At 64.7% G+C, this 54848-nt stretch carries 53 protein-coding genes and 1 tRNA gene (2 of these 54 only partly in view); 22 read left to right on the top strand and 32 right to left on the bottom strand.

Annotation, left to right across the window (positions count from 1 at the left end):
• Together AC1DDS_RS19585 and AC1DDS_RS19580 are read left to right on the top strand one after the other, a co-directional pair.
• A protein-coding gene (locus AC1DDS_RS19585) for a methyl-accepting chemotaxis protein (protein ID WP_477480401.1) crosses the window boundary here: on the top strand, positions 1-608 show its final stretch. 1795 nt of this gene lie to the left of the window's left edge; only the last 608 of its 2403 coding nucleotides appear in the window; its start codon lies beyond the left edge, outside the window; it ends in the stop codon at positions 606-608.
• A 218-nt stretch (positions 609-826) separates the two neighbouring features.
• Complete coding sequence (locus AC1DDS_RS19580; RefSeq protein ID WP_477480400.1) at positions 827-1114, top strand: PepSY domain-containing protein; 288 nt, start codon at positions 827-829, stop codon at positions 1112-1114.
• A gap of 84 nt (positions 1115-1198) precedes the next feature.
• Here the strand turns inward: AC1DDS_RS19580 and AC1DDS_RS19575 are convergent, their stop codons facing one another.
• The 7 genes from AC1DDS_RS19575 to AC1DDS_RS19545 form a co-directional block, all read right to left on the bottom strand.
• On the bottom strand, positions 1199-2131 hold the full coding sequence (locus tag AC1DDS_RS19575) for a DUF5996 family protein (protein WP_477480407.1): 933 nt from the start codon (positions 2129-2131) through the stop codon (positions 1199-1201).
• A gap of 227 nt (positions 2132-2358) precedes the next feature.
• Positions 2359-3429 (bottom strand): ABC transporter ATP-binding protein, encoded by a 1071-nt coding sequence (locus AC1DDS_RS19570; RefSeq protein WP_477480399.1) that lies wholly within the window; start codon positions 3427-3429, stop codon positions 2359-2361.
• Positions 3426-4355 carry a PfkB family carbohydrate kinase gene (locus tag AC1DDS_RS19565; protein WP_477480398.1) on the bottom strand — a complete coding sequence of 310 codons (930 nt, stop codon included), beginning with the start codon at positions 4353-4355 and terminating at the stop codon, positions 3426-3428. Before AC1DDS_RS19565 ends, AC1DDS_RS19570 begins: the two co-directional genes overlap by 4 nt.
• Positions 4355-5377, bottom strand: a complete 1023-nt coding sequence (locus AC1DDS_RS19560) for an SIS domain-containing protein (protein ID WP_477480397.1) — start codon at positions 5375-5377, stop codon at positions 4355-4357. Before AC1DDS_RS19560 ends, AC1DDS_RS19565 begins: the two co-directional genes overlap by 1 nt.
• Positions 5378-5384: 7 nt before the next feature.
• On the bottom strand, positions 5385-6230 hold the full coding sequence (locus AC1DDS_RS19555; RefSeq protein ID WP_477480396.1) for a carbohydrate ABC transporter permease: 846 nt from the start codon (positions 6228-6230) through the stop codon (positions 5385-5387).
• Positions 6230-7114: a carbohydrate ABC transporter permease gene (locus AC1DDS_RS19550; RefSeq protein ID WP_477480395.1), complete on the bottom strand. Its 885-nt coding sequence runs from the start codon at positions 7112-7114 to the stop codon at positions 6230-6232. Before AC1DDS_RS19550 ends, AC1DDS_RS19555 begins: the two co-directional genes overlap by 1 nt.
• Before the next feature lie 159 nt (positions 7115-7273).
• On the bottom strand, positions 7274-8512 hold the full coding sequence (locus AC1DDS_RS19545) for an extracellular solute-binding protein (RefSeq protein WP_477480394.1): 1239 nt from the start codon (positions 8510-8512) through the stop codon (positions 7274-7276).
• Between the two features lie 206 nt (positions 8513-8718).
• Between AC1DDS_RS19545 and AC1DDS_RS19540 the strand changes: the two genes are divergently transcribed.
• Together AC1DDS_RS19540 and AC1DDS_RS19535 are read left to right on the top strand one after the other, a co-directional pair.
• Positions 8719-9918 carry an ROK family transcriptional regulator gene (locus AC1DDS_RS19540; RefSeq protein WP_477480393.1) on the top strand — a complete coding sequence of 400 codons (1200 nt, stop codon included), beginning with the start codon at positions 8719-8721 and terminating at the stop codon, positions 9916-9918.
• Between the two features lie 308 nt (positions 9919-10226).
• Positions 10227-10538, top strand: a complete 312-nt coding sequence (locus AC1DDS_RS19535) for a hypothetical protein (protein WP_477480392.1) — start codon at positions 10227-10229, stop codon at positions 10536-10538.
• A gap of 191 nt (positions 10539-10729) precedes the next feature.
• Here AC1DDS_RS19535 and AC1DDS_RS19530 read toward each other — a convergent pair whose 3' ends face one another.
• From AC1DDS_RS19530 to AC1DDS_RS19500, 7 genes are all read right to left on the bottom strand, one after another.
• Entirely contained in the window at positions 10730-11845 is a 1116-nt protein-coding gene (locus AC1DDS_RS19530) for an ABC transporter substrate-binding protein (protein WP_477480391.1), read from the bottom strand.
• 57 nt (positions 11846-11902) lie between these two features.
• The gene (locus tag AC1DDS_RS19525) at positions 11903-12433 is read right to left on the bottom strand and encodes a sarcosine oxidase subunit gamma family protein (RefSeq protein WP_477480390.1); all 531 of its coding nucleotides are present in this window, start codon (positions 12431-12433) and stop codon (positions 11903-11905) included.
• Positions 12426-15233, bottom strand: coding sequence for a 2Fe-2S iron-sulfur cluster-binding protein (locus AC1DDS_RS19520; RefSeq protein ID WP_477480389.1), 2808 nt, complete (start codon positions 15231-15233; stop codon positions 12426-12428). The genes AC1DDS_RS19525 and AC1DDS_RS19520 overlap by 8 nt, the downstream gene beginning before the upstream one ends.
• Positions 15230-15499: a sarcosine oxidase subunit delta gene (locus AC1DDS_RS19515; RefSeq protein WP_477480388.1), complete on the bottom strand. Its 270-nt coding sequence runs from the start codon at positions 15497-15499 to the stop codon at positions 15230-15232. Before AC1DDS_RS19515 ends, AC1DDS_RS19520 begins: the two co-directional genes overlap by 4 nt.
• Positions 15500-15508: 9 nt before the next feature.
• Positions 15509-16762, bottom strand: a complete 1254-nt coding sequence (locus AC1DDS_RS19510) for a sarcosine oxidase subunit beta family protein (RefSeq protein WP_477480387.1) — start codon at positions 16760-16762, stop codon at positions 15509-15511.
• A gap of 233 nt (positions 16763-16995) precedes the next feature.
• Positions 16996-17661 (bottom strand): TetR/AcrR family transcriptional regulator, encoded by a 666-nt coding sequence (locus tag AC1DDS_RS19505; protein ID WP_477480386.1) that lies wholly within the window; start codon positions 17659-17661, stop codon positions 16996-16998.
• A gap of 152 nt (positions 17662-17813) precedes the next feature.
• A complete protein-coding gene (locus AC1DDS_RS19500) occupies positions 17814-18896 on the bottom strand; it encodes a helix-turn-helix transcriptional regulator (protein WP_477480385.1) in 1083 nt (360 codons plus the stop codon).
• Between the two features lie 127 nt (positions 18897-19023).
• Between AC1DDS_RS19500 and AC1DDS_RS19495 the strand changes: the two genes are divergently transcribed.
• Positions 19024-19200 (top strand): hypothetical protein, encoded by a 177-nt coding sequence (locus AC1DDS_RS19495; RefSeq protein ID WP_477480384.1) that lies wholly within the window; start codon positions 19024-19026, stop codon positions 19198-19200.
• 323 nt (positions 19201-19523) lie between these two features.
• Positions 19524-19597 (top strand) — tRNA-Gly (locus tag AC1DDS_RS19490).
• A gap of 8 nt (positions 19598-19605) precedes the next feature.
• Here AC1DDS_RS19490 and AC1DDS_RS19485 read toward each other — a convergent pair.
• Positions 19606-21570 (bottom strand): glycosyltransferase family 2 protein, encoded by a 1965-nt coding sequence (locus AC1DDS_RS19485; protein ID WP_477480383.1) that lies wholly within the window; start codon positions 21568-21570, stop codon positions 19606-19608.
• A gap of 58 nt (positions 21571-21628) precedes the next feature.
• Between AC1DDS_RS19485 and AC1DDS_RS19480 the strand changes: the two genes are divergently transcribed.
• Entirely contained in the window at positions 21629-22504 is an 876-nt protein-coding gene (locus AC1DDS_RS19480) for a transporter substrate-binding domain-containing protein (RefSeq protein ID WP_477480382.1), read from the top strand.
• A gap of 33 nt (positions 22505-22537) precedes the next feature.
• On the opposite strand, the gene AC1DDS_RS19475 is transcribed toward AC1DDS_RS19480, so the two are convergent.
• From AC1DDS_RS19475 to AC1DDS_RS19460, 4 genes are all read right to left on the bottom strand, one after another.
• Positions 22538-22951, bottom strand: a complete 414-nt coding sequence (locus tag AC1DDS_RS19475) for a tellurite resistance TerB family protein (RefSeq protein ID WP_477480381.1) — start codon at positions 22949-22951, stop codon at positions 22538-22540.
• Between the two features lie 9 nt (positions 22952-22960).
• On the bottom strand, positions 22961-23749 hold the full coding sequence (locus AC1DDS_RS19470) for a thermonuclease family protein (RefSeq protein WP_477480380.1): 789 nt from the start codon (positions 23747-23749) through the stop codon (positions 22961-22963).
• A gap of 13 nt (positions 23750-23762) precedes the next feature.
• Complete coding sequence (locus tag AC1DDS_RS19465) at positions 23763-24431, bottom strand: S24 family peptidase (protein WP_477480379.1); 669 nt, start codon at positions 24429-24431, stop codon at positions 23763-23765.
• A gap of 99 nt (positions 24432-24530) precedes the next feature.
• Positions 24531-25415: a DMT family transporter gene (locus AC1DDS_RS19460; protein WP_477480378.1), complete on the bottom strand. Its 885-nt coding sequence runs from the start codon at positions 25413-25415 to the stop codon at positions 24531-24533.
• 216 nt (positions 25416-25631) lie between these two features.
• On the opposite strand from AC1DDS_RS19460, the gene AC1DDS_RS19455 reads away from it, so the two are divergent.
• Positions 25632-26516: a DMT family transporter gene (locus AC1DDS_RS19455; RefSeq protein ID WP_477480377.1), complete on the top strand. Its 885-nt coding sequence runs from the start codon at positions 25632-25634 to the stop codon at positions 26514-26516.
• A gap of 70 nt (positions 26517-26586) precedes the next feature.
• Here AC1DDS_RS19455 and AC1DDS_RS19450 read toward each other — a convergent pair whose 3' ends face one another.
• From AC1DDS_RS19450 to AC1DDS_RS19440, 3 genes are all read right to left on the bottom strand, one after another.
• On the bottom strand, positions 26587-26940 hold the full coding sequence (locus AC1DDS_RS19450; RefSeq protein WP_477480376.1) for an EF-hand domain-containing protein: 354 nt from the start codon (positions 26938-26940) through the stop codon (positions 26587-26589).
• A 7-nt stretch (positions 26941-26947) separates the two neighbouring features.
• Positions 26948-27202 carry a hypothetical protein gene (locus AC1DDS_RS19445; protein ID WP_477480375.1) on the bottom strand — a complete coding sequence of 85 codons (255 nt, stop codon included), beginning with the start codon at positions 27200-27202 and terminating at the stop codon, positions 26948-26950.
• A gap of 412 nt (positions 27203-27614) precedes the next feature.
• Entirely contained in the window at positions 27615-28766 is a 1152-nt protein-coding gene (locus AC1DDS_RS19440; protein ID WP_477480374.1) for an acyl-CoA dehydrogenase family protein, read from the bottom strand.
• Between the two features lie 228 nt (positions 28767-28994).
• Between AC1DDS_RS19440 and AC1DDS_RS19435 the strand changes: the two genes are divergently transcribed.
• The 5 genes from AC1DDS_RS19435 (at position 28995) to AC1DDS_RS19415 (ending at position 32495) form a co-directional block, all read left to right on the top strand.
• Positions 28995-29687, top strand: a complete 693-nt coding sequence (locus tag AC1DDS_RS19435; RefSeq protein WP_477480373.1) for a winged helix-turn-helix transcriptional regulator — start codon at positions 28995-28997, stop codon at positions 29685-29687.
• A gap of 121 nt (positions 29688-29808) precedes the next feature.
• Positions 29809-30849 carry a Tim44 domain-containing protein gene (locus AC1DDS_RS19430; protein ID WP_477480372.1) on the top strand — a complete coding sequence of 347 codons (1041 nt, stop codon included), beginning with the start codon at positions 29809-29811 and terminating at the stop codon, positions 30847-30849.
• A gap of 95 nt (positions 30850-30944) precedes the next feature.
• Positions 30945-31403 carry an N-acetyltransferase family protein gene (locus AC1DDS_RS19425; protein ID WP_477480371.1) on the top strand — a complete coding sequence of 153 codons (459 nt, stop codon included), beginning with the start codon at positions 30945-30947 and terminating at the stop codon, positions 31401-31403.
• Between the two features lie 104 nt (positions 31404-31507).
• Positions 31508-31642, top strand: a complete 135-nt coding sequence (locus tag AC1DDS_RS19420) for a hypothetical protein (RefSeq protein WP_310411356.1) — start codon at positions 31508-31510, stop codon at positions 31640-31642.
• Positions 31643-31838: 196 nt separating this feature from the next.
• Positions 31839-32495 carry a hypothetical protein gene (locus tag AC1DDS_RS19415; protein ID WP_477480370.1) on the top strand — a complete coding sequence of 219 codons (657 nt, stop codon included), beginning with the start codon at positions 31839-31841 and terminating at the stop codon, positions 32493-32495.
• Between the two features lie 106 nt (positions 32496-32601).
• Here AC1DDS_RS19415 and AC1DDS_RS19410 read toward each other — a convergent pair whose 3' ends face one another.
• The 4 genes from AC1DDS_RS19410 to AC1DDS_RS19395 form a co-directional block, all read right to left on the bottom strand.
• Positions 32602-34812 (bottom strand): 3-hydroxyacyl-CoA dehydrogenase NAD-binding domain-containing protein, encoded by a 2211-nt coding sequence (locus AC1DDS_RS19410; RefSeq protein ID WP_477480369.1) that lies wholly within the window; start codon positions 34810-34812, stop codon positions 32602-32604.
• A 32-nt stretch (positions 34813-34844) separates the two neighbouring features.
• The gene (locus tag AC1DDS_RS19405) at positions 34845-35024 is read right to left on the bottom strand and encodes a hypothetical protein (protein WP_477480368.1); all 180 of its coding nucleotides are present in this window, start codon (positions 35022-35024) and stop codon (positions 34845-34847) included.
• A 54-nt stretch (positions 35025-35078) separates the two neighbouring features.
• Positions 35079-36287, bottom strand: a complete 1209-nt coding sequence (locus tag AC1DDS_RS19400; protein WP_477480367.1) for an acetyl-CoA C-acetyltransferase — start codon at positions 36285-36287, stop codon at positions 35079-35081.
• A gap of 171 nt (positions 36288-36458) precedes the next feature.
• On the bottom strand, positions 36459-38255 hold the full coding sequence (locus AC1DDS_RS19395) for an acyl-CoA dehydrogenase C-terminal domain-containing protein (RefSeq protein WP_477480366.1): 1797 nt from the start codon (positions 38253-38255) through the stop codon (positions 36459-36461).
• A gap of 493 nt (positions 38256-38748) precedes the next feature.
• Here AC1DDS_RS19395 and AC1DDS_RS19390 point away from each other — a divergent pair, with 493 nt between their 5' ends.
• The 3 genes from AC1DDS_RS19390 to AC1DDS_RS19380 all read left to right on the top strand — a co-directional run bounded on the left by AC1DDS_RS19390 (position 38749) and on the right by AC1DDS_RS19380 (position 44583).
• A complete protein-coding gene (locus AC1DDS_RS19390; protein WP_477480365.1) occupies positions 38749-42537 on the top strand; it encodes a peptidoglycan-binding protein in 3789 nt (1262 codons plus the stop codon).
• Between the two features lie 328 nt (positions 42538-42865).
• Positions 42866-43792: a sulfite exporter TauE/SafE family protein gene (locus AC1DDS_RS19385; protein WP_477480364.1), complete on the top strand. Its 927-nt coding sequence runs from the start codon at positions 42866-42868 to the stop codon at positions 43790-43792.
• A complete protein-coding gene (locus AC1DDS_RS19380; protein WP_310411334.1) occupies positions 43789-44583 on the top strand; it encodes a TIGR02186 family protein in 795 nt (264 codons plus the stop codon). Before AC1DDS_RS19385 ends, AC1DDS_RS19380 begins: the two co-directional genes overlap by 4 nt.
• Positions 44584-44586: 3 nt before the next feature.
• Here the strand turns inward: AC1DDS_RS19380 and AC1DDS_RS19375 are convergent, their stop codons facing one another.
• Entirely contained in the window at positions 44587-45093 is a 507-nt protein-coding gene (locus tag AC1DDS_RS19375; protein ID WP_477480363.1) for a winged helix-turn-helix transcriptional regulator, read from the bottom strand.
• Positions 45094-45186: 93 nt separating this feature from the next.
• Here AC1DDS_RS19375 and AC1DDS_RS19370 point away from each other — a divergent pair, with 93 nt between their 5' ends.
• Positions 45187-45744, top strand: a complete 558-nt coding sequence (locus tag AC1DDS_RS19370) for a dihydrofolate reductase family protein (protein WP_477480362.1) — start codon at positions 45187-45189, stop codon at positions 45742-45744.
• Positions 45745-45754: 10 nt separating this feature from the next.
• Here AC1DDS_RS19370 and pdeM read toward each other — a convergent pair whose 3' ends face one another.
• Together pdeM and AC1DDS_RS19360 are read right to left on the bottom strand one after the other, a co-directional pair.
• Positions 45755-46480, bottom strand: coding sequence for a ligase-associated DNA damage response endonuclease PdeM (gene pdeM, locus AC1DDS_RS19365; RefSeq protein WP_477480361.1), 726 nt, complete (start codon positions 46478-46480; stop codon positions 45755-45757).
• Positions 46481-46529: 49 nt separating this feature from the next.
• Positions 46530-49073, bottom strand: coding sequence for a ligase-associated DNA damage response DEXH box helicase (locus AC1DDS_RS19360; protein ID WP_477480360.1), 2544 nt, complete (start codon positions 49071-49073; stop codon positions 46530-46532).
• Between the two features lie 134 nt (positions 49074-49207).
• Here AC1DDS_RS19360 and AC1DDS_RS19355 point away from each other — a divergent pair, with 134 nt between their 5' ends.
• Both AC1DDS_RS19355 and AC1DDS_RS19350 read left to right on the top strand, forming a co-directional pair.
• A complete protein-coding gene (locus AC1DDS_RS19355; RefSeq protein WP_477480359.1) occupies positions 49208-49708 on the top strand; it encodes an RrF2 family transcriptional regulator in 501 nt (166 codons plus the stop codon).
• A 47-nt stretch (positions 49709-49755) separates the two neighbouring features.
• The gene (locus tag AC1DDS_RS19350; RefSeq protein WP_477480358.1) at positions 49756-50217 is read left to right on the top strand and encodes a carboxymuconolactone decarboxylase family protein; all 462 of its coding nucleotides are present in this window, start codon (positions 49756-49758) and stop codon (positions 50215-50217) included.
• A gap of 59 nt (positions 50218-50276) precedes the next feature.
• Here AC1DDS_RS19350 and AC1DDS_RS19345 read toward each other — a convergent pair whose 3' ends face one another.
• Both AC1DDS_RS19345 and AC1DDS_RS19340 read right to left on the bottom strand, forming a co-directional pair.
• Positions 50277-50912, bottom strand: coding sequence for a YitT family protein (locus AC1DDS_RS19345; protein WP_310411314.1), 636 nt, complete (start codon positions 50910-50912; stop codon positions 50277-50279).
• Positions 50913-50957: 45 nt separating this feature from the next.
• Positions 50958-51902 (bottom strand): class I SAM-dependent methyltransferase, encoded by a 945-nt coding sequence (locus tag AC1DDS_RS19340; RefSeq protein ID WP_477480357.1) that lies wholly within the window; start codon positions 51900-51902, stop codon positions 50958-50960.
• Between the two features lie 162 nt (positions 51903-52064).
• Between AC1DDS_RS19340 and AC1DDS_RS19335 the strand changes: the two genes are divergently transcribed.
• Genes AC1DDS_RS19335 through AC1DDS_RS19325 form a run of 3 tightly spaced genes read left to right on the top strand, consistent with a single transcriptional unit; the run spans position 52065 to position 54241 of the window.
• Positions 52065-52331: a DUF6460 domain-containing protein gene (locus AC1DDS_RS19335; protein WP_477480356.1), complete on the top strand. Its 267-nt coding sequence runs from the start codon at positions 52065-52067 to the stop codon at positions 52329-52331.
• Between the two features lies 1 nt (position 52332).
• Positions 52333-52839, top strand: a complete 507-nt coding sequence (locus AC1DDS_RS19330) for a CAP domain-containing protein (protein WP_477480355.1) — start codon at positions 52333-52335, stop codon at positions 52837-52839.
• Between the two features lie 49 nt (positions 52840-52888).
• Entirely contained in the window at positions 52889-54241 is a 1353-nt protein-coding gene (locus tag AC1DDS_RS19325; RefSeq protein ID WP_477480354.1) for an MATE family efflux transporter, read from the top strand.
• On the opposite strand, the gene AC1DDS_RS19320 is transcribed toward AC1DDS_RS19325, so the two are convergent.
• Positions 54217-54848 carry the 3' portion of a quinone-dependent dihydroorotate dehydrogenase gene (locus tag AC1DDS_RS19320; RefSeq protein WP_477480353.1) on the bottom strand. The gene runs 451 nt beyond the window's last position, so the window shows 632 of its 1083 coding nt (coding positions 452-1083); its start codon lies beyond the right edge, outside the window; its stop codon occupies positions 54217-54219. The genes AC1DDS_RS19325 and AC1DDS_RS19320 overlap by 25 nt on opposite strands.

Below are 54848 nucleotides of genomic sequence, written 5' to 3'. Positions count from 1 at the left end.
ACATCATCGTCGTGATCGACAACATCGCCTTCCAGACGAACCTGCTTGCGCTGAACGCCGGGGTGGAAGCAGCGCGGGCCGGAGATGCCGGAAAGGGCTTTGCCGTCGTCGCGCAGGAGGTGCGTGAACTGGCACAGCGATCGGCGAAAGCAGCGCAGGAGATCAAGGCGCTCATCACGAGTTCGGCCGAGCAGGTCAACACCGGCGTGGCGCTCGTCGACGAGACCGGCAATGCGCTGCGGACTATCGCCGCTGAGGTGCAGGAAATAAGTCACCACGTCACGGCGATCGTCGAGGCCGCCCGCGAGCAGTCCGTCGGCCTGGGTGAGATCAACACGGCCGTCAACCTGATGGACCAGGGCGCGCAGCAGAACGCTGCAATGGTGGAGCAGTCGTCCGCCGCCAGCCACAGCCTCGCCTCGGAGGCGGGCGCGCTCAACGAGCTGCTCGCCAAGTTCCGCTTCGGCGAGGCTCGGCAGACGGTGCAGGAAGAGCCAGCTCCGGCCGCTCGGTCGCCGGCGCGCGCATTGATCCAGCGAGTAGCAAGTTTTGCGGGCCGCAGCGGAAACGCGGCAGTCGCGCCGCGCGAACGCTGGGAGGAGTTCTGATCCGCCCCAATCGACAGGGGTAAAGAGGACCTAACCCAGGCACCGGCCATCGACTGGATGGCCGGTGCTTTTTCGTCTGAACACCCCCTGCCATCTTCCTGCGGAGCCTTTCGTTCCTGACGGCAAGCTGACGACGATCGCCGACTTTCTTCAGAGGCTCGTCAGTTTCGGGGGTGATTGTTGTTGCGTGGACAATCGCAACCGAGGAGTTTGGATCCATGAACAAGGCACTGACAACGCTCGCTTTCCTTGCTGTTCTGCCGGCAACCGCTGCCGTGGCTGCTGATGAATGCCGCGTCCCTGCGGGGCAAGAGCAGTCTCGCGAAGCGCTGACGCAGCTTACGACCGAATTTGGTTGGACCATCAACAAGCTCAAGATCGACGATGGCTGCTACAATCTGCGGGTGACGGACGAGAGCGGCAATGTCTTCAAGGTGAAGATCGATCCGGAAACGATGGACGTCATCGACGGTGAGGTGGAAAGCTTCGGGGACGGCAGCATTTAGATCACTCGCGATCGTGCTGACAGGGGAGGTGCTCAGCTTGCCTCTGTCGGCCACATGCCTGACCGCCATTCAGATTCGAGACGGCTAAATTTTGCGAGGGACACATAGGCGACCCTGCTCGCATTCCAGGTCGACACGGGGCCAGTTTCCCGTGTCGGCGGCTGCGCGGTAGGTTGAGTCGAGGAACAGCAGCAGCGTCCGCTCGGGATCCCCGCTCCGGCGCACTGCCTCGTACGGAAGCAGGAACTCTCCGAGCGTTTCATCGAACCAGGCGTCGGCAGGTTCGACCTTGCGATCGGAGAATCCTTTCGGCGCGGGGTAGGCGTAGGAGTAGAACATCGCGTCGTCAGCTCCGGCGCCTCCCGGCCAGAACCCGGCCGAAGACACTTCGTGGCTGTAGGCTTCCTGCGAAACGGTGTCGGGGAGGTTGGGTACGCCGCCAGGATGACGCGGAGCTTGCCGCCCTGAAAAGCGTGTAATTGCCAGATCGAAAGATCCCCAGAAGAGATGCACCGGTGAAACCTTCCCCAGGAAGCTCGTCCGGAACTGTTCGAACAAGCGCGAGGCGCTGACCAGCGCCCGGTGGAAGCGACAAACGGCGTCCGCGTCGTAAGGGCGCTCGGCATGGTCCTCGGCGAACGGCACGGGATCGGCGACCTCGTTCGGGGTCCCGTGAATTGTCGGCTGTCCGCCAACCGCCAGGATCGCTTTCCTGGTCCGGTCGAGGAACTCGGCGACGCTCATGGGCTCCAACCGAAATGTTGCCCGCGCGCCGCCCTCCGCCTCGGCCACCAGGACATCATCGCAGAAATCCAGGCTCAGGGTCACCAGCCCGGTCTGATCCGGAACCGGTCCAGTCGTCAGTCCGCGGGGCGTGACGTAAAGCGTCGCGTGCCAGGAATGGTTGACCCATGGCGTGTGAGCGAGGCGGTACTTGCCCACGATCTGGCACCACAGGTGAAGTGCGGTGCAGGTTTCACGCCATTCCGGGTACCTGATTGAGGGCCATCGATCCATCATAAGGTAATCCCTCCGATATGATCCGACGGCTCAGATCATGAAGGCTGGACCGGTCCTTGTACAGTAGAAGTCGCGGCCACGGCAGAGTCTCCGCGTGACAGATCCATCGAGCAATGCTCGGCTTGCGGAGTTGCGACAGCTCCTGCGGTCGGCCTTTCGCAGGTGCTCGCCGTCTCGTCGCTTTGTCTTTGCAGCCCGTTTCTTGGCCGCCGCAGCAGTCGAACTCACCCTCCGACCCTTCGCCCGGTGTCCGCATCGAACAGGTGCATCATGTCTGGTTCGAAGGAAAGGCTCAGTACCTCTCCTGGTTCCACCCGCGCCCGCGACGGCAGGCAGGCGACGATCTTCTGCCCGCCCGCATTCGCAGAGACGACGAGCTCCGGTCCGGTGAGTTCCACCACCTCGGCGCGGGCATCGATGGTGATGCCGGGCCCACGGCCTGGCTGCAGTGCCTCCGGCCGAATTCCGAGAACAAGGCGTTGGCCTTCCTTGAGGAGGGCGTAACGTTCGGCGGGCAAAGGCAGGGCGATGTCGCCGAACATCAGCGAACCGCCCGACGCGGTGACCTCGAGGAGGTTCATCGGCGGCGCGCCGACGAAGGTCGCCACATAGAGCGTCGCCGGCCGGTTGTAGATTTCCTCCGGCGTGCCGAGCTGCTCGATCCGCCCGTCGCGCATCACGGCGATCCGAGTCGCCAGCGTCATCGCCTCGATCTGGTCGTGCGTGACATAGACCATCGTCGTTTGCAGCATTTGGTGCAGGCGCTTCAGCTCGGTGCGCATCTCCATGCGCAGCTTCGCGTCGAGGTTCGAGAGCGGCTCGTCGAACAGGAACACCTCCGGCTTCCGAACGAGCGCCCGGCCGATCGCCACGCGCTGGCGCTGGCCGCCCGAAAGCTGGGAGGGCTTGCGGTCGAGCAGGTTTTCGATCTGCAGGAGCTTCGCCACTTCACGCACCGCCCGGTCACGCTCGGCGGCGGGTACCTTTCGCATTTCCAGCCCGAAGCCGATATTGCGATGGACCGACAGGTTCGGATAGAGCGCATAGGACTGGAAGACCATGGCAATGTCGCGATCCTTCGGATGCACGCCGCGCACCGACCGCCCGCCGATGCGCACGTCTCCGCCGGTCGCCTCCGCAAGGCCCGAGATGATGTTGAGGAGGGTCGACTTGCCGCAACCGGACGAGCCGAGCAGCACCAGGAACTCGCCATTCTCCAGCGTGATGTCGATGCCCTTCAGCGTCTCGACGTCGCCATAGGCCTTGCGGACATTTACGATTTCCAGCGCGCTCAAGGCGTCGTCTCCCCGAAGTGAATGGACCCGCCATAGCTGCGCGGAAGGGTGGAAATGGCGTGCGAGGCGAGATCGGTCCCGGCTTTCAGGCAGGCTGCGAGCGGCTCGTCTCTGGCGAGCGCGGCCAGGAAGCCGGCGTTGAAGACGTCGCCCGCGCCGATCGTGTCGACGACCGTCACGGCCGGTGCCGCCTGCGACAGGAGCATGCCGTCGGAACCGAGCGCAATCGCGCCGTCCGGACCGCGCTTGATGACGACGGTCGCACCGTCCGGCATCAACGCACGGAGCGCTTTCGCGGCGGTCGCCGGGTCGTCCGTATCCGTGAGCGTCGTCGATTCCACCTCGTTCATGATCGCGATGCGGCAGCGCGACAGCCAGCCTCGTGCGGCCGACTTGTTCGCCTCCGTCCAGCCTTCGAGCGGCCAGCCGGTGTCGAGTGCAACGGCAATGCCGTACCGGTCCGACCAGTCGAAGAAGGCGGGATAGTCGGCCGTCAGGTCGTCGGTCAGGAACGAGCCGCAGAGCAGCGTGTAGCCGCCGCTGAGAGCGGGGCCGTCCAGCACCGAGAGCACGTCGGCAAGGCTGAGGCGCGCCAGATGCCCGCGGGTGGTGAAGAAGGTGCGTTCGCCGTCGGGATGGGTGATGCCGACCGACAGCGTTGTCCCCTCCGGCCGCACCGGCCACTTTTCCGCGCGCCCGCCAAAACCCTCCTTGAGCCAGCGGCCGAACTGGTCGGAGCCGACATTGGCGGCGATGGCGAAATCGACGCCGAGCCCGTCCCAGGCGAGCGCGGTATTGCCGGCCGCGCCTCCGACGCGAAGCTCGTCATGGTCGACGATGATCTCCGTGCCCGCCTTGGGCCAGGGCGCGGCGGGCCCAAGGATCAGGTCGACATTGACGTTGCCGACGACAGCAAGCGGACGCATCATTCGCTCCGCGTAATCTTGGTGGTGCGCACCGGGGTGCCGACATCCTCCACCCGTTGCCAGGCAAAGGCGATCATCAGGCGCTGCGCGACCGGCAACATCGCAAGCGTCGCCGCCAGCCCGGTCGCGGGCTTGAAGGCGAGCGTCACAGTTCCTGGAACTGCTGCTTCGCCGGATGCGTCGAAGACCACGACCGGTGCTCCGGTCGCGACCGCAGAAGCGGCCATCGCCGTGACGAGACCGGCCGTCGGGTCATTGCCGCGGAAGAGCACGACGCCGACGCTCGGCCCCAGCATCTCCATCGGCCCGTGGCGCAGTTGGCCACCTTCCAGCGAGAAGCAGGGGCGGCGGGACAGTTCGGTAAGGCCCAGCGCCAGCGCCTCTGCCGCACCCTGAAGCCGACGTCCGGACGTGACGACGACGCCAACCTCGGCCAGCGCTGCCACAGCCTCGGAAATATCCGGCTCCTGCGCATCCTGCAGAGCGGCAAGAGTGGTCGCCGGATCGTCTCCCAGGGCGGCGAGGACGGCGAGATGCAGGGCAAGGCTGATCGTCAGGCTCCGGGTGGCGGCAAAGGCGAGCTCAGTGCCGCCGGCACCGACGAGGCAGGGCGCGCTTCTTGCAAGAAAGGAGTTCGCTTCCAGCGTCAGTCCGAAGGTTTCCGGCGTTCCCCCGGTTTCGGCAAACCAACGCAAAACCTCGGCGCTCTCGCCCGATTGCGACGTCAGCAGGATGGTGCTGCCATCGACGCGCAGCGGCTGGCCGAGCTGCTCGGACAGCGGCAAGGCAATGGCATCGATGCCGAGCGCACGGTAGAGCGGCTCGACGGCACGGCCGACCGCATGCGAACCGCCCATGCCGAGCAGCAGCAGCCGGCCGGTCCGCCGAAGCGAGGCGGCGATCGTCATTGCCATGTCGCGCGCATTGTCGAAGGAGGCGATGGCATCGGCGCGCTGCCGCGCCATTTCGCGATCGATCGCGACAAGCCCGGCCGGGCGTGTTCTTTGTACCGTCATGCTCATCCCCCGGTCATCCCTTGACGCCGCCACTGGTCAGCCCGGAAATCAGGGCGCGTTGCATGAGGAACCCGATCAGCACCGGTGGCAGGGCGGCAAGCACACCGGCGGTCGCGATCAGGCCGTAATCGGAGACGCGGCCGCCGGCGAGATCGGCAATGGCGACCGTCAAGGTCTTGGCGCGCTGGTCGGACGTGAACAACAGCGCGTAGAAGAACTCGTCCCAGGCGAGCAGGAACGCGAACAATGCCGACGTCGCCACGACCGGCGCGGCGAGCGGCAGCGTAAGGATCCGCAGCGTTTGCCAGAGGCTTGCGCCGTCGATCATCGCGGCGGCCTCGATTTCGCGCGGGATCGTGTCGAAGCCGGACTTCATCAGCCAGGTGGTGAAGGGGGCAAGGATCGTCAGGTAGACCAGCGCCAGCCCGAACACGTTGTTCAGCAGCCCGAGATAGGAGAGACCCATGTAGAGCGGGACGGCCAGCGCCACCGGCGGCAGCATGTAGGTGGCGATCACCAGCGACAGCGACCAGTTGAGCGCGGGCGCGCGCGACACGGCCCAGCCGGCGGGAATGGCAAGCGCGATTGCGGCGACCGTCGCCATGCCGGACACCATCAGGCTGTTGCGCAGCGACGCCGTGAAGGCTGCGCCCGCGCTGTTTGCCACAGTCGACAACAGCAGCTGATAGCGCGAGAAATCAGCCGATTGCGGCCACCAGCGCAGCGGCTTGGCGGAAAGATCGGCCGCCGGCGAAATGCTCATGACGAACAGCCAGACGAGCGGCGCCAGGATGACCGCGGCCAGCAGCAACGCCGCAAGGTGGATGAATATGGAAAAGGCAAGACTCTTTCGTTCCATCAGGCGGCACTCCCCGCGGTCCTGCGCACCAGTGCCGCATAGGCCAGCGCCAGGACCGTCACGATCAGGGTGACGATCAGCGCCAGCGAGGCGCCAGAGCCGGCTCGCTGGAACGAGAAGGCCTCCTGGTAGACGAGGATCGACAGCGTACGCGTGCTGTTTGCCGGGCCGCCGCGGGTCATTACCCAGATGATGTCGAAGACCTTGAAGGCCTCGATCGTCCGCAACACCAGCGCCACCATCAGGGGACCGGCGAGATAGGGCAGGATGACGAAACGGAATCGGGAAAACGGGCCGGCGCCGTCGACGAGCGAAGCGGCGGTGATGTCGCGCGGCACCGCCTGCAGGGCGGCCAGCGCGATCAGCGCCACCAGCGGGAAGTTCTTCCAGCAGTCGGCAACGATCAGCGCGGTCAGAGCCGAGCCGGGCTCGCCGAGCCATGAGCGATAGCTGTCCAACAGGCCGATCTGCGTCAAGGCTGCGTTGAGGGCGCCGTACTCCGGATTGTAGATCAGCCGCCACAGCGTGGCGTTGACGACGGTCGGCAGAGCCCAAGGCAGGATCATCAGCGCGCGCAGGACGGTGCGGCCGCGGAATTGCTGGTTCAGCAGCAGGGCTGCGAGAACGCCGAGCACCATCTCCGCGGCGACCGAGATGATCGCGAACCATGCCGTCGTCACCAGCGTGCGCTGGAAGTTCGTGCTCGACAGCATCTTCGTGTAATTTTCGAGGCCGACGAAATTGCCACCCGTTCCGACGAGCTTGGCATCGGTAAAGGACAGCCCGACGGTGTCTACCAGCGGCCAGCCGATCACGGCGATCATGACCGCGAGCAGAGGCGCCATGAGCAGCCATGCGCGCGTCGTCATCCAGGTGCCGGACATCGGGCAGCCTTTCCATCAATGCGACCAGTCGCGGTCCATCGGGCCGATCTGGTCCCAAAGCGGATCACGTCCGGCGCAGTCCTGTCAAATACGCACCCTACTCACTGGGCGGTGCCTGCGGGCGGCGGCGAGCGCCACCCGCATTCCTTGCGTTTTGGCTCAGAGGCCGCTGTTTTCCGCAGCCGATTTCAACGCATCCTCTGCGGAAGCCTGGCCAAGCAGCGCCTCCTGGATCGCCTGCTGCAGGGCGGTCGAGAGTTCCTGGTACTTCGGCGTCGTCGGGCGCGGATACATGGCGGCGAGGCCGAGCTTGGCCGCGCCGATCAGCTCTTCCTGGCCCTGCGTCACGGCCGGATCCTCGTAGGAGGAGGCCCAAATCGGCAGGCTGAGCTTGGCGTACTGGTTCTGCGTGTCCTGCGAGGTCATGTGGACGATGTACTTCCAGGCTTCGTCCGGATGCTTGCTCACCGAGGTGACGCCGAGACCCATCGAGCCGTTGACGGCCGACACTTCGCTCTTGCCGGCGACACCGGGGGCGGGAACGACGCCGACCTTGCCGGTGACCTTGCTGTCCGCGCCGCTGTTGGCGAGGTTGTACATGTAGGTCCAGTTCAGCGCGAAGGCGGCTTCGCCGTTCTCGAAGACCTTGCGCACGTCCTCCTCCAGGAACTCCTTGGAGTTCGGGTTGGTGAGGCCGGAATTGTAGCTGGTGACCATGTAGTTCAGCGCGTCCAGCCCGCCGCCGCTCTGGAAGGCCGGCTTGCCGTCCTTGAGGAATTCGCCGCCATAGGCGCTGACGAGGGTGGTGTAGTCGCAGATCGCGGCTTCCGCCTGCGACCAGCTCCAGGCGATCGGCGTCTGCAGGATGCCCTTGTCCTTGATGGTCTTTGCCTGTTCGGCCAGTTCGTCCCAGGTCTTCGGCGGCGCCGTGATGCCGGCTTTCTCCAGGATTTCCTTGTTGTAGAACAGATATTTCGTATCGAGGATCCAGGGCATGCCGTAGGACTTGCCGTCATACTGGACGGTCGTCCAGGCACCCGGAAGGACGCCCTTCTTCATATCGTCGGTGACGCGGGACGAGACGTCGACCAGCACGTTGTTGGCCGCGTATTCCGCCGGCCAGATGACGTCGAACAGCACGACGTCGTAGCCGCCGCCCGATCCCTGCGCCAGCACGGTCTTGTCGTGCAGGCCCTCGTAGGGGACGAACTCGAGATTGACCTTGATGTCCGGATTGGCCTTGGTGAAGGCCTCGGTCATGGCACGCACGTCCGCCTCGCTGTAGGCGGCCTGGGCCATGAACAGCGCATTCAGAGTGGTTTCGGCAAAAGCGTGGTGAGCGAAGGACGCGCTCAACAGCGCTGCCCCGATAAGGGCTTTGGTGATCGAATTCGACATCTCTACCTCCTAGTTTTCAAGCGCGACAAACAGCGGTGCCGCGAAAAGCGGCGACGACACTCCGCGAACGGAATGCCGAAACATGCAGTCATCCTGCCGGATCGGCCGGCATCGGTTCCCTGGAGCTCTTACGGCCCCTCATTAAGTCAAATAACTTGACTTAAATCTTTCCCAGTCTCTTAGTTCCTGTCAAGAGGAATTGCGGGATGACCGACCCACGGCAGATCCGTGCCAAGAGCGGCACGAACCACGAAGGCACGAGTGCCCACAACCGTCGTGTGACGATCGATGCGCTGCGGGTGAACGGCGCGCTTTCCCGCGCCGATCTTGCCCGGGCCACGCGCCTGACGAAGCAGACGGTGTCGAACATCATCGAGGAACTGGAACGCGACGGTCTGGTCGTGCCGCAGGAGGCGGTTCGCAACGGTCGCGGGCAACCTTCCACACCCTACGCTCTTGTCTCTACCGGTGCATTTGCGATCGGTCTGCAGATCGACCGGTACGTGACGCGGGCCGTTGCGGTCGATCTCGTGGGCACGCAATTGGCGCGCGCTGAGGCCGACTTGCCGGCCGGCGGACCGGCGAATGGGACAAAGGTCGTGCTCGACCTGATCGCCGGGGTGAGGGGGGAACTGGCAAAGGTCGCCGCGGAATCGGAGAAGCGTCTGGTCGGGCTCGGCGTCGCCATGCCCGGCCCCTTCGGCGTGGAAGGGGCAGACAACGATCAATGGATGATGGAGGCCTGGCAGAAGTTTCCGCTGCTCGAGACGCTGGCCGCACGCACCGGATTGAAAGTCAGCCTGCGGAACGATGCCGCCGCCTGCGCCACCGCGGAGCGGATGGTCGGCGCGGCCCATGGGCTGGACAATGCCGTGTGTCTCTATCTCGGCTACGGCATCGGCGCCGGGTTGATCCTGAATTCGGAACTCTATAGCGGGGCGAACGGCAATGCCGGCGAGATCGGCATGGCCCTGCTTTCAGCGGGCGATCCGAAACGGACGGCGCTCGAGCATCGAGCTTCACTCGCCTCGCTCTACCTCCACCTCGGCATCGATGCGGCCGCGCATGGCGTCCATGGCGAGATCGGCCGGCTCGCGGCCGAGGACGATCCGCGTATCCTCGAATGGGTGTCGCACGCAGCCAGCAACCTGCGTTGGGCGGTACACCTGGTCGAGACGATCTTCGATCCCCAGACTGTGATCGTCTGCGGGGGCGCGCCCGAAGCTCTGGCCCGCCGATTGCTCGACGCGATGGAGCCATTGCTGCCGTCGATCGCCGACCGGCCCGGAAGAAACCTCCCGCGCCTTACGCTTGGCATGACCGACCCCTGGTCGGTGGCCCTTGGAGCCGCTGCCGAGCCTATCGGGCGTGCTTTCGATCCGCGCTTCTCCGCGATCATGAAATAGACCGAGCGCGCAGCGGCCCGCATACAAAGCGCGCCGTCAGGCGAAGGTCTCGCGGCAACGACAGACACTCCCCGAATATCCAGGTTCTCCCGTCGAGTTAGGAATACTTGTGCGCGTCAGTCTTCGGACGGTTGCCTCAGAACAGATCGATCCGGCTTCGGCGCCGACAAGATTTGCCAGTCATTTGGAACCTGCCCGAGGGTCCGGAGGTTAGCCATTCGAACACGGAGAAAGATCTCGAGAGGAGACACGTTTTGATTAGTTCAAACCGACATCCAGATGCCGCCCAACCAAAACCGGCTTTGAAAGTGGGTGCTGTCCAGGCCCGCCAGGGGCCGTTGGGCCGCCCCGTTGCGGTGGTCCTTGCCGGCGGGCTTTTGCTGGCCCTGATTGCCTGGGGCGCCGTGGAGTATTGGGGCGAAACACTGGATTCGTCCGTAACGGGTTCGACGGCACCAGCCGTGAGCCAGCCAGCGAACAGTCCAAAGCCCGACGCCGGGACGACCTCCGAAGACAAGACGACCCCGGAAAACACCGCTTCCACTGACCGTGATCCCACGTACCAATCTGGCACTGGCGGCCCGTCGCCGGTTGTCACCCCTGACGGCACCCAACGTTGAGACCTCTTTCGGGATGAACGTCCCGAGGTCGAGGCATCGGCACATCTTCGCCGTGATGTTGGCCACGGGTCCCGCCGACCCGGACTGCAGGGGAGGGCGTGCAAAACAGAACCCGCCGAAAGATCGGCGGGTTGCAGAGTTCGGACCCGGCCATTGGCCGGGTCCCTTTTCTCGTTCGCTTCGTGCACGTCCTACTGTGCGATCGGGGCGTAGTTGCCGTTGGTCCAGCGGTTGATGTCGTAGCTGGCGTTCTTCAGGTCGCCCTTTTCGTCGAAGGTGACGGTTCCGACGACGGTGTCGATCGGCTGGCCGTTCTTCAATGCCTCGGCGACCTTGGTCGGATCATCCGAGCCGGCACGCTCGATGCCCTGGGCAAAGGCCTGGATCACCGCATAGGAGAAGAGCGTGAAACCTTCCGGCTTGAAGCCGCCGGCCTGGATCTTCTCGACGGCTTGCTTTGCCTCGGGCTTGGCCTGCGGGTCTGACGGGAAGACGAACATCGTTCCTTCGCCGGCCGGACCTGCGACCTGCCAGAATTCCGGCGAAGCGATCGAGTCGGGCATGATCAGCTGGAACTTGTAGTTCTGCTCGGCGGCCTGGCGCAGGATCAGGCCGGCTTCCGGATGGTAGCCACCGAAATAGACGACCTCGACCTTGGCATCCTTCAGCTTCGTCACGAGTGCGTTGTAGTCCTTCTCGCCGGCATTGATGCCGTCGTAGAGGACTTCCGTGAGGCCGCTGTCGTTCATGGTGGCGCGAACCGCATCGGCAACACCCTGGCCATAGGCTGTCTTGTCGTGCAGGACGGCGACGTTCTTGCCGGCATATTTCTCGGCGATCCACGGACCGATGAAGGCGCCCTGGGCGTCGTCGCGGGTATAGAGGCGCATGATGTTGGTCCAGCCCTTGGCGGCCGCATCATCCGTCATGACGGGGTTGGAGGAAGCCGGGCTCATCATCAGCGTGCCGTTTTCGGCATAGACCGCCGAGGCCGGAATGCTCGAGCCCGAGCAGGCATGGCCGTCGACGAACTGGATCCCGGCTGCGGTAATGCGGTTGGCGACCGAGACGGCCTGCTTCGGGTCGCACTGATCGTCCTCGAACTGCAGCTTGATCTGCCGGCCCATCACGCCGCCCTTGGCGTTGATGGCATCGGCGGCAGCCTGCGCGCCCTGCCGGAACTGGTCGCCGATCGTGGCGAGCGGTCCCGTCAGCGGACCGGCCACGGCGAAAGTCAGGTCTTCCGCCCGTGCCGCGGTGCCCATGAGCAGGCCAAGCGCCGTGCCGAGGATCAGAATTCTTCTCATTGTCTCAACTCCCCTTTTGTGCCCGCATCAGTGCGGGTCGCTCCTCCAGAAATGAACCTACTCTTGCAAAAAGAGTGGTTGCCATTGGAACCACTCCCAAAGGTAGGCGGCAAGCCCCCGATCCACATGAATGCGCAGGGTCTCGGTATCGCCGTGGCGGTATACGGTGCCCATCACGCCGCCAAACGGCATGGCGGCGCAGGGGCCCGGATTGTCAGGATCGATCGTCGTCGCTCGCGCCAGAAGATCGCGAACGCCGTCCCCCCTCGCTTCGAAGAGGCGCAAGGCGGAACTGACGGTCGAGACCGCATAGCCCTCGTCATGCCACCCATCCCGCAAATCGGAATCTGGCAGTCCGATAATGAGCAACCGATCGCGGGCGACACGCACCGCATAGCGGTCACCGAAGGCAAGCCCAAGCGCGCCGACGTCCTTGCCGAAATCATGGCGGGCGAGGAAGCGGTCGATGTCACCGCTGACGAGGCGTTGTGGCACGCCGGTGACGGCGCCGACCTCGATGGGGCGGCCTGCGAGGCGGGCATGTGCCCAATCCGGCTCGGTCTGCCATTTGGCGGCGGTGTCAAGCATGAAGGCGGCTCCCTTCCTCATCAAATGCGCAAGCGGGGACGATGCGCGCCCGCCTGACGTTTCGGAGGTGCTGCAGTTCGATGACGTCGCCCATGCGGGACAGGCCGCGCTCGATCAGTCCGAGCGCGATCGGCCTTTGCAGGGCTGCGCTGAAGTAGCTCGACGTGACATAGCCGGTGCTGCGAAGACTGTGGCCATGGCGCTCGATGCCATGCGCGCCGGTCGGCAGCACACCCTTGCCATCGATCGCTTCCAGCCCGACGAACTGGCGACGATCCGAGCGGGCGGCATCCTCGGTGATCAGCGAGCGGCGACCGATGAATTCCACCTTCTTTCGTTCCAGCGGCGCGGTGAGGCCGAAATCCATCGGCCGGCTGGTGCCGTCGGTGTCCTTGCCGATGACCACATAGCCCTTTTCCGCGCGCAGGATCATGAGCGCTTCGAGGCCGAGCAAGGTCGCGCCAAAAGCCTCGCCGGCCTGCTTCAGTCTCGCCCACAGTGCGGCAGCGTGGTCGGCCGGCACCGAGATTTCGTAGGAGCGCTCGCCGGTGAAGCTGATACGGGCGATCCGCACCGCAACGCCTTCGAATGCGCCGGACACGACGGCCATGTGCGGCAGGGCCGCATCGTCGAGCGTGATGCCGAGATCAACGGTCTCCAACAGTGCCCGCGCCCGTGGGCCGGTGACCGTCAACGTCGCCATCGCGGCCGTCGCGTTGTGAATGAAGACGCGCCGGCGATCGAAACGGTCCTGCCGCCATTCTTCCAGCAGGGCATGCACACCCGCCACATGCGAGGAGGAACAGGAGACGACGAAGCGGTTTTCATCGAGCCGCACCAGAACGCCATCGTCGTAGATGTTTCCGCCCTCCGTCAGGATGAAACCGTAGCGGCAGCGACCGGGCGCCAGCGTCGACATGGTGTTGTAATAGATGAAATCGAGGAAGGGCGCGGCATCGGGGCCGATGACCTCGATCTTGCCGAGCGGCGAGCCGTCGAAAAGCGCGACGCCCTCGCGCGCGGCCTTGGCTTCGGCCTGGATGCATTCTTCCGGTGCCTCCGTGCCATAGAAGGCTGGCCGCAGCCAACCGCCATAGTCGCGGAACACTGCCCCGTCGGCCCGATGCATATTTTCGAGCGGAAGGCGGCGCAGCGGGGCCATGCGCGTGCTGGAGCGGGCACCGGCGAAGGAGGTCAGCGGCACCGGCGTGAACGGCGGACGATAGGTCGTCGTCCCCACCTCGGGGATGCGCCGGCCGGTCAGTTCGGCCATGAGCGCCAGACCGTTGACATTGGAGGTCTTGCCCTGGTCGGTCGCCATGCCGAGCGTGGTGTAGCGCTTCACGTGCTCAACGGAGACGAAATTCTCCCGCACGGCCAGTTCCACATCCTTGGCCGTGACGTCGTTCTGCAGGTCGATCCAGACCCGTTCCTTCGCGCCCGGCTTCGGCCAGGCCGCGACGATGCCGAGGTTCCGGTCCGAACCGTCGGCAAGCGCCGCCGGCAGGTGGAAATGCCCTGCAGCAGCGCCAACCACCTCGACACCCTCGACCACCCGGCCGGGAACGAAGGCGAGAATATCGTCGCGCCAGTCGAGTTTACCCTGCGCCTGGCAATAGAGATGCACGGTCGGTGTGAAGCCGCCCGAGGCGAGCACGGTGTCCGCTTCCAGTACCGTGCCGTCGGAAAGTTTTACGGCGTTGACAGCACGGCGGCCGATCGCAGTTTTGACGGTCAGTCCCTTCAGCACCCGCACACCGGCGGGTGCCGGGGCATCGCTGCGGTAGTCGACGACCGTAACATCCGCACCGGCCGCCGCCAGCGCTTCGGCAGTCTCATGGGCAAGCCCGTTGTTCGTCGCAACGACGACCTTGCGGCCGGCAGCGACGCCGAAGCGGCGGAGGTAGACCAGCGCGGCCTCGGCCGACATGATGCCCGGCAGATCGTTGTTACCGAAGGGTAGTGGTCGTTCGATCGCGCCGGTGGCAAGCACGATAGACTTGGCCCGAATCCGCCAGAGTCGATCCGGCGCACCATCCGGGCCCTTCTGGTTGAGGCCGACGAGATGGTGGTCGTAGATGCCGAAAGCCGTCGTGACGGTCAGCACCAAAGCTCCGGCCTGCTCCAATTCGGCGGCGACATCGGCTGCCCATTCCGCACCCGGTTTGCCCTCGATGGTCGCCGCGCGGAAAAGCAGGCTGCCACCCACGTCCCGGCCATCGTCGCACAGCACGACCCGCTTTCCGGCGCGCATCGCGTTGCGGGCGGCAAGCAGACCTGAAGGCCCCGCACCAACCACCAGCACGTCGCAGTGATGGTTGATCTGCTCAGCGAAGGCCGGCCCTGTTGTCGTCGCGTCCAGGGTCCCGAGGCCTGCCATCTGCCGGATGCGCGGCTCGAAGAGGTGCCAGTCGGGGAACATGAATGTCTTGTAGTAGAAGGCGGCCGGGATGAAACGCGAGAAGGCGTCGAGGAAGGCTTGGCGATCCTTTTCCGCGCTCGGCTCGGCATTCACGCTCCGCACCCTAAGACCGTCCGCGGCGAGCGCCTGCGTGGCGCGGGTGTTCGGCATGCCGCCGGCAATATCGACAAGCGCATTCGGTTCTTCGACGCCGGCCCCCCAGAGGCCGCGCGGACGGTGGTATTTGAAGCTGCGGCCGAGCACTGAAATGCTACCGGCGAGGAGCGCCGAGGCGACGGTATCTCCTGCAAAACCCTCGATCACTCGGCCGTCGAAGGTGAAGGCGAGCGGCCGCGACCGGTCGATCGCCGTGCCGCCGTCAGTGCGCCATGCGGTCATCGCCGGCCTCCTTCCCCAAGTGCTGCGGACTGCGCCACGCGGTGATGCACGGTGTCGCGCTCCATGCAGAAGATTTCGCCGCAGGCCATGTGCATCCAGATTTCGTTTGCGGTCCCGCGCGGGTTGTTGCGCTCGTAGAGATAGGCGGTCCACTCACCGTCCGTCACATCGCGAAACCCTTCCGGGCGATGGTTGCCGGCATCGCCCCCGAAGCGGAATTCGCTCTCGCTCCTCGGTCCGCAGAAGGGGCAGGGGAAAAGCTGCATGGTGGCCTCCTAGTGGGCGATTCCGGAGCCGGCGGCCTCGTCGATCAATCGCCCGCGTGAAAAACGGTCGAGATCGAAGGGGCGGCTGACGTCGTGATGTTTTCCCGTCGCCAGCAGATGGGCGAGCAGCGTACCGCCGGCGGGGATGGCCTTGAAGCCACCCGTTCCCCAGCCGCAGTTGAGAAAGAGGCCCGGCAGCGGGCTTTCGCCGAGGATCGGCGAGGAGTCCGGCGTCACATCGACGATGCCCGCCCATTGCCGCATCAGCCGGAGCTGGCGGAAGCTCGGGAACATTTCGAGCAGCCCCGCGATGACGTCTTCCAGCACCGGCAGGTTGCCGCGCTGGCCATAGGAGGGGACTCGGTCTAGGGCCCCGCCGAGAACGAGTTCGCCCTTGTCCGACTGGCTGGCATAGGTGCCCGTGCCTGGAGACAGTACGACGGTATCGAGCACTGGCTTGATCGGCTCGGAAACGCAGGCCTGCAAGGCGTAGGAGGTGATCGGCAGGCGGAAGCCGGCCTTTGCCGCCAGGTGCGAGGAATGGCCGGCGACGACCATGCCCGTCCGCTCAGCACGGATCTCGCCGCGGCTGGTCTTTACGCCGCGGCAGCGCCCGCCTTCGATCAGAAATTCCTCCACCTCGCAGGACTGGATGATGTCGACACCGAGCCTGTCGGCGGCGCGGGCGTAGCCCCAGGCGACCGCATCGTGTCGCGCCGTGCCGGCCCGGGCCTGCCAGACGCCGCCGAACACCGGGTAACGCGCCTCCGGCGAAAAATTCAGGAGCGGCAGGACGCGGCGCACGTCCTCGACGCTGAACAGCTCCGCATCCGTGCCGTTGATCTGCATGGCATTCGCAGTCCGCGCCGCCATTTCCATCTCCGCTTCGCTGTGGGCGAGCGTAACGATGCCGCGCTGGGAAAGCATGATGTTGTAATTGAGGTCCCGCCCAAGTGTCTCATAGAGACGGAGGGCCAGGTCATAGAGCGCCGTGCTTTCCGGGAAGAAGTAGTTCGAGCGGACGACGGTCGTGTTACGTCCGGTGTTGCCGCCGCCGAGCCAGCCCTTCTCGATGACCGCGATGTTGCGAATATCGTGCGTCTTCGCGAGGTAATAGGCCGTCGCCAGCCCATGCCCGCCGCCGCCGATGATGAGAATATCGTAACGCGTCTTCGGCGCCGGTGAACGCCAGGCCTGCTGCCATCCCTTCTGGCCCCTGAGGCCCTCCTTGAAGAGCGAAAAAGCAGAGTAGTGCCGGGTCATCGCAAAACACCCGCACGCGCTCCTGCCGAGCGGTGGAATGGCAAGGCCGAGTGCTGCTTCATGCGCTGCCCCATGGATGAAGATGAAGGAACCAGTCGACTGATCTGCACTATCCGTATCACTCTGGACACAAATGTCCAGAGACTTGCAGCAGGCTACGCCGCCCGATTGATCTTCTGTCCGCTATTGCCTTGGATCTTGGGGGGACACCCGCGTACAGATATGCCCACCCTTCAGCCGTCCGGCTGAACACGCCGCATCAGGGTTTCAAAGGCCTGGACCTCATCATCCGATGCCTGGCGGCCGGTGAAGCTGAGGAGGTAGGGACGCAAGAGACGCAGCCGCATTTCCCGGTCGTCGCGCATGCCGAGTGTGAAGTGACCGATCTGCGTGAAATAGAGAACCCGGGCCCGGATGAAGGCCTCGGATTCCGGATAATCATAGCGCAGGAACATGCGTGTGAGCGCGTCGACACGTTGGTCATCGGCCTGGTCGACAACACCGCGCACGGCCGCGTCCACCTGTCCCCAGGATCGCACCGCCGCGTCGAGGCGCGGGTCAAAGAGGGTCGGGTCCACCCAGCATTCGAAAATCTGGCAAACCGCCTTCGTCACGGTCGGCGCGGGGCGAAGGGCGTGCTTTAGGATCGGGCTGGTGTTCTTGCGGAGCCAATAGTCAAGCAGTTCCCTGTGCAGTTCCTGCAAATCGGCAAAGAACCAATAGAAGCTAGACCGCGACACCGCGAGTGTCTTGGCCATGACCTGGATCTTCACGTTGGCGATACCCTCGTCGGTGAGCGCCGCGATGCCCGCCTCGATCCAGGCCTCGCGGCTCATGCGACCGGCAGCCTGCCTGTTGGCGCGGTTTCGTGTGCCCGAGGGAGTCGTTGTGCTCGCCATTCTTCTCCCTCAATCGATCGTGTCACCGCATCTGGCGGATTGGGACGTCATGATGCCTAATGGCAAACGGATATCAAGTTGAGAGCGCAGGCCGCGGTGCTTTGTCTAAAGAGACCCATGGATGTATTTCATCAAAGGGAACTTCCTGCGCCTTAAATTGACCGGATGCTTGCTATCGCGGCGATGAAATCCGCCTGCCGGGACATTCCCGATTTGGACAGGATAGCCTTCACATGCGTCCGTACCGTTTCCGGGCTGACGGACATTTGGAGTGCAGCAGAAACGACATTGTTTCCGGCTGCCAGCGCACGGGCAATTTTGGCCTCTGCGGGCGTCAGGTCATACAGTCCCTGGATGGTTTCCGCCGTCGGTACGCGCGTCCGGTCTATCGGCGTAACAACGAGGAGGGCGGCCGCGTTGGTGAAGATATCTCGCGCGTTGCCTTCGACGGCGACAATGTGCACAACGGCTGGCGGGTGCTGTTCGATTTGCGGCAATGGAAAAGAGCGGCTCGCCAGACTGCCGTGAACCCGCCGTTGTTCCAGCCCCTCGGCCAGCAGTCGGTTGGCGGCGGCATGATGGAAGTAGAGGCTGTCGTATCCTCCGATCGCGATCTGGGGGGCCATTTCCTGCAGGAGTTGATTGGTGCCCAGGACGCGGCCGTCGCGGTTGAGCACTGCCGATGGCAACCCGCTCAGTTGCAGGGCCTCGACTGCCGCCTTGATCCTTTCGAATTCAAGCCGGCTGGACATCATTGCCGCCCGTGCCAGGTGGGGGCGAAGCTGGTCGAGATAGCCGATCGCGGCAGGTGTGACGGGCCCCGTGCGCTTCTTCTTCTCCACCGCGAAAATCATCCGGTCGCCGCTCGGAGATGTGATGAATGTCGATGTGCCGAATCCGTAGCCGAGCGGCTTCATCACCTCCGTAAAAATGGGCTGCGTGTTGTAGTCGTCCTCGGTGAAGTAATCCGCCTCGTCGATAAAGCCGTGGTGATCGATAGTCAGCAGCTTAGCAGCCCTGGTGTTCCTGTTGATCCAGCCTTCTTCCAGCATCTTCTGGCTGAGATCATCGAGTGAAGCGGAACTGATGACGCGCATGCTGGTGGCGCTGGTGTTGAACAGGGCCGTGCCGTGGGCGCCGGCTCCCTGGGCCATCACGTCGAGAACTTTGTCCCAGGTCTCCGGAACGAAGGCTGCCTCGTAGATCAGGTCCAGTGCTTTCACGACCTCATTCATCACAACCCCGGAACGGCGGACTACTCAGGCACTTCCTTCCAATTACTGGCATCCGATTCTGAATTCCCGGTAAACGTGCGCGAGGTATTGTTATTCCGATGAGACAGATCGAGGGGGTGAAACTTACATGACAGAGGCGGAAAACGAGGCCAAGCGCCTCCGGGGCATGCACGTCAGTGTGGCCGACATCATGCGACAGACAGGTCTCAGCATGTTCAAAGTCTATGAAGTAACCGAAGGCCGCGATACGGCTGTGGCGAAGACGGCCCGCCTCCACTTCGTCAGGGGAACGGGATGGCCGTAGGACCTGATGGTGGTCGACCCTGACGATCAGCGCCCACTGTCAGGGGAGCCAGCGCTGGACGCAGCGAGAGCAGTCGTGGATCTCTTCCGTGGAAGACGATCGCGGTGCCGATGAACGAGATCGATTTCAGTGGTCGTTGGCCCACTGGCGAGCGAAGCGGCGTTCCACGATTTCGTGCAATTCCTGGGGCACCAGAACGCTCTAATTGAAGCGGGCCGATCTATCTGGCTCAGATCAACCCGACCAACCTGCATGCGTTCCAGAATGCTCCCCCAACCCTTGACAGGTCCGCCAAACTCGCCGATGACTGCGCCATGCCATTTGCGGGTATGATGTAATGGTAGCCTGTCAGCTTCCCAAGCTGAACGCGCGGGTTCGATTCCCGCTACCCGCTCCAGGCGCGCTTCATGCCGATGCAGCAGCTGGCGCCGAGCCGGGATTGGTTAGATCGCCGTTCGCGACCGCGGTCGGTCGGTGGGCGGTCTTGTTCCAGACAAACGGCTTGTTGCGCAATTCCCCCACCGCGCGCCAGGCGGCGACGGAGATCAGCATCCAGTAGGGGGCGACCAGCCCCCATCGCCAGCCGACGGCGGTCCGTTCGCGCCGGTCCATCGGAGCGCGGCCGAGGGCGATAAAGACCGCGTAGCTGCCGAAGATGTTGGCAATGTCGATGAAGAAGAGCGACAGGTGGAAGGCGCCCGGCGCGTATGGGCCTTCGCCCGCCATCCGCCAGGCGACATGGCCGACATAGGCGATCAGCAGGGGATGGGTGAGCGAAGAGAGCAGCAGGCCGCCGATCAGCACCTGGAACACGGCAAACGGCATAACGCCCATCTCGCCCACGAGACGAACGGGCTGGCGCATCAATACAAGCCAGGTCTGCAGCCAGCCCTTGAACCAGCGAGTGCGCTGGCCGAGCCAGGTGCGGATGTCTTCCGGGGCATCCTCCAGCGTCGGCAGCTCCACCGTGCCGCACGTATAGCCCATGCGGTACAGCCGCAAGCCCACGTCGGCGTCTTCGGTCACATTGTGCGGATCCCAACCGCCGCAGCGCTTCAAGACCTCGGTGCGGAAGTGGTTGGACGTGCCGCCGAGCGGCATGGGGAGACGTTTGGCGGCGAGCAGCGGCAACAGACGGCGGAAGAGGGCCGCGTATTCGAGCGCGAACAGCGCGCTGATCCAGGACGCCCCCGCGTTCGAGATTACCAGCGGGGCCTGCAGACAGGCCAGTTCTGCCGGCCCCGACCGGAATTTTGCCCAGGCCTCCGTGAGCTGCCGGGGGTGGGGGCGGTCCTCCGCGTCATAGACGACAAGGAATTCGCCGCGCGCGGCCGGCAGCGCGTAGGACAAGGCCTTCGGCTTCGTCCGCGGCAGGCCGGGAGGCACCGTGACGATCTCGAATTGCGGCCCGAGCGGCAGACTTCGCAGGACGCCGAGCGTTGCTGCGTCGTCGGCCTCGCAGATCAGCTTGATGTCGAGGCGGGAGCGCGGCCAATCGAGACGCTCAAGCATTCCGACCAACTGCCTCGCGACGTCGGCCTCGCGATAGAGGGCGACGAAAACCGAGTAGACGGGCCGCGCCACGGAGGGGGGAGCGAGTTTTAGTGGCGGGCCGCTGCGACGCGGTCCGAAAAGCGCAGACAGGCGAATGACCAGGGCGGACAGGAAGAGAAGGGACAGGATTACATGCAGCACCGCAATCGCGATCAGCGGCACGGTCGCAGCGGCGAGCAGGGCCCCCGACAGGCCTATGCCGGCGTAGAATCCCTGCCGACCCCAGACGGTGAGCCGCGCACTGTGTTCCGGAGTTCTCTCGAACAGCTGGCGGGTCGTCTCGCGCGAACGCCGTGCCGCGCCGGCACTCCAGACGGCATAGCGCATTGCCTGCGGAGTCGTGACTGCCAGGCGGGTGCGCAGCAGGGGAAAGCGCTCCAGCGTGTCCTGCAGGAGTTCGATCCGCCCGGCCATCGGCACGATCGCGGTCAGCGGCGGTTGTGCCTTGAACGCAAGGCGCACGTTCTGCGGCCGCACCAGCTGGGTGTCGATACCTTCGACGTCGACGATGTGCGCCGGCTCGATGCTGTGCAAGAAAGGCAGGCCGAGGATGTCGGCGAGCGCCTCGTAATAGGCCTCGGCGCGCACCGATCCGCAGGACAGCAGTTCCGTCTCCAGCGACGTGCCATTGCGTGTTGCCTGCAAAAGCAGATCGGCGATCAGCGGCTTGGCGAAGCCGAATCGTTGAAGGACCCTGGCCTCGGCGAGGAGATGCGGGGAGATCGCGCCGATCGGCGCGGGCGAGCCTGTCCGGTCCGCAGCAAATGGGATTGCTGTGGAATTGGACGTCTGATCGGGATAGTCTGCCAGTCGCATGCGGCCAGCGTCGCATCCTCATGATGCGGCGTCCCCTCTAAACCCCAAGTTGATTATAATGCGGCAAGGCGGAATTTCTTCAAGAAAAATTTGCGTACTCGTCGCGCTATGCGTGCTGATCGGCCTTGCCAGCGGCAAGACGGCCGCCGCTGACACGGCCGAGCCAGCCATCTTTCCGACGAGCTTCGACAGTCGGGAGCGGATCCCGAAGCCGGACTTGTCCGCGGTCGCACGGCTTCGGTTTCTGACGGCGGTCGATTTCCCGCCGTTCAACTTTATCGATCAGACCGGCAAGCTTGCGGGGTTTCACATCGATCTCGTGCGGGAGATCTGCAAGGAGCTGGATATCATCGCAAAATGCCAGATACAGGCGTTGCCGTTTTCGGAACTGCGCGAGAGCCTGACGGCGGATGCGGGCGAGGCGGTCATCGCGGGCATGGCGGTCACGACGGGACTGCGGCGCGATTTTGCCTTTTCCCGTCCCTATCTGCGGCTGCCGGCACGCTTCGCAGTCCGCGCCACCGCGGTTCCGGAGACCGGAACTGCGGCGGCACTGACGGGGCGCCCCGTCGGGGTCGTTGCCGGCAGCGTGCACGAGGCGATGCTGAAAGCCTATTTCCCGACACTGAGCCCGGTGCCGTTCGGTACGCTCGCAGACATGCAAGCTGGCCTGGCGGCGGGCAAGGTGGATGCGGCGTTCGGCGACGGCCTGCAGATGGCTTTCTGGCTCGGCGGCCCGGGTGCCGGGAATTGCTGCCGGCTGTTCGATGGCCCCTATTTTTCCGATGCCTTCCTCGGCGAAGGCCTGACCATCATGACGCGCAAGGACGAACCTGCGGTCGGCGGGGCAATCGACCACGCGCTTCTGTCGCTTTCGCGCAGCGGCCGGCTCGCGGAAATCTACCTGCGCTATTTCCCGGTCGGCATCTACTGAGGGAGCCGGTGGCAGCCTGAAGGCGGCTCGCCGTCAGTGCCGGCGCAAACGGGCGATGGCGGCGCGCTCGATGGCCGCGCAGGTGAGCTTGTCGAGACCGAGCCGGTCGCGCAGCATTTGCAGCAGGCGAATTTCCTCGTTGCGGATGCGCTGGTCGGCGGCTGCGATTTCGACGGCGAGTGCATAGGCCGTGTCGACAAAGCGGGCGGGAATGCGCTCGCGAATGACCTCGAGCGTGACGTCGAGACCCTCGGGGGCCGCAAGCAGGACCGTGCATTCGCGGGCTGCGTGCAGGATTTGCGCTTCGTCGAACCCGTCGAAGACGGGCAGGGAGCGCGCCAGGCGGCCGATGCGGGCCAGTTCCGCATCGGTCATCGCATTGTCCACAGCCGACATGATCACCATCACTTGGACGAGGGCTTCCTGCAGGTCGTAACGTTCGTTCATCGGGGTCTTTCAAGGCTGCTGGTGTTGGGTATCGCTCATGGGGTCGCCATGGCTGGTGCTGTCTTGCGGCCTGGTTCCGCGGCGGCGCGGATCAGGACTAAACAGCCCAAGGCCGGCCTGCCGTGCGGTTTCGGCACTGGTTGCGAGGGGCGAGTGAGGACGGGCTTCGGCCCAGCCGTTTTCCACAAGCCACTGCGAAAGATCCTTGCCCGCCAGCGTGCAGCGGGCGATGGCCGTACCGTTCCATTCTGCCGACGGCACCTCGCAGTCGATCGTGCGGCCGCGCACCAGATTGGCAAAGGCCGTGCGCGCCATTCGCCCGCATGGCCATCCTTCACCGGATGTGTCCGTGCATTGGCGATTGACCGGGACCGGAACGATCCGGTCGAGCTCCAGAACCTTGCCGCCGATGCTGAATCGGCCGGCGGCAAGCACGATCGGGCGCGCCAGCGCCACGGGTTCGGCCACCGGTGGGGGCAAGCCGCCCGGAGAACTGTCCGCATGATCGGGCTGCATCTCGGCCGGGTCCGCTGCCGGGGCCGTTTGCGCGACGCTGTCCGCTCCTGCGCTGTCGGTTGCTGCCGCGCCTGCTTCCGGCAAGGGCATGGGAATATCGTCCTCGCCGGCCGGGCCGATGGTGCTGGGGTCCGGCACCTCGAGCGTGAACTGCGGACCGCCGGCAGCTTCACGGTCTCGGATCTGTCCGGCGCCAAGGGCAATTATGAGCACCGTCGCGCCGATACAGGCAAGGCCCCCGGCAAACGTCTGGCCTTGGGACTTTGCCGCAGACGACGTCAAGGAAACCTCCGCATCACTGACTGGCCCAGATGATCCGGGCGATCCACTCGATGTCCCGGATGTCGAAAGACCGGTTGGGGTGGTCCGGATTGAGCGACAGCAGTTCGATCGAGCGCGGGCTCTGCCGGTGCAGGACCTTTGCCATCACCTCGCCCTCCCTGGTTTTGACGACGACCCGATCGCCCCGGCGCACCTGCGCGGCCGGCTCGACGATCAACACGTCGCCGTCACGATAGAGCGGCATCATGCTGTCGCCCTGGACTTCAAGGGCGTAGACGCCCTGCTTGCGCTCCGGCGACGCGGGGAAATCGACGACATCCCAGCCCTGGCCGGCGGGAAATCCGCCGTCGTCGAAGAAGCCGCCGGCGCCGGCCTGCGCGAAGCCGAGCAGCGGAATAGAGCCCGATTGGGGTGGAAAGGTGCCTTGGGGCAGAGTGGCGGTGCGGTTGTAACCTGAGGTTTCGAGACCGATGAATTCATCGATCGTCGCCCCCGTCGCGTCCAGAACCTTTGCGATCGATTCCGTCGAGGGCCAGCGCAGCCGTCCGTCCGTGCCCAGCCGTTTCGACTTGTTGAAAGATGTCGGATCAAGCCCGGCACGCCGGGCGAGCCCGGACGGCGAAAGCCGGTGGCGTTCGGCCAGGGCATCGATTGCCGCCCAGATCCTTTCGTGCGAAAACATCGTCGTTCGTCCTGCTCAGCGGCGCAGGTGAACCTGCGCCGGTTGGGGTCGAGCATAGCGAAGCGGCGGTTCTTAGTAAAGAAAAAAGGAAAATAATCCTCATGGCTCGCGGTTGACTTTGCGCCGGGCGACGACGCTCTCGCGCCAGATGGTGAAGATGCCAGCGCCGACCACGATGGCCGAACCGACGATCATGTTGGGCGTCAGCCGCTCGCCGAAAAGGGTCACGCCCATGATACCTGCAAAGACCAGTTGCAGATAGGTCAGCGGCTGGACGGCGGCCGCATCGAGCAGGTCATAGGCGCGGATCAGAAAATAGTGGCTTGCCATGCCGGTGATGCACAGCAACGCCATCCAGCCCCAGTCGACCGGCGCAAGTCCTGTCCAGTAGAACGGGCCGACGAACGAGAGGGTGATCGCGCCGACGGTACCGATGTAGAAAAAGCTCGTGGTGGCCGAATCGTCGCGGCTGACGAGCCGGGTGGCGATGACATAGAGCGAGAAGACCGCGGCCGCGGCCAGCGGGAGCAGCAGCATCGGCTCGATGCCATCCCGACCTGGATCGAGGATGACGAGCACGCCGATGAGCCCGAGAAGGATGGCCGTCCAGCGGCGCCAGCCGACCTTCTCGCCCAGCAGCGGCACGGAGAGGAGGGCGACGAACAGCGGCGTTGCGGAAAAAATCGCCTGCGAATGCGCCAGCCCCACCTTGGCCAGCGACGTGATGACGATGACGATCTGTGCTGCCAGCATGACGCCGCGCAGGATCTGAAGGACCGGCCGCCTGGTCGCCGCCGCAGTCCGCAGCCCGCCCTTGGAGCGCGCAGCCATCAGGATGGTGAACGCGGCGAAGGCCCAGAAGCGGATCATCGCGATAAAGGCCGGCGGGTAGAGAGCGCCGAGATGCTTGGAGATGCCGTCCTGTATGGCGAAGATGACAATCGCCAGGAGGGTGAAGATGTAGCCGCTGCGTTTCATATCCATGGCTCCGCCATATACCGCGGCAGCCCGCAATGCACCTGCAATCCGCTCTATCAGGGAAAGCGGACACGGCGGCTGGGCAACGGGGGACCCCGGCGGACGAGCACAGGGAAGCGCCTCAGGAGATCGCGATGGGCTATTTCTGGCCTCTTTCGCAAGCCCGCCTCCGGCGCTATCAGTGGCGTGGGCGCATTCGGTCTCGCGCCCGGAGTCCCACCCGTGCACAAGCGCATCCTTTCCGGCATCCTGCTGACGAGCTTTTCCTATTTCCTGTTTTCGGTCCAGGACGCTTCGGTCAAGTGGCTCGTGGCGGCCCTTCCCATCTGGCAGGTCCTGTTCGTGCGCAGCGTGACGATCTTTGCAATCTGCGCCGTATACGGACGCGGACCGCTTCTGCGTCGCGCGTCCGTATCGCCAATTCTGAAGCCGATGTTCGTGCGCAACCTGCTGCTGCTCGCAGCCTGGCTCTCCTACTACACGGCCTCGCGCGATCTCGGTCTGGCGGAGTTGACGACGCTCTACTACGCCTCGCCGATCATCGTGACCGTGCTGGCCATCCCGATCCTGGGCGAGGCCGTGCCGCTGAACCGCTGGGTGGCCGTCCTGACCGGGTTCCTCGGCGTACTGATCGCCTGCGACGTGTTCGGCAAGGGGATGACCATCTCGCTTCCGGTCTATCTTGCCCTGCAGGCGGCGGTCTTCTGGGGGATCGGCACCATCCTGCTGCGGAAGACCGCGCTTCAGGAAACCACTCTGGTGCAGATGACGATCTCCAGCGGCTTTCTGATCCTGTTCACAGGACTGGTCGCCCCATTCGTCTGGCTGCCATTCGCCCTTTCGGACTTCGCGCTGATGATCGGAACCGGCGTTCTCGCCGGTATCGCGCAATTTGCGTTGTTCGAGGGCATGCGGCGGGCGGAGGTGTCGCTCCTGGCGCCCTTCGAGTATTCCTCACTGGTATGGGGCTTTATCCTCGGCTTCCTGATCTGGAACGAGGTCCCGGCGCACAATGTCTTCATCGGCGCGGTGCTGATTTTCTCCGCCGGCATGATCATCATCGCCGCGGAGCGCTTTACACGTCAACCAACCGAAACACGGACGTAGCATTGTTCGACCGGCCGATGCCGGCTGGTGGCCGAACGGTGTCGGCGAACCAGCCGGCGTCAGAGGTCGGTCATTGCAGTTTCCCGTCGCCGCTTTTGTCTGCCGCGGCGAAGTCGGCCATCACCCGGTTCATGAACTCGGTCTGCGTGATGCTGCCGTTGGAGTTGGCGTCGGTGGCGGCGAACTGGTCGGCGTTCAGGACGCCCGTGACCTCCGAATCCACCAGCACCCCGTCCTTGTTCTTGTCCAGGTTGGCGAAGGCCCTTTTCATGAAGGCCTGGTATTCCGAGCGCTGCACCACTCCATCCTTGTTGGTATCGAGTTGATCCTTCTGACCCTGGTGCATCTGTGCCGTTTGCGCCTGGGCAACGGCACCGACACCCTGGCACGCCACGAGGGCAACCACAAAAATTGTTAGCCTCATGCGCGCCTCACCTGTATCTGCAAGTCAGGAGATTGCCGACAACCCCGCCGACACCGATACCGCCACCGATGGCGGCAATCTGCCCGGTTCCAGCACCGATGGTGGCGCCGGCGAGGCCACCGACGATCGCTCCGCCGACCGTTCCGGCGACGCAGGCAAACTCGGTGTTACGGTCGATGACGCTCTGGGAGACCGGCTGCGATGCGCAAGCCGACAGGGCGAATGTGGCACCAACGAGAATGGTGGCCGTATATTTCTTCATCTTACCCTCCAAGTATTTCTCTTCGCTTCTCACGGAATCGCCAATTCGGGCCGCAATGAATACCGAGATTAGTCGTAGCTTGGATGACCCTTGGCGGCTGATCGTCGATTGCATGCATCCAGCTAAAGGTTGCCGTCAGCACAATGCAATTCATGAGCGCGGGCCAAACGGCATCCGCAACTCGGGGGTTCGATCCACGCCTTCGGTGTGGACGCCGCCATCCTACAATCGACGCGAAGTGATGGCAACTCGACCGCGATCAGGATCTATTACAGGCGTTCACACCGCCCGCCAAAATCGGCAGATCGGTATGGCCCGGCGGTTGCGCTGGCAACGCGTGTACGATCCCGGCCGCGAGAAAAGCCACGAATGCGTGGCCCCCGCTCCGAAGCTACGGAGAGAGGGCGATCGGTCAGAAAATGTTTGCGACCGAGTGGCCAAGCGCCATGGCGCCGGCATATTGGGCCTGCGGACCCGGCTGCAGCGGGTGGAAGCGGGCGCCCTGGATATCGCGGAATCGGCGCTCGAGGCCGAGGCTGCGGTAGAAGCCGGCTCCGCCCGCCAGTTCCATGGCGAGCTCGACGGCCGCGATTGCATTCTTCGCCACCAACGAGCGGCCGATCATCATCTCGTTGACGCTGTCTGCAGACGGCGTGTTGCGCTCGACGGTCTCGACCATCCAGCGATGCGCCATCTGCGCAGCCCTGAGCGACGTCTCCATCCGCCCGGCAAGATCAAGCATGGTCGGACTGGGGTGCCGCTTGCGGGCCGTCTCCAGCGCGATGTCGCGCGCGCTCTCGGCAACGCCGAGATAGACCGCATAGATCAGCGGAAAGGCAGTGGTGGCGATGATCTGGAACACCGGATGCCACTCGCCGGCGCGGCGCGTCAACGATATCCCTGCATCCGGAATGAAGAGGTTGTCGATGATGACGTCGTTCGAGCCCGTTCCGCGCATGCCGAGCGTGCGCCAGGTCTCGACGACGCTGACTTCCGGCGCCTTCATCGGCGCAGCGAAATGGATAACGGCGTCCGGTCCCTCGGCCGTTTCGACGACCGCGCCGGTCATCAGCAGATCGCCGGCGGCGGCGCCGGAGGTAAAGACCTTGCGCGCCGAGATTCGGTATCCGCCCTCGACCTTCGTCGCCTTGCCCGAGCCGCCGATCCAGTCGGAACCGCCGCTGGACAGCAGGATCAGCTTCTCGGCGGCGACCCGCCGCAGCAGCGGCTCGACGGCGGCAACCTGCTGGTGTCGCCAGCGCCAGGCGGGGATAGCCACCTGATGGGTGTGCATCGAAAAGGCCAGCGCCGTCGAGGAGCAGGCATGGGCCATCACCCGCAGCATCTCGGCCAGTTGGCGAACCTCGGCGCCGCCGCCGCCCAGTTCACACGGCACGCCGGCTTCGACCAGGCCCGATTGCCTCAGCAGGTCATAATTTTCCGCGACGAACAGATCGCCTTCATCGTACCGGGCCGCGCGCTCGGCGAGCATGGGCGCCAGGGTCTTCGCAATTTCGACCGGATCGTCATGATGCTTGTCGGACGTCTCTGCCATTGTATTCATTGGCTCCTCCTCTTGCTGTGTCGCTCCTGACTGGACGCGAAAGCAGCAACGCTCTGGACGGCGCATAATCCTCTCCGAGAATCGGTCCGATTTTCGGAGCTATGCGCTGGACCATGGCAGGCTCCTCCCATCCAGGATTTTCGTCCAGTTCACGAACTGTACCACCCGTTGGCCGCGGCCGGCATTTTGGACTATGATCGCGGCGGAACTCTACCGCCGGTGATGATCATGGAAGAGCATGGAAGCTACGGCCAGTTCTGTCCCGTATCGATGGCCGCCGAAATACTCTGCACCCGCTGGACCGTGCTGATCCTGCGCGAGTTCCTGTGCGGCACAACGCGCTTCAACGACCTGCGTCGCGGCGTGCCGCGCATGTCGCCGGCGCTCCTGTCCAAGCGCCTGAAGGAGCTGGAACGCGCCGGTGTTATCGTCACGGCGGCGGGCGAGAAGGGCGTGACGGAGTACCGCCTGTCCCCGTCCGGCGAGGACCTGCAGCCGATCATCATGGGCATGGGGCAGTGGGGACAGCGTTGGGTGGATTCGCAGCTTTCGCTGAAGAACCTCGATCCGTCGCTCCTGATGTGGGACATGCGCCGCAATCTGAACCCGCAACCGCTGCCGAAAAGCCGCTGCACGATTCAGTTTCTGTACCCCGAGTTGCCGCTCGCCCGGCAGAATTGGTGGCTGGTGGTGGATGAAGGGGCCGTCGATCTGTGCGGGTTCGATCCCGGCTTCGAGATCGACCTGCTGGTGACCAGTTCGCTGCGCAGCATGACGGCGATCTGGATGGGCCTTTCCGTCGTTCGCCGGGAGGTCGAGGCCGGAAACGTCGAGTTCGATGGCGACCCCAGCATAGCCAATGCCATGCAGCAATGGCTCGGGCTCAGCAAGTTCGCCCCGGAGCCCCGCCGGGTCTCCTGACATTTACGTGATCGCGGGGCGCGAGAAAAAGCCGGCCGCGACCTTACACTCGGAAACGCCAGACCCTATATCGCGCCGAGGCGCCTCGATGGCGTGGGAACAGACAATGGGAAGGCTTGGCATGCAGCGTTTTGGACGAATTTTCGCGATGATCGGCGTCGCCGTCATGGTGATGGTGACTGCGGTCGACGTGGCGGAGGCGCGCCGCGCGGGCGGTGGCGGCTTCGGCAGCCGCGGCACGCGCACGTTCTCACCGCCGCCTGCGACGCGCACGGCACCGACGCAGACAGCGCCGATCGACCGGAGCATGACGCAGAAGCCGGCGGGCCAGCAGGCCCCCGGTGCCAACCAGCAGGCGCCGGGCGCTAATCGGCCCGCGGCCCAGCGGCCTGGCATGTTCGGCGGTCTCGCCGGCGGATTGCTCGGCGGCCTGATGATGGGCGGCCTGATCGGCATGCTGATGGGCAACGGCCTTGGCGGCGCAGCCGGCTTCCTCGGCCTGCTGCTGCAGGCGGGCCTGGTCATCGGTGCAATCATGCTGGCCATGCGCTTCTTCGGCCGCGGCAGCCAGCCCGCGCTCGGTGGGGCAGGGGCATCGATGTCGCGGACGGCGGCCGCGGGTTCGACCGGTTCCGGCGTGCCGTCCTTCTCAATACCCCGCATCGGCAGCGGGCTGGGTGCGGGCTTGGGCAGTGCCTCGGGTGGCGCGTTGGGTGGTGGCGCAGCGGCCGCCCCGCAGCAGCCGGACGAGATCGGCGTCCGCCAGGAGGACCTCGAGCAGTTCGAAACCATGCTGAAGGGCGTCCAGGCCGCTTATGGCGCCGAGGACTATGCGGCGCTGCGCAAGCTGACGACACCGGAGGCGATGTCGTGGCTCGCCGAGGAGTTGAGCGACAACGCCACCAGCGGTGTGAAGAACGAGGTGCGTGACGTTCATCTCGTCCAGGGCGATGTCGCCGAGGCATGGAATGAGGACGGCGCCGACTACGCGACGGTCGCGATGCGCTACGAGAGCATCGACGTGATGCGCGACCGGGCGACCGGTAAGGTCGTAAGCGGCGATCCGGACAACCTGACCGAGTCGGTCGAGGTCTGGACCTTCGTGCGCAAGCCGGGGTCCGACTGGCTGGTGTCCGCCATCCAGGGCACCGAGGCGGCGTAGCACGACGCACATTCTTTGAGAGCGAAGGGGCGCAGCCGTGTTGCGCCCCTTCGTCGTTCTTGCGGTGGTGGGCCGAGCGGGATAGGGATGCCGTCATGAGGAACATCCACTTCCGCAAGGCCGAGCCGCGCGAACTTGCCGCCATCGTTGCGCTTCTTGCCGACGATCCGTTGGGCGCACAACGCGAGATCCGGAGTGAGATGCCGGACACCGCCTATGAGGCGGCCTTCGCGGCGATCGACGCCGATCCGAACCAATTGCTCGCAGTCGCCGTCGATGGCGAGGAGGTCGTCGGCACCCTGCAACTCACCTTCATCCCGGGCCTGTCGCGCGGCGGCGCCTGGCGAGGTCAAATCGAGGCGGTCCGCGTCGAAAGCGGCCGGCGCGGGGAGGGGCTGGGTCACCGCATGTTCGAATGGGCGATTGCGGAATGTCGCGACCGCGGCTGCGGGCTGGTGCAACTGACGACGGACAAGAGCCGCCCCGACGCGCACCGCTTCTACGAAGGCCTTGGCTTCATCGCCAGCCATGTCGGCTACAAGCTTTCGCTCTGAGCAGGCTTGCCCTGGCTTCGTTTCTGGCTTCAATGAAAGGTCCAGATGCGCGGCTGATTTTCTGTCAGTGCGCCTTTGGTTTGCAATCCGGATCGGAGAATCCCATGTCGTTCAAGACCTTCGCCGCAACCGCGCTTCTGCTGCTGACCGTTTCCGGATGCGCCAAGAGCGCAGCCAACAACACGGACTACGCCCGCCCACCGGAGCCCGGCGGCGGAATTCGCATCCCGATCAACTGAGTTAGTTGCTCTCGACTTCCGCATGGCCTCGATCGGGGATCCTTGCGGGGCCCGGTTGTATGCCCTAGACTGGATTGGTCTTGCACGTTTAACAAGGTTTTGCGGTGCGCGAATTGATCGCGCGCCGAGCAGTATGCGATCGGGGATTTTCTTCCCTGCAATGGATTGATCGAAGCACACTTCCTTGGAGGGGTCGATGATTCGTGCCACGCAGATGCTGACTGTTCTCATGTTCACCCTCATTCCGGCGACGGCGTTCAGCCAGAGCGCACAGCCGGCACCGGCCCATGTTCCCTTGCAGAAAACGATTGGCCAGGCGAAGCCCGATATCGTGCCCTCGCTGATCGTTCTGAATTCGGACGGCGCCAGCCTTACGGGCGACACGCTGACGCTGACCGGTGTATCGACGAACGCCGTCATATTCGCCGATCGTCCGGTACGGTCGGCGGGCCACGCGCTGACGGATCACCTTCTCGAGGAATGGGCGGAAGGCAGCGACAGTTTCGCCAAGGACCCGCCGAATGCGACGGTCTCGGCTTTCAGCAAGGACGGCAAGACGATCCGGGATGCCGTCGTCGTGCTCAAATCGCCCAAGCGCGAGGGTGATCGGCTGGCCTTCGCCGTGGAGGTCCTCGAGGGGAGCCTCGACGGTGCCGATGGCCCGGCATCGATCTTCATCGACATCATAGGGCTGCCGAGAACGCCCGCGTCCTTTGCCGGGGTCGCGCGTCGGACCGCCTATCGCGGCGCCTGGTATGCCGGTGCGGCAGCTGGCGCCGGTTACGCGGCCGCCCCGTATTACCGCCCCTACGCGCCGGCCTGCGGCTACTACCCCTATCCGCCCTGCTACTGAGCGGAAGACGCGTGGACAACTGCGCGCTGTGATGCCGGAAACAAGGGCGGGCGCCGCGGCCCCCGCCCTTTGGTGAGATGTATCTGTTGCGGTCAGGTACGACGGCCTATGCCGCCGCCTTCTTTCCAAACGGGTCGAACCGGCCATAGAAGGTCTCGCCCTTGGCGGCCATGTCGAACAGCAGCGGCGTCGGCTTGTACTGATCGCCGTAGCTCTTGGCGAGCGTCTCGCACAGCGCCACGAAGGTCGCCACACCCATGCCGTCGATGTAGGAGAGCGTGCCGCCGGTATAGGGGGCAAAGCCGAAGCCAAGGATGGAGCCGACATCGGCCTCGCGCGGATCGGTGACGATGCCTTCCTCGACCGTGCGGGCCGCTTCCAGCGCGATCGTCACGAGCAGCCGCTCCTTCAGCACCTTCACGTCGACGTCTTCCGGCTTCTGCTGCGGATAGAGGTCCTTCAGGCCCGGCCACAGGCGCTTCTTGGCCGGCTTCGGCGGGTAGTCGTAGAAGCCCTTGGCGCTCTTGCGGCCAAGGCGCCCGTCCTCAACGAGCTTCGTCACCAGGTCCATGTGACGCGGGTCGACGGACTGCGGGCCGAGGTCGGCGATCGCCGCCTTGAAGATCTTGTAGGAGAGATCGACGGCCACCTCGTCGTTGAGCGACAGCGGCCCGACCGGCATGCCGGCCATCTTTGCCGCGTTCTCGATCATCGCCGCCGGTACGCCCTCGATCAGCATGTCGTAGGCCTCGCCGATATAGCGGAAGACGCAGCGGTTGACGTAGAAGCCACGCGTGTCGTTGACGACGATCGGCGTCTTCCTGATCGCGGCCACGTAGTCGAGGGCGACGGCCAGCGCCTTGTCACCCGTCTCCTTGCCGAGGATCACCTCGGTCAGCATCATCTTCTCGACCGGCGAGAAGAAGTGGATGCCGATGAACTGGGCCGGGCGGCTTGAGTTCTTCGCAAGGCCGGTGATCGGCAGCGTCGAGGTATTGGAGGCGTAGATTGCGCCCTCCGGCAGAACGGCCTCGACCTTCTCGGTGACGGCCTTCTTCACATCGCGGTCTTCGAACACCGCCTCGATGACGAGGTCGGCGTCGGAAAGCGCGGCATAGTCCGGTGTCGGCGTGATCAGCGACAGCAGTTTTTCGCCTTCCTCCTTGCTGATCCGGCCCTTGGCGACGCTGCCGGAAACGAGACCCTCGCAAACGGTCTTGCCCCTGTCGGCCGCCTCCTGGTCGCGGTCGATCAGAACGACGGGGATGCCGGCGGCAGCAGTGACATAGCCGATCGAGGCGCCCATGAAGCCGGCACCGACGATACCGACCTTCTTGAACTCGCTCTTCGGCACGCCGGCCGGCCGGCGCGCGCCCTTGCCCAACTCCTGGGTGGAGATGAACAGCGAGCGGATCATCGAGAAAGCCTCGGTGGTCTGCAGGATATGGGTGAAGTAGCGCTGCTCGACCTTCAGCGCCGTGTCGAAGGGCAGTTGCAGGCCCTCGTAGACGCATTTGAGGATCGCGAGGGCAGCCGGATAGTTGCCGGCCGTCTCGCGACGTAGGATGGCCGGGGCGGCCGGCCAGAGCTGAGCCGAGGCCGGCGTCCAGATGCCGCCGCCCGGAACCTTGAAGCCCTTCTCGTCCCAGGGCGCGACCGGCTTCAGGCCGTCCTTGATCATCTGCTTGGCGGCAGAAATCAGGTCTTCGGGAGCGACGACCTGATGCAGGAGATTCATCGCCTTGGCGCGCGCGGCCGAAAGCGACGAGCCGGTGGTCATCATCTGCAGCGCGTCTTGGGTGTTCGCCAGCCGCGGCACGCGCTGGGTGCCACCGGCGCCAGGGAAGATGCCGACCTTGACCTCGGGTAGCGCGATTTTGACCGACTTGGCATTCGAGGCGACGCGGCCATGGCAGGCGAGCGACAGCTCGAAGGCGCCCCCCATGCAGGTACCGTTGATGGCGGACACCCAGGGCTTGCCACAGGTCTCAAGCTTGCGGAACAGCCCGCTCATCTGGCCGGTCAGCGCGAACAGCTTTTCGACGGCTTGGGCCGGATCCTTCGCCTTTTCCTCCTGCTGCAGCGTGAACATCGACTTGATCATCGACAGGTCGGCGCCGCCGGAGAAGGAGGACTTGCCGGAGGTGATGACGACGCCTTTGACCCCAGCGTCGGCGACCGTCTGGTCGATGATCGCGTCGAGTTCTTCCATCACCTCGACGGTCAGCACGTTCATCGACTTGCCGGGCATGTCCCAGGTGACGAGCGCGATCCCGTCGGCGTCGGTTTCGATCGTGAAGTTTTTGTATGCACTCATGGTGGGATTCCTCTCCCTTAAACTCTTGTCCCCTACCAGAGGACGGCGATCGCAAGGCCGGTGATGCCGACAAACAGGGCGGTGAGAAGCATGAAGCCGCGGAGTTCGGCCTTGTGCACACGGACTTCCTCCTTGGTCTCGACCCGGGTGAAGGCCTCATAGTCGTCCTTCATATCCCTCTCGCGATAGATATGGGCGAGCTCACGTTGCACTCCGTTTCTTTCGTCTCTGTATAGCTCCCGATCCGGCCGCACCTTGCTCATGTGTCAGACGCGCTCGATGATCGTCGCCGTGCCCATGCCGGCGCCGATGCAGAGCGTCACCAGCGCGGTGTTGAGGTCGCGACGCTCCAGTTCGTCCAGCACCGTGCCGAGGATCATCGCGCCGGTGGCCCCGAGCGGGTGGCCCATGGCGATCGCGCCGCCGTTGACGTTGATCCGGTCGTGCGGGATCTCGAAGGCCTGGCAGTAGCGCAGCACGACGGCGGCAAAGGCCTCGTTCAGCTCGAACAGGTCGATGTCGGACAACTGCATGCCGGCGCGCTTCAGGAGCTTCTCGGTCACGTCGACCGGGCCGGTCAGCATCAGTGCCGGATCGGAGCCGATGTTGGCGAAAGCCTTGATGCGGGCGCGCGGCTTCCTGCCGAGGATCGCGCCGCCTTCCTTCGAGCCAATGAGGACGGCCGAGGAACCGTCGACGATGCCGGACGAATTGCCGGCATGGTGGACGTAGTTGATCGCCTCGATCTCCGGGTGCGCCTGGATGGCGACGGCCTCGAAGCCGCCCATCTCGCCCGGCATCTGGAAGGAGGGGTTGAGCTGGGCAAGCGCCTGCATGTCCGTGCCTGGGCGCATGTGCTCGTCGCGGTCGAGGATAGTCAGTCCATTGATGTCTTTGACGGCGATGACGGAGTTCTTGAAGTATCCCTTGTCCCAGGCGTTGGCGGCGCGCTTCTGGCTCTCGACCGCATATGCGTCGACGTCGTCGCGGGAGAAGCCGTATTTGGTGGCGATCAGGTCGGCGGAGACGCCCTGCGGCATGAAGTAGGCGGGGAAATTGACGGAGGGGTCCATGTACCAGGAGCCGCCGGACATGCCCATGCCGACCCGCGACATGCTTTCGACACCGCCGGCGATGACGAGATCGTCGGCGCCTTGCGCAATCTTGCCGGCGCCGAAGTTGACGGCGTCCAGGCCGGAGGCGCAGAAGCGCGAGATCTGCATGCCAGGGGCCCTGGAGGAATAGCCGGCCTCGAAGGCGGCCGCCTTGGGGATGACGGCGCCGGCGTCCATCACCGGATCGACGCAACCCATGATGATGTCGTCGACCTTCGATGTGTCGAGCCCGTTGCGGTCGCGGATGGCCTCGAGCACTTTCGCTGCGAGGCGGACGGAGGGCACCTCGTGCAGCGCCCCGTCCTTCTTGCCGCGCCCGCGCGGGGTGCGCACGTGGTCGTAGATGAAGACGTCGGTCATTAATCTCTTCTCCCTATCGGCGCGGCTGCGCCGTCAATCTCTCTCTTCGTCCGCCGGCCCCTCATCCGCCTGCCAACACCTTCTCCCCGCAAGTGGGGCGAAGGGACGATGCCGCGGCGACTGTACTCCCTCTCTCCGCAAGCGGGGAGAGGGTGGGGTGAGGGCAAACTGTTAGAATGCCTCGGCCGGAAGCGCCATCATCGTCTCGGCGCCGGTCTCGATGCGGGCCTTGCGCAGCGCCGTTTCCGGCATGATGCGCTCCATGAAGAAGCGGGCGGTGATCAGCTTGTTGCGCAGGAACGCCTCGCGCTCGCCGGCACCGGTCGTCAGTCCTGCCTGTGCTGCCTTCGCCATCTTCGCCCACATGTAGCCGACGACGACGAGGCCGAAGAGGTGCATGTAGTCGGTGGAGCCAGCGCCGGCATTGTCGGGCTTGGCCATCGCGTGCTGCATGAACCACATGGTGGCGGCCTGCAGGTCGTTCAGCCCCTTTTTCAGGTGCTTGGTGAAGAAGGAGAGGCTCTCGTCGGCGCGGCTCTCCTCGCAGAAGTCACCGATCTCCTTGAACAGCGCCATGACGGCGCGGCCGCCGTTCATGCCGAGCTTGCGGCCGACGAGGTCGAGCGCCTGGATGCCGTTGGCGCCCTCGTAGATCATGGCGATGCGCGCATCGCGCACATACTGGCTCATGCCGTGCTCTTCGATATAACCGTGGCCGCCGAACACCTGCTGAGCCATCACCGCGTGGTCGAAGCCCTTGTCGGTCAGAACACCCTTCAGGATCGGCGTCATCAGCCCGAGAAGATCGTCGGCGGCCTGCCGCTCCGTTTCGTCCGCGGCGCGATGGGCAATGTCGGACTGCAGCGCTGTCCAGAGCAGAAAGGCGCGCCCGCCTTCGTTCCAGGCCTTGATGGTCAGCAGCGCGCGGCGGACGTCGGGATGAACGATGATCGGATCGGCGCGCCTGTCGGGTGCCTTCGGCCCGGAGAGCGACCGGCCCTGGATGCGTTCGCGGGCATAATTGGCGGCGTTCTGATAGGCGGCCTCGGCGACGGCGAGCCCCTGCAGGCCGACACCCAGGCGCGCCTCGTTCATCATCACGAACATGGCGTTGAGGCCCTTGTTCTCCGCGCCGATCAGGTAGCCGGTGGCCTCGTCGTAGTTCATCACGCAGGTGGCGTTGCCGTGAATGCCCATTTTGTGCTCGACGGCGCCGCAGGAAACGCCGTTGCGCTTGCCCGGTTCGCCGTTCTCGTTCAGCAGGAACTTCGGCACGACGAAGAGCGAAATGCCCTTCGTACCCTCCGGCGCGCCCTCGATGCGGGCGAGCACGAGATGGACGATGTTCTCCGACATGTCGTGTTCGCCGGCGGAGATGAAGATCTTCTGCCCGGAGATCCGGTAGGAGCCGTCGCCGTTCGGTACCGCCTTGGTGCGCAGCATGCCGAGATCGGTGCCGCAGTGCGGCTCGGTGAGGTTCATCGTGCCGGTCCAGGTGCCGGATACCATCTTCGGCAGATAGGCCTCTTTCTGTGCTTCCGAGCCATGCACGAGGATCGCCGCGATCGCGCCCTGGGTCAGGCCCGGATACATCATCAGCGACATGTTGGCCGACGACATGTACTCAGCGACGGCGGTGTGCAGGACATAGGGAAGTCCCTGGCCGCCGAATTCTTCCGGGACCGCGAGCCCCAGCCAGCCGCCCTGCCGGTAGAGGTCGAACGCCTCCTTGAAACCCTTCGGCACGCGGACCGAACCGTCGTCGCTGCGCTTGCAGCCTTCCTGGTCGCCGGAAAGGTTGAGCGGAAACAGGACCTCTTCGGAGAGCTTGGCGGCTTCGCCGGCGATCGCCTCGATCATGTCCGACGACGCTTCGGCAAAGCCCGGAAGGTTATTGAAGCGCTCGATGGCAAGCACGTCGTTGAGGACGAACATGGTTTCGTTCACGGGGGCCTTGTAGATGGGCATTGTCTCGCGTTCCTCGGCTCTTCGACGGACCTCTGTCCACGCATTGACAGGGATACTAGGAAAATTTGACGTTTGCGTAAACGTCAAATTGGTCGCACGCTGAGATCACGAGTGAGCAAGGGCAGATCGGCGACCGAGCACTCTCCCGCAACGGTTGTGGCGTCCCAACGCGATACGTTCGGCCTTTTCTATGAGCAAATCGTTAAAAAAGTTCGACCGTGTTAACGGCTTATTTACCATGTTCCGTGAATTGTGGCGCTTGAGGGCAGCTCACGAAATAGTTTCATCGTTTCAGATTTCGCCTGCCGATCGGAGCGTCAGGTCCGGGAAAGATGTGCCTTCTAAAGGTTTGTCTCCCGCCTGTGCATCAGAATGGAAGCGCCGGCACCAAAATCCTGCCGGCCCATAAATCAGCAAGGCGGCGCGCACCGAGGACGGTCGGCGCGACGCAGGTTCTCCGGCGAGCCGATGGGCTCCCAAGCGAGGCGAAAACATGAACGGATCGCGAGCAAATCCTCCCCGCTACGGCGACAGGTCTTCATTCGACGCGCTGAACCGGACAATAGAAGGTCTGGAGGCGCGAATCGAAGGATTGATGGGCGGACGGGAACGCGGGCGAGAGGCCGGCCATGGCCGGAGCGAGCCGCCGCGGCAGGAGAACGCGCGGGCAACCCCCCTTCGCGATGATCCGGTCGGCGAAATCATGCAGCGCCAGCGCGCGCTGGAGGCGGGCCGCGAACGGCAGGCCGTCCGATCTGACCCCCGTCCCTCAGACAGGTATCCTTCGCAGCAGCAAGCCGCACAGCATGCAGCACAGCAGGCTGCCCCCGACTACGCCACGGCGGAGATCGCTCGCGCCCTTGTCGGATTGCGGCAGGATCTGAAGCGCGACATTTCCGACGGTCTCGGCCGCGAGATGGACACGCTGCGTGCGGAGATGCGCGCCATTCGTCAGGCCGCTGAGGCGCGCGACCATGGCGATGACGTGCGCGAAGATTTGCAGCGGCTCGCCCAGGGCATCAACCAGCTCGGTCGGCAGTCCGGCCGGTCAGAAGCCGACGGCCTGCGCGTTGAATTCGATCAACTGCGCTCTGTTCTCGACGGCCTGGCCCGCGAGGATTCCGTCCGCCGCATGGAGGGACGCTGGAACGATGTGGAGCAGAGGCTCACCGCCTCCGACCAAAGCCGCGACGACGAACTGGTGGCCCTCGCCTATCGGCTGGATGAGCTCAAGGCGCAGATCCAGACGGTCAGCGCCACTCCGGCTCTGCGCGATCTGGAACGGCAGCTGCATGCGATGGGGCAAGCGGTGGAGGCACTCGGCCGCAGCGTCCAGCAGGACGACCGGCGCTTTTCCCCGCAGTTCGAGGGGTTGGACCTAAGGCTCGACGAGATCAGTCGGGCGATCGCCGCAAGCGGTCGCGCCCAGAATTCTGCCGCCGAGGCAGCGGTGTTTCAGCGCATCGAAGGCCGCATCGGCGACCTTGCCGACCAACTTGACGCGATGGCCCGCCGCCCGGCGGCCGAGCAGGGGCTCGGCCAGCGGCTGGAGACCCTTGCCTACCGGATCGAGGAAATGACGCACGAAAGGGCGGCCATCCGTCTCGAAGAGCGTCTGGATCAGCTGTCGGCGATGATCGAGCAGGGCCAGCGCGCACCGGCGATAGGCGCCGATCTGACGCACCATCTCACTGATATTTCCCGCAAGATCGACGCGCTCGACCAAGGCGCGGTCAATGATGTGCTGGCGGAGCGGCTCGACCATCTGGCCCGCCGCATCGACGAATTGGACGTTCCGGCCGAGACGCCTTTTGCCAATGACCGTTTCTCTTCGATCGAAAGCCGTCTGCAGGCGATCGCCGAGCGGCTCGACCGCACGGGCGCGGCGCCGGCGGACGATGGCGGTGCATTGCGCAGCCTGGAAGCCCAGATCGCCAATCTCTCGACCCTGATCAGCACGCCGCAGCCGCCGCCTGCGGTCGCGCTGCCGTCGGACTTCGACAGCCGCATGGCGACGATCGAAGACTACATGGCGACGAACGACGAATACATCATCGAGGCGGCCCGTCAGGCCGCCGAGACGGTGATGCAGGCGTATCAGCGCCATGGTGACGCGGGTGCCGCTCCCTCCGACATGGCGGCGATCTCGGCGTTGGCCGAGGACCTGCGCACGCTGGAAGACGTGATGCGTTCCAGCGAGGATCGTACGGCTCGAACCTTCGAGGCGCTGCACGACACGCTGGTCCAGATTGCCGGGCGGCTCGAGCAGTTGGATGCGCCGGGCGAGCGCTATGAAGCGCCGCATGACCGCTACCCCGAACAGGAGCGGCAGGCCGCGCCTGCGATGCCGCCGGTATCTGCGCCGATGCTCATGCAGGACGAGTATCCGTTCGTCGACGACGGCTACGATACCTTGACGTCTGGCGACGACCAGGCGATGGATGAAGCAATTGCCGACCGCGAGGTCGAAATGGCCGTTGATGTCGCCGGTTCCGTGATGGTCGATGGCGCCGCAAGTGCGGTCGCAAAGCCCGCCGCCGAGAAGGCCGGCCGGACCAGCCTGATCGCCGGCCTCGCACGCCGCTTCGCGCCGGCGAAGGAGGAAGCGCCGCTTGTGGCGGAGCGACAGCAGATCGATCCCGCCCCGTCGATCGACCCGGGCGACGAAATCGCCCCCGAAGTGGCAAACCAGCTGCTGGAGCCCGGTTCCGGTGCGCCGGATGTGCGCAAGATCCTTGAGCGTGTCCGCGCCAACCAGGTCGCGGAAGGCAAGGCTGAATCGGCCGATGCCGGCAAGGCGGACTTCATCGCGGCGGCTCGTCGCGCGGCTCGCATGGCGGCGGAGGAAACCGATCCCCTCGTTCGTGTCGCTCCGGAAAAGAAGGGGACCGGCTCCGGCGCGGCTGCCGCGACCTTCGGCCGCCATCGTCGTCCGATCCTGATGGCCGTCGGCGCGATCCTGCTGGCGATCATGTCCTATCCGCTGGTCAATACGCTGGTGCGTGGCGACGAGGCGCCCAAGGCTTTGCCGGTCGCGCAGGCGGACATCGCCGCGCCCGAAACCGCCGACGCCAAGCCGGCCGCGGGCGAAGTTGCAAGCCAGGACGACGTGGCCGCGATGCCCGCTGACACGGCATCCGTCGAAATTCTCGAGGAAGCTGCCCCGGCGCAGGTCGCCGCTGCTGCGGGTGAGGCCATCACCAAGCCAATGGTCGAAAACACCGGCATGGACACGGCCTCGCCTGCCTTGGCAGTGACCGGCGCCGAGCAGCTGACACGGCCGGCCGACAATTCAATCGCCGTCCAGACCGGCGGTTTCGAGCCGGTCGCAACGATGGCCAAGGCCGTCAATGATATTCCGCCCGGGGAGCAGACAGTTGCAAGCGCTGGCGCTCCGTCCGGCACGATCGCCGACGTCATCACCGTGCCGCCGACCATCGAGCCGGCATCGCTGGCCAAATCGGCGGGTGACGGCGACAGCCTGGCATTGTTCGAGATCGGTGCGCGCTACACCGACGGCCGCGGCGTCTCGATCGACATGGCGGAATCCGCGAAGTGGTACACATTGTCGGCCGAGCGCGGTTTTGCTCCGGCTCAGTATCGTCTCGGCAGCCTTTATGAAAAGGGACAGGGCGTCGAGCGCGATCTCGACAAGGCTCGCAGTCTCTACGAGCAGTCCGCCAGACAGGGCAACGCCAGCGCCATGCACAACCTCGCCGTCCTGCTTGCGACCGGCGGCGGCAAGGCGCCGGATTTCGCAGCCGCCTCCGAATGGTTCAAGAAGGCGGCGGACCTTGGCGTCCGCGACAGCCAGTTCAACCTGGCGATCCTCTACGCGCGCGGCAATGGCGTCCCGGTCGATCTCGAAGAGTCCTACAAGTGGTTTGCGGTCGCCGCCCGCGACGGAGACAGGGATGCCGCCGAGAAGCGCGACGAGGTCGCCAATGCCATGAAGCCCGAGCAGCTTTCGAGCGCGAAGGCCAAGCTGGAGCTTTGGAAGGAGCAGCCGCTCGACGACAAGGCGAACTCGGTGGACCTGCCTGACGAATGGGTCGGTAAGGGCACCAAGACCGCGTCCATCGATATGAAGAAGGCGGTCCGCAACATCCAGGCCATCCTCAACAACAATGGCTTCGATGCCGGCACGCCGGACGGCAGCATGGGGCCGAAGACCGTGCAGGCGATCAAGGCCTTCCAGAAAACGGTCGGTCAGCCGGAGACGGGCAAGATCGATGACAAGCTCGTCAATGAGTTGCTGAAGCGCAACAAGCCGCAAGGTTGACTGTTTGCCAATGCGCCGCGGCGCATAAAGCCTGATGGTCGGCCGTTGAGCAGTTGACGGGCCGCCTGAGCACGGGCATGACGGATCATGAAAAAACCACAAGCCGCTTCAGAATGATACGGGGGCGGCTTCCATCTGCGTGCGGGTGCATGGCGCTACCGTGAGCGATGGAAATTGCGAACGGGCAGGCATCATGCGCGCCCGCAGAAAACCTGCATGCCGGGCGTGCTCTCTGACCCAGAACACGTGGCGGCCGGTCCAGACTTGGTGAGGGGTGGCGTCAGGGGGCGCCGAAAGTTCCGGGCCGCCGGCCCATCGGGGTAATGCTGTGACAGTCTATCTGCCCATCGCCGAGCTCTCGGTGAATATCTTCATCATCCTCGGCATGGGCGCAGCGGTTGGCTTTCTCTCCGGCATGTTCGGTGTCGGCGGTGGTTTCCTGATCACCCCACTCCTGATCTTCTACAACATACCGCCGGTCGTGGCCGTCGCGACGGGCGCCAACCAGGTCGTCGCCTCGTCGGTTTCCGGCGCCATCACCCATTTCCGCCGCGGCACGCTCGACATGAAGCTCGGTACGGTGCTGCTGGTCGGCGGCCTGTGCGGCGCGACCGCGGGCGTGTGGCTGTTCGCCCTGCTGAGGCGCCTCGGTCAGCTCGACCTCGTCATTTCGCTGCTCTACGTGGCGCTGCTCGGTACAGTCGGCGTCCTGATGCTGTTTGAAAGCATCCGAGCGTTGCGCCGTGCCGCCAAGAACCAGCCGGTGTCGCTGCGAAAGCCGGGCCATCACAGTTGGATCCACGGCTTGCCGCTGAAGATGCGGTTCAAGAAGTCCAAGATCTACCTGAGCGTCATTCCGCTCGTCCTGCTCGGCTTTTCGATCGGCGTGCTGACCTCCATCATGGGTGTCGGCGGCGGCTTCATCATGGTGCCGGCGATGATCTATCTTCTGCGCATCCCGACCAACGTGGTCGTCGGCACGTCGCTGTTCCAGATCATCTTCGTGACGGCTTTCACCACGATCATGCAGGCGACGGCGAACAACTCGGTCGACATCGTTCTCGCCTTCATCCTGATGGTGGCAGGCGTCGTCGGCGCGCAGTACGGCGTGCGTGTCGGCCAGCGTTTGCGCGGCGAGCAATTGCGGGCCCTGCTTGCGCTTCTCGTACTCGCGGTCGGCATGCGCCTTGCAGTCGATCTCGTGCTGGCGCCCGAAAACATCTACTCCGTCGTCAGTGAAGGGGGGCGCCGATGAGAAGTCTGGCGTACGCCCTCCTTGCCGCAGCCGTCCTGGCATTGGCCGGTCCGGTCCGCGCGCAGGAGAAACAATCCGAAAACACCGAGCAGCTGGAAATCGGCATCTCCACCGACGAGATCGCCATCTCCTCCGATTTTCGCGGGGCCGACCTCACCATCTTCGGCGCCATCGGGGGCTATGATCCGAACCTTCTGGCGCAGAGCAAATACGATATCGTCGTGGCGCTGGAAGGACCGAAGGACAACATGACGGTCCGCCGCAAGGAACGCGTGCTCGGCGTCTGGGTCAACCGTCACTCGATGACCTTCGAGCTCGCGCCGGAATCCTACTCCCTGTCCAGTACGCGCAATGTCGATCAGATCGCATCCGAGCAGGTGCTCAACAGCATCGGCGTGGGCCTGCAACATATCCGGCTCGACCCGATCGGCTTCATCGGGGACGGCAGCAGCGTCGCCGCGTTCCGCGAGGCCTTCCTGCACCTGAAGGAAACCGGCGGCTATTTCCAGCGCGATCCGGGCGGGGTGCAGTTCATCAGCGCCAGCCTGTTCAAGGCGACCGTGAAGCTGCCCGCCAACGTCCCGAATGGCACCCATGTCGTGCGGGCCCAGCTTTTCCGCGACGGTGTCTTCATCAGCGAGAAGGCGCTACCGCTAAGAGTCGTCAAGACCGGCCTGGAACAGATGATCTCGAATGCCGCCTATAATCGTCCGGTCTCCTATGGCGTCCTCGCCGTCGTGCTGGCCCTGTTGACCGGCTGGATCGCAAGCGTGGTGTTCCGCAAGGACTGACGATCACGCCAGAAGCATTGCAGCCTTCCTGGCGAGAACGGCTTCATAGGCGCTCTGCAACTCCGCAAAGACGGAACGCTCCGGAGGCGCCGCGCCGCAATGGATGGCGCGCAGTTCGTCCATGAAGTCGCTCCACATAGCCGGCCCGCCAGCTTCCAGAAGCTCGGCGCGGATGCTCAGCTCTTCGCTTACCGGCAGATGCCGGCGGCCCCATGCGCCCATGTGAGCCAAGAGCGGCACGAGGGCGATCGCCATGTCGGTCAGACTGTAGAGCGCCTTCTGCTTGTGGCTCGGATCGTCGGCCCTCGTGATCAACCCCTTCTCGGTCAGCCGCTTCAGCCGGTCGGCGAGGATGTTGGAGGCAATGCCTTCCTCCGAACGGGTCAGCAGCTCGCGGAAGTGGCGGCGATTGCCGAACATCATGTCCCGGATCACGATCAGGCTCCAGCGGTCGCCGAGGATCTCGAGCGTCAGATTGATCGGGCAGCCCGATCGATGTTCGTCCTTCATTGCAGTCTCCGGCGATTCTGATTGCATTTTGCCACCGGTGTGCATAGGCTTCAACTGCTTGCAAAATAAAACCAGAATGGATGGAGGAAGAAGATGAGCAAGGTCATCGTCTGGAACCTGATGACGCTCGACGGCTATTTCGAGGGCGAGGAGAAATGGGATCTGGCCTTCCACGGCCACGCCTGGGGCGATGAGCTTGCCGCCATGAGCGCCGATTTCGGAGAGCGGGCGCGTCTTCTAGTCTTCGGTCGCGTCACTTACGAGGGCATGAAGTCGTTCTGGACGACGACCGAGGAGGAACTTGAGACGAAGGCCTACATGAATGCCCTGCCGAAGCTCGTCGCTTCACGCACGCTCCGAAGCTCGGACTGGAACAACACCCGCATGACCGGCGACATCGTCGGCGAACTCTCCCGGCTCAAGAGTGAGTCCGGCAAGGACATTTTCGTCTTCGGCAGCGCCGACCTGACGGATACGCTGCTGGAGGCTGGCCTCGTCGACGAACTCATGATCGGCCTCGTGCCGACAGTGCTCGGCAAGGGCAATCGCTTCTTCAAGGACAGCGACACACTGCAGCGGTTCGACCTGATCGAGGCACGGCCGCTGAAGACGGGAACGGTGATCCTGCGCTACGCGCCGATCGCGACGTAGCTGCAGGACGTCAGGCCAGCAGATTTGCAAAGCGTACGGAATAGACGCGGTCACGCCCGAGCAGGTGCGCGACAAGCGTCTCGCGCTCAAACAGCCCCGCCATGGCCCGGTGACGCAGGTCGAGCCCGCCGGTGGTGACACCGAAGGCCGGCATCAGCAGGCGCCGGCCGTCCGTGGCGAAGCACGGGCGGCGCACCGATTTGTCGCGGCGGCGCACGGTGGCGGACGGATGCAGGTGACCGGCGATCTCGCCCGCGCCGTCAGCAAGCGATGGCTCGTGGCGAAAGATAAGGCCGGCATAGTGCAATTCGTCGGCCGACTGGCCCGGCAGGCCGGTCGTTCCGTCCGGGTCATGGTTGCCGTTGATCCAGATCCAGTCGCGCCCGCGCGCCACCGCCTCGATCCTTTGGCGGAACATCTCCGGCAGGTGGATCGAGCCGACGCGATCGTGAAAATTGTCACCCAGACTAATGACGATCGACGGATTGTGCCGGGTGACGACGGCCTCGAGGATCCTGAGCGTCGCCAGCGTGTCGTAGGGCGGCAGCAGCATGCCGCGGCGCGCAAACGCGGCACCCTTTTCCAGATGCAGGTCGGAGATGACGAGCAGCCGCGTGGCCGGCAGGTAGAGCGCGCCGAAGGGATCGCAGACCGCCTCGACGCCGGCCACGACCGCGCGCGCTGTGAGCGCGCCGAAGTCCTGCACGTCGGCGTTAGCGAGGGCCACCCTGTTCATTGGCGCATTCCGTTCATCCCGTTGTCCTGTGGCCGCCTTCTTCCGACCATTACCGTTCTGTTTCCGGTGCCGCCAACTCGCCCAAGGCTTCCGCGATCAGGTCTTCGGCCGCCTCGGCCAGCACGGCATCATGGGCTTCGCCCGATACCGTTTCCCTGCCGATCTCCAGCATGACGGGGATCGCCAGCGGCGAGATGCGGTCGAGCGTGCGGTGGGTGATGTGGCCCTTGATTCGGGCAAGCATAAACCCCAGGCGCTCGATGTCCAAAAGACCCGTCGCGGCATCGTGCCGTGTCGCTTCGAGCAGGATATGGTCCGGTTCGTGGCTGCGCAGCACGTCGTAGATCAGATCGGCCGAGACCGTTACCTGCCGCCCGGTCTTTTCCTTGCCGGGATGGCGCTGGTCGATAAGACCGGCGATCACGGCACAATTGCGGAAGGTGCGCTTCAGCATCCAGCTTTCGTCGAGCCACGCCTCCAGGTCGTCGCCCAGCATGTCCTCGTCGAAGAGCCCGGCAAGGGAGGGGCGGCGGGCACGGAAGGCTGCCCCCAGATCGTCCAGCGCCCAGATCGCCAGCGAATAGTCGGTGGCGACGAAGCCGAGCGGCTTCAGGCCCGCCCGTTCGAGCCGGCGCGTCAGCAGCATGCCGAGCGTCTGGTGGGCGAGGCGGCCCTCGAAGGCATAGATCACCATGTAGTGCCGGCTGCCGCGCGGAAAGGTCTCGATCAGTAGCTCGTCGCGCCTCGGCAGCATCGAGACGTCGCTCTGGATCGACAGCCAGTCGCGCACCTGACCAGGCAGGGCGCGCCAGCGGTCCGGGTCGGCCAGCATGGTGCGCACCTGCTCGGCGAGGTAGGTGGAGAGCGGAAACTTGCCGCCGGCATAGACCGGCACCTTCGGATCCTGCGAGAAGGCCTGGCTGACGAGGCATTCGTTCTCGCGGATTCCCTCGAAGCGCAGCACCTTGCCGGAAAAGAGGAACGTATCCCCCGGCGCCATGGTCTCCAGGAAATACTCCTCCACCTTGCCGAGGGCCGCGCCGCCGCGGCCGAGCGAGCCGCGCGCATCACGCTTGACGAGGCGCAGGTTCAGCATCGGCATCTCGACGATGGTGCCGAGGTTCAGGCGGTATTGCTGGGCGACCTGCAGGTTGGAAACACGCCAGAGCCCCTCCTTGGTCTTGCGGATCTTGGCGTAGCGCTCGTAGGTCTTCAGCGCATAGCCGCCGGTCGCGACGAACTGCACGACACGCGAAAATGTCTCGCGCGACAGCGCGCCATAGGGGGTGGCCGAGTTGATCTCGGCAAACAACTCGTCCTCGTCGAAGGCGGCGGCGCAGGCCATGCCGAGCACGTGCTGGGCGAGCACGTCGAGTGCGCCGGCGGTCATCGGCGGGGTGTCCTGCGCGCCGAGATAGTTGGCGTCCAGTGCCGCCTGGCATTCCATCACCTCGAAGCGGTTGGCCGGCACCAGGATCGCCCGGCTCGGCTCGTCCATCCGGTGGTTGGCGCGGCCGATCCGCTGAGCGAGACGGGAGGCGCCCTTCGGCGCCCCGACATGGATGACGAGGTCGACGTCGCCCCAGTCGATGCCGAGGTCGAGCGTCGAGGTGGCGACGACGGCGCGAAGGCGGTTTTCTGCCATCGCCGCCTCGACCTTGCGGCGCTGGGCCACGTCGAGTGAGCCGTGATGCAGCGCGATCGGCAGCGTCTCCTCATTGATGCGCCAGAGCTCCTGGAACAACATTTCGGCCTGGCTGCGCGTGTTGACGAAGAGCAGTGCGGTGCGGTGTTCGCGGATCGCCTGGTAGACCTCGGGCATGGCGTAGCGGGCCGAGTGGCCGGACCAGGGAATGTGCTGTTCGCTCTTCAGGATGGTGATGATCGGCTTCGCGCCGGAGGGGCCAAGCACCAGTCCGGCGTGGTTATCCTCGCCCGGCGCCTGTCCAACGAGCCAGCGGCGCAGGTCCATGGGTTCTGCGACGGTGGCTGAAAGGCCAATGGTCTGCAGCCCCGGCGCCAGCTTGCGCAGCCGGGCGAGGCCGAGCGCGAGGAGATGGCCGCGTTTGGAAGTGACGAGCGAATGAAGCTCGTCGAACACGACGAATTTCAGGTCCTTGAAGAAGCGCGGTGCCTCACCGTTGGCGATCAGCAGCGCCAGTTGCTCCGGTGTCGTCAGCAGGATGTCGGGCGGGTTGAGCCGCTGACGCTGGCGCTTGGATTGCGGCGTATCGCCGGTGCGCGTCTCGATCGTGACCGGCAGGCCCATCTCCTCGACGGGTTTTGCCAGGTTGCGCTCGATATCGACGGCCAGCGCCTTCAGCGGCGAGATGTACAGCGTGTGGATGCCGGTAAACGCCGAACCCGGCGGGACGCGGCCGCGCGCGACGAGGTCGGTGAGGGAGGGCAGAAAACCGGCCAGCGTCTTGCCCGCGCCCGTGGGCGCGATCAGCAGCAGGCTTTCTCCGGCGCGTGCGCGCTCGAGCAGTTCCAGCTGGTGTGCGCGCGGTGCCCAGCCTCTGGCTGCAAACCAGTCGGTAAAAGGCTTCGGCAGCGGGCCGGGCCGGGCGGTGGCGGAATCGGTTGCGTTCACGCCGGTGAAATTAGCCGAACGGACGCGAAAAGGAAGGTCCACACTGCGAGACGAGCGCGCCGCGACACGTGCCAATATGGCAATTGACAAAGCGAATAATCATGGATAAAAAATATCCACGAATGGAGGCCGGGATGAAACTCAGTGAAGGCATCGAGCAGGCAATCCACAGCGTGGCCATGTTGGCGAGCCTGTCGCCGGAGGGCGTGTTGTCGGCGGCCGCGTTGGCGGAATTTCACGGCGTCTCGACCAGCTATCTCCTCAAGCACCTGCAGGCGCTTTCGGGCGCCGGCCTCCTGCAGACAGTCTCTGGTCCGCGCGGCGGATACCGCCTGGCGCGCGCGCCGGCGGAGATATCGCTGCTGGACATCGTTCTGGCGGTGGAGGGACCGGAGCCGGCCTTCCGTTGCCAGGAGATCCGCCAGCGTGGCCCGAACCCGCTTCCGGCCCGCTACATGGCGCGCCCCTGCGAGATCAATGCGGCGATGCTCAAGGCGGAGAAGGCCTATCGGGCGGAGCTGAAGAAGGTGTCGATCGCCGATATCGGCGCCGTAGTGGCCGCCAGGGACGACGGCGCGATCGCCGCCCGAGGCTGCGCCTTCCTGGAGTTGCACGAGCGCAGGCAGCGCTCCTGATGACTGCCGCACGAACCAAACCCACCTTCCAACCAAGGAGAAAGTCGATGCAGCCTCGTTTCAATTTCGCCAAAGCCTCCCCGGATGCCTACAAGGCGGTGGTCGCCCTTGAGGAGTTCGTCCAGAAATCGGGTCTGGAGCGCCGCTTCATTCACCTGATCAAGCTGCGGGCGTCGATCATCAATGGATGCGCCTACTGCGTCGACATGCATGTCAAGGAATCCCGTCATGACGGGCTGTCGGAGCAATGGATCAACATGATGTCGGTGTGGAAGGAATCGCCCGTCTATGACGCCCGCGAACGCGCGCTGCTGGGCTGGGTGGATGCCGTCACCAACATCGCCCAGACCGGCGCCCCGGATGACGCCTACGAAGCGTTGAGGGCGCATTTCTCCGAGGAGGAGATGACCAAGATCACCGTTGCGATCGGCACGATCAACGTCTGGAACCGGCTCGCCGTCGGCTTCCGCTCGCCGCATCCGATCGACAAGCCCGTCAAGGCTGCCTGAAGCAGCCCCGTCGGGCGAAGGGGGCCCCGAGCCTTGGCATCAAGGCTTCCCGGGTATTGTCACATGGCGATGTAGCGGTCGGAGCGGTGGTTGATCGTCAGGAACAGGTTCAGTGCCACGGCGCCGATCACTGAACAGAGAACGATGAAGGGGGCGGCCACCGCAAAGGCCGCCGCCAGAACCACAAGGTCGACGGCGAGTTGCACCAGCCCGGCCCGCCAGCCGAAGCGATCCTGCAGATAGACGGCGAGGATGCCGATGCCGCCCAGGCTCGCGCGATGGCGGTAGAGGGCGAGCAGACCGTAGCCGAGCAGCAGTCCGGCAAGCAGCGCGGCCCAGAGCGGATCCAGGGTTTCGATCTTCAGGTAGCGCGGCTGGATTTCGGTGATCAGCGAGGTCAGGCCGACCGCGAGGAACGACTTGATCGTGAACGCCTTGCCGAGGCGGCTCAGGGAGAGCGCGTAGAACGGCATGTTTAGCGCGGTGTAGTAGAGGCCGAAGCTGTAGCCGGTCAGGTAATGCAGGATGAAGGCAACGCCGGCGACACCGCTGGCGATGAGGCCGGCGCTGCCGATCAGCGTAAGCCCGAGGGCCGCGATCACGCTGCCCGTGAAGATGCCTTGCGCATCTTCCAGCGGCGAGTGACGCGCGGGGGCAGGATTCCAGAAACCGTAGCGCCGCTTGTCGCCGCTCATGAACATTTCCCTTTTGATTTGAAGCGCTGGTGTGCGGGAACGCGGTCAGCTCCGCCGGCGGGCGAGGAACAGCCGGCCGTGCACGGGCTCACCGGCATCCTTGCGGATGACGGTCGCCTGGCTGAGGAGAACATCAAAACCCGCAGCGGCGGCGCGCTCGCGCACATAGGTTTCGCCATGGGCGTAGCGCAGCGACGTGCGCAGCACATAGCCCTCGTTGGCGCCCGCGTCCTCCACGGAGAAGGCGAAGTGGCCACCTGGGGCGATCAGATTGGCGGTGATGGAGAAGAGGGGGGCGAGTTCGCCGAGGTACATCAATACGTCAGCGGCGCTGACAAGCTCGGCCCTTGCGAATGGCAGGTCGGGACCGAAGACGCCGCTCGCGCCGGGCGAGAGCGATAGATCGGCCTGGGCAAGCCGATCGTAAACCCGTTTCTCCCGCGCCTTGGCGAGCATGTTGGCGGAGAGGTCGAAGCCTTCGAGGAAGGCAGCCCGTTCGCGGATCCGGATGCCGAAGAGGCCGGTGCCGCAACCGAGGTCGGCAACGCTTGAAAAGCGCGCCGACCCAATGTGCTCGAAGATGAGCGTGGCCAGTTTCTCGGGAACGCTGTAGCCGAGGCGTTCCACAAGCGCGCTATCGAACCGATCCGCATAGTCGTCGAAGAGTTGTTCGACATAGCGGCTCGGTGGGGTACTCGGGACGTCGCGTCCGCCAAGCACCGCAATTTTCAACCCCGCGCCGAATGGATCGGCCGGGGCCAGATCCAGCACTTTGGCAAGTCCAGCCGCAGCCGCCTCCTTCAGTCCGGATTTCTCGGCATACTCCGCCAGGCGGAACCAGCCCGCCGCCCAACGCGGGGCGAGTTCCAGCGCCTGTTCCATCAGTTCCCTCGCGCTCGCAAAATCCCCACTGCCCGCGAGCAAGCGGGCATAGTCGGCGCGGCGGTCGGCGAGCATATCGCCGGAGGAATGCTGCGTAGCGGTTGTCATGATGACGCGACTGGATAAGAGGTGGCATCGCTAATCTTCCAAGAAACGGCAAAACGCAAGGGGAATCGTCACGATTTTCGGCGCCCGGCCCTAAAAAAGCTCACCTTGCGGTTCTTGCAGCGTCGGCTTAAGACGCACGTGAGAACAACAGGAGCGAGCAGCATGTCGGATGGCGTGAACAGATTCCTCGGCGATACGCCGCTGCGGATCGCCGTAAAACTCTTGATCCTGTCCATTGCACTCGGGTTCCTGATGTCGGTCTTCGGCCTCTATCCCGATGACATCCTGCGCGCCGTCCGCGACTTCATCATCAACCTGTGGGAGAAGGGCTTTGCCGCCCTCGGTCAGGTCGGCGACTACCTGGTGCTCGGCGCGGTGATCGTCGTGCCGGTGTTCCTCGTCATTCGTGTTCTGAGCTACAGGCGCTGACATGACCTCGACGACGACGAAACCGGTCAGCCGCAGGGTCGTTCTGGGCGCCACGCTCGGCGCCTTCGCCGCCACCGTGGCCGGCTGCACGACCACGGACAAGATCGACACCGGCGCGAACGCCAGCGACCAGACCGATACGACGCTGGCGATGATCAACAAGCTGCGCGGCGATCGCGGGCTGGAGCCGCTGTCGCGCCACCCCGCCTCCGCAAGGGCCGCCGTCGACCAGGCAAGGCGCATGGCTTCGGCAGGCAAGATGGAGCACAACATCGGGCTCGGCGCGAATTTCGCCAAGCGGATGAAGGGCATGGAAGTGCCCTTGCCGGCGGCCGAGAACATCGCCGTCGGTCAAGCCGATGCGGCGCGCGCGTTCCAGGCCTGGGTGGATTCGCCCAAGCACCTCGCCAACATGCTGGGACCGGGCTATCGCGGCCTGGGCGTGGCGGAAGCCAGAAATACCTCTTCCGGCAACCGCCCCTATTGGGCGATGGTGCTGTCGAGCTGAACTGATTCCGGCGCGCTTGCCGGCAACGCGCCAAAGGGCAGGTAGACGCATGGATGCATCGGTCGGGGCAAACGAGGGGGCAGGCCCTTTTGTCGTGACGCACCGTCTGGTGTTGTCGATCGCCATTCCGATGACGCTTGGATTCCTCACCACGCCGCTGCTCGGTCTGACCGATACCGCCGTCGCCGGCCGTCTCGGTTCGGCGAACGCACTGGCGGGGCTTGCGGTCGGTGCGGTACTCTTTGATCTGATTCTCGGTAGCTTCAACTTCCTGCGCGCGTCGACGACAGGACTCGTCGCGCAGGCTTTCGGCCGCGGCGACCGCAGCGAGGAGCAGGCCATCTTCTGGCGTGCGCTCGCGATCGCGATCGGTTGCGGTCTCCTGATCGCGCTTGCCTCGCCCCTGCTTCTACAGGCAGGGCTTGCGCTGATGGCGCCGCCACCGGGTGTGGCGGAGGCGACCATCACCTACTTCTCGATCCGGATGCTGGCCGGGCCCATGGCGCTTTCCAACTACGCCATATTGGGCTTCGTGCTCGGGCGAGGCCAGGGGACGACCGGCTTGCTGCTGCAAGCGATCATCAACGGCATGAACATCACGCTCTCGATCGTGCTTGGTCTTGGCTATGGCTACGGCGTGGCCGGTATTGCCGTTGGCGCGCTGATCGGCGAGACCACCGGCATGCTGGTTGGTCTCGGGCTGGTTCTGTATCGCTTCCAGCGCGCGGACCGACCGACGAAGGGGGCGATCTTTGCGGCTGCGCGCATGAAAGCGCTGTTCGCGCTCAACCGGGACATCATGATCCGGACCTTCGTGCTGCTGGCCGCTTTTACGTTGATGACACGTATCGGCTCGTCGTTCGGCCCGCTGTCTCTTGCCGCCAACGCGGTGCTGATGAACATCTTCCTGGTCGCCGGCTATTATCTCGACGGGCTGGCCAACGCGGCCGAACAGATCGTCGGCCGGGCGATCGGCGCGGACTATCGACCCGCCTTCGATCGGGCGGTCAGGCTGACGATGGTCTGGTCGTTCGGGCTGGGCGCCGTGACGGCGCTGCTCTTCCTTATCTTCGGCACGGATATCATCGCGCTCTTGACGACCACCGAAAGCGTCCGCGCGGAGGCTGCAACCTATCTCCCCTGGGCGGCCGTGACGGCTGTCACCGGCGCTCTCGCCTTCCAGATGGACGGCGTCTACATCGGTGCGACCTGGTCGCGCGCCATGCGCAACATGATGCTGGCGGCTTTTGTCGGCTATCTGGCCGCCCTTGCCATTTTCGTGCCGCTCTTCGGCAATCACGGGCTCTGGCTGTCGCTGAACCTGTTTTTGGCCTTCCGCGGGCTGTTTCTGGCCGCGCGCATGCCGAAGCTTGCCGGTCAGATCTTCCGATCGGCCCAATAGCTGTTGCGGCTGCCGCGGATATCGCGGATCGAGGCAAGGCGCTCGCGGTCGCAAAGGTCCGACAGGCCCCGGACGATGGTGGCAGGCAGCCCCGGACCCGCATAGACCATGCACGAATAGAGCTGGACGAGGTCGGCGCCGGCGCGGATCTTTTCCGCCGCTCTCTCTGCCGAGCTGACGCCGCCGACGCCAATGATCGATAGCGCGTCGCCGACACGCTTGCGCATCTTCGCAAGCGCAATGGTGGACTTCTCGAACAGCGGTTTTCCGGACAGCCCTCCCGCCTCGGCGGCATGGGTCCGATCGGTCAGCCCGTCGCGGGACAGCGTCGTGTTGGACACGATGAGGCCGTCGAGGTCATGGGCGAGCGCAACGTCGGCGATGTCGTCCAGCCCCTCTTCGGTGAGGTCCGGCGCGATCTTGAGAAAGACGGGAACATGCCGTCCGGTCCGTCCGGCCTGCTCGGAGCGGGCCGAAAGCACGGCAGACAGGAGCGCGGCGAGGCTTTCGCGCGCCTGCAGGTCGCGTAGCCCCGGCGTATTCGGGGAGGAGATGTTGGCGGTGAAGTAGCGTGCCACGTCATAGAAAGCGCGGATGCCGGCGACGT

It is taken from the genome of Mycoplana sp. 10N416, from assembly GCF_056394765.1.
This window is presented reverse-complemented; position numbering and strand designations above follow the sequence as displayed.

What these genes read in the sequence shown, in the direction of transcription:
- AC1DDS_RS19580 (WP_477480400.1), top strand. Translation starts at nt 827, where the DNA reads ATGAACAAGGCACTGACAACGCTCGCTTTCCTTGCTGTTCTGCCGGCA.
- AC1DDS_RS19575 (WP_477480407.1), bottom strand. Translation starts at nt 2,131, where the DNA reads ATGGATCGATGGCCCTCAATCAGGTACCCGGAATGGCGTGAAACCTGC.
- AC1DDS_RS19565 (WP_477480398.1), bottom strand. Translation starts at nt 4,355, where the DNA reads ATGCGTCCGCTTGCTGTCGTCGGCAACGTCAATGTCGACCTGATCCTT.
- AC1DDS_RS19560 (WP_477480397.1), bottom strand. Translation starts at nt 5,377, where the DNA reads ATGAGCATGACGGTACAAAGAACACGCCCGGCCGGGCTTGTCGCGATC.
- AC1DDS_RS19555 (WP_477480396.1), bottom strand. Translation starts at nt 6,230, where the DNA reads ATGGAACGAAAGAGTCTTGCCTTTTCCATATTCATCCACCTTGCGGCG.
- AC1DDS_RS19550 (WP_477480395.1), bottom strand. Translation starts at nt 7,114, where the DNA reads ATGTCCGGCACCTGGATGACGACGCGCGCATGGCTGCTCATGGCGCCT.
- AC1DDS_RS19545 (WP_477480394.1), bottom strand. Translation starts at nt 8,512, where the DNA reads ATGTCGAATTCGATCACCAAAGCCCTTATCGGGGCAGCGCTGTTGAGC.
- AC1DDS_RS19540 (WP_477480393.1), top strand. Translation starts at nt 8,719, where the DNA reads ATGACCGACCCACGGCAGATCCGTGCCAAGAGCGGCACGAACCACGAA.
- AC1DDS_RS19530 (WP_477480391.1), bottom strand. Translation starts at nt 11,845, where the DNA reads ATGAGAAGAATTCTGATCCTCGGCACGGCGCTTGGCCTGCTCATGGGC.
- AC1DDS_RS19525 (WP_477480390.1), bottom strand. Translation starts at nt 12,433, where the DNA reads ATGCTTGACACCGCCGCCAAATGGCAGACCGAGCCGGATTGGGCACAT.
- AC1DDS_RS19520 (WP_477480389.1), bottom strand. Translation starts at nt 15,233, where the DNA reads ATGACCGCATGGCGCACTGACGGCGGCACGGCGATCGACCGGTCGCGG.
- AC1DDS_RS19515 (WP_477480388.1), bottom strand. Translation starts at nt 15,499, where the DNA reads ATGCAGCTTTTCCCCTGCCCCTTCTGCGGACCGAGGAGCGAGAGCGAA.
- AC1DDS_RS19510 (WP_477480387.1), bottom strand. Translation starts at nt 16,762, where the DNA reads ATGACCCGGCACTACTCTGCTTTTTCGCTCTTCAAGGAGGGCCTCAGG.
- AC1DDS_RS19505 (WP_477480386.1), bottom strand. Translation starts at nt 17,661, where the DNA reads ATGGCGAGCACAACGACTCCCTCGGGCACACGAAACCGCGCCAACAGG.
- AC1DDS_RS19500 (WP_477480385.1), bottom strand. Translation starts at nt 18,896, where the DNA reads ATGAATGAGGTCGTGAAAGCACTGGACCTGATCTACGAGGCAGCCTTC.
- AC1DDS_RS19495 (WP_477480384.1), top strand. Translation starts at nt 19,024, where the DNA reads ATGACAGAGGCGGAAAACGAGGCCAAGCGCCTCCGGGGCATGCACGTC.
- AC1DDS_RS19485 (WP_477480383.1), bottom strand. Translation starts at nt 21,570, where the DNA reads ATGCGACTGGCAGACTATCCCGATCAGACGTCCAATTCCACAGCAATC.
- AC1DDS_RS19480 (WP_477480382.1), top strand. Translation starts at nt 21,629, where the DNA reads ATGCGGCAAGGCGGAATTTCTTCAAGAAAAATTTGCGTACTCGTCGCG.
- AC1DDS_RS19475 (WP_477480381.1), bottom strand. Translation starts at nt 22,951, where the DNA reads ATGAACGAACGTTACGACCTGCAGGAAGCCCTCGTCCAAGTGATGGTG.
- AC1DDS_RS19465 (WP_477480379.1), bottom strand. Translation starts at nt 24,431, where the DNA reads ATGTTTTCGCACGAAAGGATCTGGGCGGCAATCGATGCCCTGGCCGAA.
- AC1DDS_RS19460 (WP_477480378.1), bottom strand. Translation starts at nt 25,415, where the DNA reads ATGGATATGAAACGCAGCGGCTACATCTTCACCCTCCTGGCGATTGTC.
- AC1DDS_RS19450 (WP_477480376.1), bottom strand. Translation starts at nt 26,940, where the DNA reads ATGAGGCTAACAATTTTTGTGGTTGCCCTCGTGGCGTGCCAGGGTGTC.
- AC1DDS_RS19445 (WP_477480375.1), bottom strand. Translation starts at nt 27,202, where the DNA reads ATGAAGAAATATACGGCCACCATTCTCGTTGGTGCCACATTCGCCCTG.
- AC1DDS_RS19440 (WP_477480374.1), bottom strand. Translation starts at nt 28,766, where the DNA reads ATGAATACAATGGCAGAGACGTCCGACAAGCATCATGACGATCCGGTC.
- AC1DDS_RS19435 (WP_477480373.1), top strand. Translation starts at nt 28,995, where the DNA reads ATGGAAGAGCATGGAAGCTACGGCCAGTTCTGTCCCGTATCGATGGCC.
- AC1DDS_RS19430 (WP_477480372.1), top strand. Translation starts at nt 29,809, where the DNA reads ATGCAGCGTTTTGGACGAATTTTCGCGATGATCGGCGTCGCCGTCATG.
- AC1DDS_RS19425 (WP_477480371.1), top strand. Translation starts at nt 30,945, where the DNA reads ATGAGGAACATCCACTTCCGCAAGGCCGAGCCGCGCGAACTTGCCGCC.
- AC1DDS_RS19420 (WP_310411356.1), top strand. Translation starts at nt 31,508, where the DNA reads ATGTCGTTCAAGACCTTCGCCGCAACCGCGCTTCTGCTGCTGACCGTT.
- AC1DDS_RS19415 (WP_477480370.1), top strand. Translation starts at nt 31,839, where the DNA reads ATGATTCGTGCCACGCAGATGCTGACTGTTCTCATGTTCACCCTCATT.
- AC1DDS_RS19410 (WP_477480369.1), bottom strand. Translation starts at nt 34,812, where the DNA reads ATGAGTGCATACAAAAACTTCACGATCGAAACCGACGCCGACGGGATC.
- AC1DDS_RS19400 (WP_477480367.1), bottom strand. Translation starts at nt 36,287, where the DNA reads ATGACCGACGTCTTCATCTACGACCACGTGCGCACCCCGCGCGGGCGC.
- AC1DDS_RS19395 (WP_477480366.1), bottom strand. Translation starts at nt 38,255, where the DNA reads ATGCCCATCTACAAGGCCCCCGTGAACGAAACCATGTTCGTCCTCAAC.
- AC1DDS_RS19390 (WP_477480365.1), top strand. Translation starts at nt 38,749, where the DNA reads ATGAACGGATCGCGAGCAAATCCTCCCCGCTACGGCGACAGGTCTTCA.
- AC1DDS_RS19380 (WP_310411334.1), top strand. Translation starts at nt 43,789, where the DNA reads ATGAGAAGTCTGGCGTACGCCCTCCTTGCCGCAGCCGTCCTGGCATTG.
- AC1DDS_RS19375 (WP_477480363.1), bottom strand. Translation starts at nt 45,093, where the DNA reads ATGAAGGACGAACATCGATCGGGCTGCCCGATCAATCTGACGCTCGAG.
- AC1DDS_RS19370 (WP_477480362.1), top strand. Translation starts at nt 45,187, where the DNA reads ATGAGCAAGGTCATCGTCTGGAACCTGATGACGCTCGACGGCTATTTC.
- pdeM (WP_477480361.1), bottom strand. Translation starts at nt 46,480, where the DNA reads ATGAACAGGGTGGCCCTCGCTAACGCCGACGTGCAGGACTTCGGCGCG.
- AC1DDS_RS19355 (WP_477480359.1), top strand. Translation starts at nt 49,208, where the DNA reads ATGAAACTCAGTGAAGGCATCGAGCAGGCAATCCACAGCGTGGCCATG.
- AC1DDS_RS19350 (WP_477480358.1), top strand. Translation starts at nt 49,756, where the DNA reads ATGCAGCCTCGTTTCAATTTCGCCAAAGCCTCCCCGGATGCCTACAAG.
- AC1DDS_RS19345 (WP_310411314.1), bottom strand. Translation starts at nt 50,912, where the DNA reads ATGAGCGGCGACAAGCGGCGCTACGGTTTCTGGAATCCTGCCCCCGCG.
- AC1DDS_RS19340 (WP_477480357.1), bottom strand. Translation starts at nt 51,902, where the DNA reads ATGACAACCGCTACGCAGCATTCCTCCGGCGATATGCTCGCCGACCGC.
- AC1DDS_RS19335 (WP_477480356.1), top strand. Translation starts at nt 52,065, where the DNA reads ATGTCGGATGGCGTGAACAGATTCCTCGGCGATACGCCGCTGCGGATC.
- AC1DDS_RS19330 (WP_477480355.1), top strand. Translation starts at nt 52,333, where the DNA reads ATGACCTCGACGACGACGAAACCGGTCAGCCGCAGGGTCGTTCTGGGC.
- AC1DDS_RS19325 (WP_477480354.1), top strand. Translation starts at nt 52,889, where the DNA reads ATGGATGCATCGGTCGGGGCAAACGAGGGGGCAGGCCCTTTTGTCGTG.